We start from the raw sequence: 57,671 nt of genomic DNA on the forward strand, positions 1-57,671 counted from the left end.
CAAATTACCTTTATTAGGAGAAATAGAATCTTTAAATGTTTCTGTTGCTTGTGGTGTGTTTTTATACGAAGCCGTAAGACAACGTTTAGGCTAAAATACTCCTACTACTCTTCTGTTTTCTTTTTAAAGTGATACGTAATATTGATTGGACTTGAACTTGTTGTATCTAATTCTGGATCTTCATCTGGTTTAAATTCTACAAAATTACCATTCTCATCAAAATGACGTAGAAATTCGTCTGCTTCTTCATTGTAGTTATCCTCTTCCCAAGCATACTTTTGGGGTTTAGGAATATCTGCTTTTAAAAAGTATGCAAAAAATAATCCCGTAATAAATCCGCCTAAATGACCTTCCCATGAAATACCTTCTTTTATAGGGAGTATATACCATAGCATACTACCATATACAAATACTACAAATAAAGAAAGTGCAATTAGTCTGTAATGCTTAGCAAAAACACCTTTAAAAAATATAAAACTAGCAAGTAAATAAATAACTCCACTTGCACCAATATGGTAAGATGGTCTACCAATTAACCAGGTAATTAAACCAGACAATAGCGTGCCATAAAAAAGAACTTTAAACGCAACTGGCTTGTAAAAATAAACCAATGCAGCACTTAACACTACTAACGGTAAAGTATTGCTATATAGATGTTTTAATGAGCCGTGTATAAACGGACTAAACAATATACCTTTAAGCCCGCTTAACGTTCTTGGATACACTCCAAAATTGTTAAAATTTATTTTAAACTGTAGCTCTACCCAATAGACTGTCCAAATACTTAATACAGCTATTATTGGCACTAATAGCACTGAATTAGAAAATTTAAAGTAATTATTGTCTGTCATTAACACTAATTTACTACAATAACGCAATGATTTAGCCAAAAAATATAAATCTGCTAAATTGTCATTTAGATTCTTTTTATTTTTGTGGTATGAATGAGCCTTTAGCAGAAAGAGTAAGACCTAAAACATTATCTGAATATGTGAGTCAGACCCATTTAGTTGGAGATAATGGCACACTAACGCACCAAATTAAAAGAGGTATTTTACCTTCTTTAATTCTTTGGGGACCTCCTGGTACTGGTAAAACAACATTAGCCAATATTATTGCTAATGAAATAGATAGGCCATTTTATACTTTAAGTGCTATTAGCAGCGGAGTTAAAGATGTTAGAGAGGTTATAGAAAAAGCAAAAAAAGGCGGTGGTTTATTCACTACAAAAAATCCTATTTTATTTATTGATGAAATTCATAGGTTTAGTAAATCCCAGCAAGATTCATTACTAGCTGCTGTAGAGAAAGGTTGGGTTACATTAATTGGAGCCACTACAGAGAATCCTAGTTTTGAGGTAATTCCTGCCCTTTTAAGTAGATGCCAAGTTTATATTTTAAAACCTTTTGATAAGCACGATTTAGTTGCTTTGTTAGAGCGAGCAGTAAGACAAGACACTCAGCTACAAAAGAAAAACATAGAGCTAAAAGAAACCGAGGCTCTACTTAGACTATCTGGTGGAGATGGCAGAAAATTATTAAATATTTTTGAACTAGTCATAAACTCAGAAAACACAGAAGATGTTATAATTACTGATGAATTAGTACTTAGCAAAGTGCAAAAAAATACTGTTTTATACGACAAAACAGGTGAGCAGCACTATGATATTGTATCTGCTTTTATAAAATCTATTCGTGGTAGTGACCCAAATGGTGCTGTATATTGGTTGGCACGTATGATTGAAGGTGGTGAGGATGTAAAATTTATTGCTCGTAGAATGCTTATTGCTGCATCTGAAGATATAGGCAATGCCAACCCAACTGCTTTAGTAATGGCAAATACTACTTTCCAAGCTGTTAGCACTATTGGCTACCCAGAGGCAAGAATAATTCTAAGTCAATGTGCAATTTACCTAGCTACGTCTGCAAAAAGCAATGCTAGCTATGCCGCTATAGGCAAAGCACAACAAGTTGTTAAACAAACTGGAGATTTATCTGTACCGCTTGCTTTACGTAATGCTCCTACTAAGCTTATGAAAGATATTGGATACGGTAAAGACTACCAATATGCTCACAATTATGAAAATAACTTTGTAGCAGCAGAGTTTTTACCAGATGAATTATCTGGTTCATCTTTTTATATTCCTGGTAATAACAACAGAGAAAGAACTATTAAAGAATTCTTAAAAAATAGATGGAAAGATAAATACGAACTTTAGAATTAAAATTTAATATTTAATTCTTTAGATTGTAATTTATCTCCTTGATAATACTCAAAAAACCATTTACCGTTTTTAGATACTATCATTCCGTTGATATCATTATTAATAGCTAAAAATACATTTGGCACAGTAGTTTTGTACATTTTGTATTCAATTTTTGGTGTACTGTCTACCAATTGATACCCATTTGGTATTTGCTGCGCATACAAAACACCTTCTAACACTGTTTCCTCTGCTTTAGCTGCAGCTATAACTTTTTTATCAACCGTAGCCACCGCTACTGCTTTTTCTTCAACCTTTTTTATATCATCCTTATAACTAACAACTAAAGTTTGGTTATTTTGTTTTTCTTCTTCTTTAGGAGTGTAACTATAACTTATAGTATTAAAAGATTTAAAAGCCTCCCTTATTGCTTGGCTGTATGCTTTTTGATATTCTTTTTCTTTGCTTTTTTCTACTGCAGTTGCAAAAACTTGATCTGAATTACAGTCCTTTAAAAGCAAACCTGCTTTTGTAGTAAACATATTAGACTCATCTTTTAAATCAACTACCAAACCTAAACACCTATTAGACTTTAAATCCTGTGGTAAATCATCATCATAAACAACAGTATATCCTTTTTTATCAAACAAAAACTTAACTAAAGCACTTGTTCTATATTGATCTGCCTCTTTAAAAGCATTGAATTTTTTAGGTACAATTATATACTTATATTCATTAAAATTTTGTGCTGATAAAAAAAACGAACACATAAAAATTGCTCCAAAAAGTAACTGTTTCATAGGACTAACTTAAATTTAGCGCCAAGATATAACATTAATTCCTAACTGAAAAGATGCGTATTGTGAAGCTGCTAAATTTTTGTAACCAACTAAATTATCTGCCATTGCATATAAATTTACAGGGCCTAGATTTAAATTTGCACCAAAACCAATATTTGTTGCTGAATATTTATCAATTGTATAAGTAGTTTTTAAGCTAAGTGTTTTTCCAAAATTTCTTTGATAAAATCCTGTTACTGCTACTTGTGGTCCACGTGGTCTGTTAATTACATACAATTGTCCGCCAACAGCGTTAGGGTAACCTAAACTACCTCTACTACCACCAGCTTTACAGTCACAATCTTGCATACTTCTATTCTGTTCTCCAAAATTATAACGTATGGAACCGTAAAGTTTGGTTGGTCTAAAACTGATATATGAATCCTGATTCTCTTCATAAGGAATTAAACCATCTACCTCATCTACCAATTCTTGCCAAAAATCTCTACCTGTACCTATTAAGTCTTCAGGTAAAATTACCTCTACACCTTCTACGGTTGCTTGCCCTTTTAAAGTGTAATTTCTAACATCTGTAGAGTGCATTATAAATCCTAGATCTAAAATACTAGCAGTTACTGTTGTATTTCTGTTTAGTTGGTATGTAAAACCTAAATCTACACCCACTCCTAAATCGCCTCCTAACAGGCCTCTTTTAGTTAAAACACTACCAACACCTGTACCGTCATCATTAGCATCTTTTATACTATTTAAACCAGATGTTTGCAGCTGCATATCTGCTACCAATGTAGAAGCTAACAAGTTATTTTCTCCTGGCGTTGTTACAAAATACCCTTTATTTTTTGTTGACTTAAATGAAAAAATACTAGAGTACAATTTTCCTCTTACACCTACTATAAGTCTGTTGTTTACACGCTTATTTACACCAAAATGAAAAACGTTTACCATTTCTCCTCTTGTTTTTAAGTGAGACAAATCAAACCTTTGATTTAACCTGTCTGCATTTCCCTCAAAACCTAAAATGGCATAATCTTTAAACCAATACCCAATAGCATCACCTTCATTATAAATACCAAAAGAGTAAAAATTATCTGGATTTTTTCTGCTTCTAAATCCAACGTTTAAAATTTCTAAGTGGTAAGTACCGCTTAAATCATCAGATGGTTTCATACCATACAATGCACGTTCTCTAATTTTATCGTTTATATCTAAACCATCATTAGCAAAAAAATCGTTTACAGAAGCACCACTAGATCCTGCCTGAAAAGAAATACCAGACAATAAGGGCACACCAACATACATATTTAAACCTGTTTCTATACCCGGATTTAAAAGCATAGCTTGTGGCACCTCTTTAAAGTCGTACATTATTTGCTTATTTTGCGAAAAACCAAATGTGGCACACAAAAAAAACAAAAGTGTTGCATATCTATTTATCATCTTACACCAATTTTTAATTTAGCACTAGATCTAAAAATTAGTTTTGGGTCGGCATTGCTAGATACGCTTGTATTATCTCCTAAATTTTGAGCAGATAAACGCAAAGCAGAAGTATTTCTTATAATATCTAATGGTTTACCTGTACCACCATAAAGCACATCTAAATCTGTAGTTGTAGCAGATTCTGCTCCAATATTTAAAACTGTAGTATCTAATACATTACCACCATCATCAATAAGCTCTATAACCACACTAACAGGTTTACTTGTTGTATTTTCTAATTGATATGTAATAGTACACTCTATAACACGGTCTGATATATAATCCTCCTTAAAGGCATCAAAATTAAAATCGTTTGTATAGAATGATGAAGGGTTAGAATTTATTAAATCTTCTGTAGTTTCAAAGTAAAATATACTGGCTTCTACAGTAGGTTCTATAATAATATCATCAGTTTGGTTAAAGTCTTGTTCATCTATACAAGACACAAATGATAAACACAAAAATAGAACAGCAAATAAATAGTGGGGACTTTTCATTTTTAAGTATTTGTGTAACAATGGTAAAAACATAACTCTACAAATACATTTTTATTTCATCTAAAGAGTTAATTATGCTGCAATGGTTATGTAATGGCTCTTGGTGAGCATTAAAATGAAGCGCATGTAAACCTACCGATTTTGCTCCTAAAATATCTGCTTCTAAACTATCACCTATCATTAAGGATTGTTCTGGTTTTGCATTAGCTTTTTGCAAAGCAAGCTCAAAAATATAAGGGTCTGGTTTTTTTACACCTGCCATTTCTGAATCAATTATCACATCAAAAAAGGTGTGTAACTTAGCGTTTTTTATTTTTTTGTTTTGCACTTCCTGAAAACCATTTGTAATAATGTGCAATTTATAGTTTGGTTTTAAGTGTTGCAAAATTTCTATAGCATAAGGAAATAAGTGGTTGTAAGATGATAAATGATTAATATACTCTGCTGCAAGTAAATTAATTTCTGCATCTGTTGCCTTGTAGTTTATGGAGTTAAAGGTGGTTTGCAATCGTTGAAAACGCAAATCTGCTTTGGATATTTTTTCTTCTCTAAACAATTTCCAGTACTGATGATTAATTGGCACGTATGCAGTTAAAAAATCTTCAACTTTAACACCAATTTTATTATCTTCTAATATTTTGGTAAATGTAAGTGCAGAGTTTTTTTCAAAATCCCAAAGTGTGTGATCTAGATCAAAAAAAACATCGGTTACTAATTCTTTATACATTGTATTTTTTTAGTATTGTTTCGTAAATATTCATCCAATTAAAACGCTGTTTACCGCCTAGCAATTCGTTAGAAAATATGGTAACCAGCGTACCATTAACTTTATGCAATTGGTGGTACAAAGCATCTAACTTTTTAAAAATTGCTTTTTCGTTTTTTAACGTAATAAGTGAATAATTGTGCACAGCAAACGGATGAATTTTTATTGGCTGCTGAGACTCTAAATGGATATCATAGAAAGAAAAAGGGGAACAAGTACCTGCCCTAAACCCCATACAATGCGTATAACCCATTGTAAAATCTTCTCTAAAATCTGCATCTACCAAAGCCTTATATGTTGCTGGTATTTCTACCCTATTGTATCTAAAACGCACATATTTTATAGGTCTGTTAATTACAGCTGCTAATTTGCGTTTTTCTTCTTTTAAAATTTCTAAGTTAGAAAAAGAATTGTAAGATGCCGCTAAAGACACAACACTATAATCTGCCACAGATTTAATTAAGTATTTAAACTTATTGTTTGTGGTAGATACATTTTTATCAAAAGTAGAATAGTTTGCAAACTGAAAAAAGAACATACTTTTTACAGTATTTGCTTTGTGTAAATTTATAAGGTAATCAAAATTATTATAAGGATCTTTTTTGGGGTTAAACCATACAGATACTCTCTGAAAAACTCGTTTAAATTTTAAGGTAAATACATCTAAAAACAAACCTCCCAAGCTACGCATAATTCCTCTATGGGCATAACAATGAGATGTGGTTACGTCTATTATAGATGTATACTGGTAAGCTCTTTTTTTACAGACTAAATCTGGAAATTGTACTAGTAAAGCATCTAGCACTTTATACATCCAAATATCTACTACAGGTTGCTCTAAAAAATTGTGTTTGTATGCTAAACTATCTTTTACAGGGTACCTACCGTGCTCATCTTTAACGTGTGGCAAATACTCTTCATACCTAGAAATTAAGTAAAAACTTGCTGCAAAAACATCAAACGGAATGTTACTACGTTCTCCAGTAGCAAAAAAACAAGGTGTGCCATCCCAATCTCCAATATTAATCTCTAAATCTGTTATTCCTTGTTGGTACAGCAAATCATTACTACGTATAAAAAATTCGTTTTGTAATGGTTGCTTACTGTACGTAATTTTAGCTCCAGAGTGCTTTATAAAATCTTCTACTTTAGTTGTTAATGTAACCTCTACTCCCAATATTTTACCAAAAAGGTGTTTCATTATATACGTGAAACGTGGTGTTATTTTATGTGTGTAGATTAGTAACATTTTGGATTTTAGCTATTTATATAGTGTATGTTTTTATTTTACAATAAATTATCATCTGCAAAGCTAAAGTATTCTCTTTGAGTAATAATAATATGGTCTAAAACTTTCATATCTAAAGCTGCTGCTGCATTTTTTAGTTTCTCTGTAATTTGCTTATCTGCAGTACTTGGTTTTAGGCCTCCAGACGGGTGGTTATGTGCCAAAATTAAGCCTATTGCACCTATTTCTAAGGCTTGTTTTAACACCAACCTTACATCTACTAAAGTACCAGTTATACCACCTTTACTTAGTTGTGCTTGGTGTATAACCTTATTGGAGTTATTAAGGTAAATAATCCAAAATTCTTCATGCGGTAATTCTCCTAGCACAGGTTGCAACAAGTTAAAAACATCTTTACTACTTCCTATTTTCTCCACCTTTTTTTCTCCTTCTTCTCTTCTACGTCTGCCTATTTCTAAAGCTGCGGTAATAGTAATTGCTTTTGCCTCTCCAATACCTTTAAACTGCATTAGCTGATTTATAGATAGCTTTCCTAAGTCGTTTAAATTATTATTTACAGAGCCTAATATTCTTTTAGATAGTTCTACAGCACTTTCATTTCTGCTTCCAGAGCCAATTAATATTGCTATAAGTTCCGCATCAGACAATACAGATTTTCCTTTTTGTGCTAATTTTTCTCTAGGTTTATCATCGTTAGACCAATTCTTAATAGAAAAGGATTGTGGTTGGTTTTGCATTTGTTAAAGATAATAATCTTTGGCAACATACGTATTTGTGTATTAAAACGTTACTTCTATAAATAAATATTACAATGAAAGAAATTCTGAATCAGCTTTACGAGATTGAACAAAAAAGTATAAAAAATAATATTACTTTGTTTAACAGAAACCTAAAACGTTTATTTCATGATATTGAAGAACAAGGTTTTTTTATAAAAAATCCGTTAGGCGAAAAGTTTTCAGAATCTAGAACCGATATTGACGCTACTTTAATGAATAGTTTGGGACCAGAATCTAAAATTACGAAGGTGTTAAAACCTATTATTTACAAAAAAGAGAATGACCAACTAATAATAATACAAAAAGGGGTAGCAATAGTAGAATAAGTAAGTATGAAAACAGTAAATTTTGGAATAGACTTAGGTACAACAAATAGTTTAATTGCTAAATATGAAAACGGATTATTAGAGGTTTTTAAAAACCCTATTGGTCAAAAACAAACCCTTGCATCTGCTGTTGCCTTTAGAGGTAGTAGAATTTTAGTTGGAGATAAAGCCAGAGATTTATTAGAGAAAGATCCCTTAAATGTTTTTACCTGTTTTAAAAGAAAAATGGGTACTACAGACCGTTACTTTGCTAAAAGTATTAACAAAGATGTATCTCCTATAGAGCTTAGCGCTTATGTATTAAAAGAACTTAAAAACTTTATACATACAGGAGAAGAGTTACATGAAGCGGTTATTACTATTCCATCTTCTTTTGACACCATACAATCTAACGCAACTAAAACCGCTGGCCAGCAAGCGGGTTTTAAAGAAGTGTATTTACTGCAAGAACCTATTGCTGCCAGTTTAGCCTTTGCCAATAAAAACAATTTAGAATTAAGCGATACAAAAAAATGGCTTATATATGATTTTGGCGGTGGTACTTTTGATGTTGCCTTGTTAGAGATTAACCAGAGAGAAATGAATGTTTTGGACAATGAAGGTGATAACTTTTTAGGAGGTATGGACATAGACAACCTAATAATTGAAAAACTTCTTGTTCCTAAATTAGAACCTATTTTAAATGAAACCAAACTTTTGGACAAGTTTAAAGAGCCTAACAATCCGCTACAAAAATTATATTTTGAACTCTTATTTAGAGCAGAAGAAGCAAAAAAAGAGCTCTCTAGGTTTGAAACTACAGAAATAGACATAGATTATGCAGAAAAAGATATTTACACCAGCATAGAAGTTACTAGGGCCGACTTTAATAGTTTACTTGCTCCTTTAGTTGAGCACACTATTAATTTTTGCAAAAAAATATTAAGCAATAACAACCTTGCCAATACAGACGTAGAAAAAATTATTATGGTAGGCGGTAGCACCCTTATACCCTATGTTAGAGAGCAAGTAGAAAAAAACTTAGCTATAGAAATAGATACCAGTGTAGACCCTACTGCAGCCGTTGGCATAGGTGCTGCTTACTATGCAGGTTCTAAGCCATCTTCTTTAAAAGAGGAAGATGTTACAAAAACAAGTACAGAAAATAGAGCTAATGAGTCTCTTAAAAACAAACCACTTGTTAAATTAATATTTGAGAAAAACACTAAAGACTCTGAAGAATTAATTGCTTTTACTTTAAATACACCAACACAAGGTTTTTATAGAATTATAAGAAAAGATGGCGGCTATGACACTGGTCTTGTTACGCTAGAAAACAGTGTAAATGTATTTGTAGATTTACTAGAAGGGCAAGTAAACTCTTTTAATTTAAAAATTTACAACGCCCAACAAGAAGTTCTTTTTTCTACGGATGACATACACATTAACCAAGGAAAATATAACATTCAAGGTCAATTATTACCTAACGACATTTGCATAGAAGTTGATGATGTGCAATACAACGTAACTAAATTAGAAGCCATATTTAATAAAAACACAGTTTTACCTCTTAAAAAAACAATGTATAAGTCGGCATCTAAAACTATTTTAAAAGATAGTGATGACAAGTTGCAAATTAACATTGTAGAAGGTGATGGTAATGGTTTACCTAGTTCAGGTTTATCAATTGGTTACATAGAAATTACTGGCAAAGAGCTAGAGCAAGATTTAATTAAAGGAACAGATATAGAACTAAATATTTCTGTGTCTGAATCTAGAGATATTGCTGTAGACATATTTTTAACCAGCTGCGACCAAGAGTTTAGCAATACTTTTAAACCTACAGAAAGGTACATTAGTAGTTCTAAAATGGAGAACGAAATTAGAGTAGTTACCCACAAAATTGAACAAGAAAAAGCCAAACCAGAATATGCAGAAAACTATGAGTTACTCCAAAAATTTAAAAATATAGAGCACGCTTTAATAGAGTTACAAATAGAGCTAACCTTGTTAGCTGATACTGATGTTACCGATGCTAAATTTAAAATTGATAATAAAAAAAGAAGCTTAATACAAGAGTATGATTTACTTACTAGGCATAAAGAACTAGATAATGATATTGAAGAATACAGAACTTCTGTTTTAGCTGTTAAACAATATTTATCTGAGACTAATAGTGAGTATTACACCGCAGAATTAAATAAAGTAATTACTAATGAAAAAACATTTATAAACTCTGGTAATAAATACTTAATACGTTCTAAAATTAAAGAATTAGATGCTATTAGAAATGCACTTTTTACCGCTGATGACTCTAACTTTATTGGTCCGTTTTTTCATTACAAATCTATAGATCATTATCCAGACCAGAACAAGGCAGATATGTTAATTGCAGAAGGTGATAAGGCTCTAGAAAACAGACAATACAAAGTGGTAAAACAAGTTGTATACCAGCTTGCTAATATGTTACCAGATGATAAACCAAAAACATCTTTTGGCAATCAAGACAAAACTGGTTTAAGCTAAAATTAAGTTAACTGTATTATAAAAAAAGAACGGCTGAATTAAATTCAGCCGTTCTTTTTTAGTGTTTAATAGTTTTATTAACTCTTATTTTCATCATACTCAATATCCACTAAGGTTACTCCTAAAGGGGTAATATTTATTTCTGGTTTTACACCTAAATATGTTATGGTAAAGCTTTTTTTAGATAAGTCTTTACCTATTTTAGACGAGTTCTTAAAAAATCCGTTAGGAGAATTTATAGTAGAATTTGTATCTACATCTTTATGCTGATAAAAGTAAGATCCCATATAAATATATAAGGTATCATCTTCATCATGCAAGTTTAACGTTACAGAAGTATTCTTTTTTATATATGTAGCCTGATCTCTACTTAGCTCTGTGTTTACACCAAAAAGGATTACGTCTTCTGCACTAGTATTATTAACCACAACCTCATAACCGGTAATAGAATTACTTTTAATACTCTTAAATATTCTAGGAAAAGGGTTTGCCCCTGTTTTTAAATTCTTTAACCTCCATTTTACAGTACTAACATCTTCTCCTTTAAATAAGTTTGCAAAAAATGGCGTTTTATTTTCTCTTAAAACACTTTCACTTGGCTCTTCATAATACCTATGTGGCTCACTATCCATAATTATAGTTTCTTCTACCTCCTCAACTTCTTCTACCTCTGGCGGTAAAATTTTATGAGACTCTAAATGGTAAAACACATCTGTAAAAACAATATCATCATCATACACAACAATATTAGGGTCTGCTCCTAAACTATCTATAACATATTTGTTTTTTAAAAAACTTAGTTCTTTTTCATTTACACTTTTAAAGTACTTTTTACTAGCACTTAATTTTGTAGAAGATCCATAGGTTTCTCGTTTTAAACTTTCGCTACCCACAAAATCATCACCCATATAAAAAACCAATTCTTCTAAATAGTTTTTATTCATTATTTTAAAAGAATCGTTAGGTCTTGTATAAGCTGCGTAGTCTGAATTTATAACGTTAAAATGCTCAAAAAGAATAAAAGGTCTAGTTCTTTTGTTTACCACTTTTATAAAGTCGCCAGATCTTAGTCCTTCATTGCTTTTAAAAGAAGCTGTGTATGGTGTAGTTCCAGATTTTATAATTATTTTATTATTTATATCTAAACTATCATTTTCTGCTTTGTGTATTAAGTCTGAGTAAAATGCGGTCTTATCATCCTCATAAGAAAACTCTAAAGTTGGAATTTTATAATTAGGAGAACTATATGTAGAGTAATTTGATGATGATGAAGACGATGTAAATATACGCCCTACTCTTACTAAAAATATCATAATCCCAATAACAATTCCAATTGCTTTTAAGCCTGAAAAAGACGAACCAGAACTTTTATCTGTTTGTCTACTATTAGGCCTTTGCTGGCTTTGTCCTCCTTGATGAAGACTCCCTACTTGGTTTGCTGCTTTCGCATAAAAATCTTTTATTTCTTGACTAGTAACTTCTATTAACTTAAAATTACGAAAAGCTCTTTGTACCTTAGGAAACTCAGAATAAGTATTCTTTGTTATATTGTAATAATCTATCATAGCACTTACATAGTCCATTTTAGATTGAGAAATTACCCCTAAAGAAACTGTATTAAGCAAATAAATATAGCTTTTATAAGCAATCTCTGGGCACCTACTCATTAAATCTCCATTAGACGATACTTTAATTTTTTCAGTAATAATATCTGCTTGTGATTTTATATAACGGTAATATGTAGATAAAAGATTATCTGTAAAAAGCTCCTTACGTTGCATAGCCTTAATAATGGTATCGTACTTTTTTGCAGTAAAGTCCGTTTTTACCATTTTCATAAAATAAGCTTCAAAATAAGGCTCTAGAAACTCTTTTATATTTGGTGTATCTGCTAATAAAGCAGCATCTATAATAAATGTTTTTTCACCACTATCTTTACCTGTGGTAATAAACTGTTTTAAATAACTGTGTTTTTCTACAAAGTAGACAGACTTTTTCTCTTCTTCGCTAGAGAGTTGTTTTACTATGCTACTTACCTGCTCTGGGTTGTAGGCATTAGCGCCAGAACGCAATCTTTGTATTTTTAATGTCTTTTCTAGTCTTATAATTCCTCGGCTATCCAAGTTCATAAGTTCGTCCAGAGAAAGTCCTAAAAGGTCAACAGGAGAAATATACATAAGTAAGTTTAGATATTCTTTTAACGAAAATATCTAAACTTTATGATGTATTTACTTAAAAAAGAAAAAATTACTGTTTTATAAGTGTTTTAAAATCGTTTAAATCTAAACCACCATAATTACCAGAACTCATAAACAAAACAACAGAGTTGTTGTAATCTTGTTTATTTACAAGGTCTTTAAAAGCTGCTGCATTAGTTAAAATTTGCAAATCATCTCTTTTAAAAGCATCTTTAATTTGTTGTGGACTAACAGGATCTAATTTTTTTATAGCTACAGATTCTGGAATATAAAAAACTACTGCTACATCTGCAGCATCTAAAGCACCTTTGTACTCTTTTAAAAATTCAGGATTAAAACTACTGTATGTATGTAGCTCTAAAAAAGCTATTAATTTTCTGTTTGCATATTGTTCTTTAACTGCTTTTGTAGTGGCTGCCACTTTACTTGGTGAGTGCGCAAAATCTTTATAAGCAACACACGTTTTACTCTCTGCAATTTTCTCTAGCCTTTTAGAAGCTCCTTTAAAAGTAGCTATTGCCTCGTAAAAATCGTCTTCGTCTATTCCTATGTTTTGGCAAATCCATTTTGCACCTGCTAAATTACTTAGGTTGTGTTTACCAAAAACTTCTATTGGCATAGGACCTTCTGGGGTTTCTAACAAGGTTTCGCCATCTTCAATAGTATATTCTGGAGTTGAGTATCCTAACTTACGTATTGGGTTTTCAGATGCCTCTACAACTTTAACTACTTCTGCATCTTCTTCATTGTAAGTTATGCTTCCTCCTTTAACAATACTATCTACAAATATTTTAAATTGCTCCACATAGTTTTCAAACGTTGGAAAAACGTTAATATGGTCCCACGCAATTCCGCTTAACAAAGCAATATTAGGCTTGTACAAATGAAACTTTGGTCGCCTGTCTATAGGAGAAGACAAATACTCATCGCCCTCTAAAATAATAAAGTCGTTTTCTTCTGTTAAATGCACCATTCTATCAAAACCATCTAATTGTGCACCAACCATATAATCTACTTCTCTGCCGTGGTAATTAAGCACGTGCAAAATCATAGATGTAATTGTTGTTTTTCCGTGGCTACCACCTATAACAACTCTTGTTTTATTTTTACTTTGCTCGTATAAAAACTCTGGATAAGAATAAATAGTAAGTCCAAGCTCTTTTGCTCTTAAAAGCTCTGGATTATCTTCTTTAGCGTGCATACCCAAAATAACCGCATCTAAATCTGCAGTAACTTTATCTGTAAACCAACCAAAAGATTCTGGCAACAATCCTTTTGCTTCTAACCTACTTTTAGAAGGTTCAAAAATAACATCGTCACTACCTGTAATTGTGTATCCTTTATGTTCTAAGGCTAATGCCAAATTGTGCATTGCACTACCGCCAATGGCTATAAAATGAATTTTCATACGTAAAATTATAGCTGTAAAGATAACAATACAAATAGGTTTAAAAAAAATAAACACAACAGACAATTACACGGTAAATAGGGATGTAAAAAACTTAGATTGGTACTACTTTTGATCTGTTTAGATGACTTTACTCACTTAAAAGGTAAGTTAACGCATTCTTAATTGCATAGTTGTACTATAAAGCTCAAATTTGTTAGTACATTTAATGCAGATTTAGATATACAAATCTTAACAAGATAACATACAGATAATGAAAAACTTAACTTCTATTATAGTTCTAATTTTATTTGCAAACATAGCAATGGCACAAGAAAATAACAGTTTTGACGCACTTTGGAAAACCGTAGAAAAGCACGAGAAGTCTTCTATGACCAAATCTGCCCTAGAAACAGTGCAAACAATTGCTGCCAAAGCAAAAAAAGAAGGCAACTCGCCACAGAATGTAAAAGCATTGTTGTACATCTCTAAATATGCAATGACTTTAGAGGAAGATGCTGTGTTATCTATTATAACAAATTTTAAATCTGAAATTGCTAATAGTGACACACCTACAAAAAACGTTTTACACAGTTATTTAGCTAATTTATATTTACAATATTTTAGGCAAAACAGATATCGTTTTTACAATAGAACTACAACTGAAACTAAAGTAGATAGTATAGATTTTAGAACTTGGGATTTAACTACTTTATTTTATGAAATTGACACTAATTTTAAGGCCTCTTTACAAAATAGCAGCGCATTACAAAAGATTAAAGTAGCTGAATTTGACTTGTTACTAAACAACAGAAAAGATTCTAAAATATACAGACCTACACTGTTTGATCTTTTATCGCATACTGCATTAGAGTTTTATAAAACAGATGAAAGTAGCATAACTAGACCTGCAGATCAGTTTGAGATTGATGACCAAAATATGCTATGCAGTGGAACAGATTTTATTAGTTTACCTATTAACGAAGACGATAAAACATCATTAAAGTCTAAAGCTTTAAAAGTTTATCAAGGCTTATTAGATTTTCATAAAAACGATGCTTCACCAAAGGCTTTTGTTGAAGTAGATTTAGAACGATTAAATTTTGTTTACAATAACGCTGTTTTTTTAGAAAAAGATAAACACTACATATCAACCTTAAAAAAAATGGCAAACACTTATAAAAACGATGCTGTTTCTGGTTTATACAATTACAATATTGCTACCTATTACAACACCAAAGGAGATAGTTACCATCCAAATAGCGTAATACCAAAAAACCAATGGAAGAAAAATGATGCTATCAAAATTTGTGAAGCTGTAGTTGCTAAATTTCCTAAAAGTAGAGCCGCAGAAATGTGTAACGACTTGGTTACAACTATAAAAAGAAGTAGACTTGACATAAGCACAGAAAGTTACATACAAGTGAACAAGCCGTCTAAAGTACTTATTCGGTATAAAAATGTAAACGATTTAAATTTTACAGTCTATACAATTTCAGACAAGCAATTACATACGTTAGATACAATTTATGATGATGACAAAAAACTACAGTATATAAAAAAACTTAAAAGTGTAAAAACGTGGAAGTCTAAATTAAAAAACGAAAAAGATTACCAAAACCATACTACTGAAGTTATTATACCAAAATTAAATGTAGGACAACTACTTATACTTGCAGAACCTACTAAATTAACAAAAACTTACGGGTATAGTGCCATACAAGTAACAGACTTGGCTGTTGTAAATAGTACTACAAATACAGCAGATTATTTTCAGGTAGTGAACAGAGCAAATGGTAAGCCTATTGCAAATGCTACAGTTAAGTTAGAATATCATAAAACGTATAATGACCCTGTACAACACGCTAAATTTAAAACCAATAGTTTGGGTATGGTTACCATTCACAAAACAGACCAAAGGTGGCGCAATATAAAACTAAAGGTTAGTAGTAATGATGATTACGCTACATTTGGCACTTATAATGTATACACTAAAGCCAACAGCAATAGTAATATAAATTATAATAATGCTTTCTTATTTACAGACCGTAGTATATACAGACCAGGGCAACCTGTTTATTTTAAAGGTATTGCTATTAACCAAAAAAATAATAAATCTGACATATTAGAAAACATTAAGGTTACTGTAACGCTAAAAGATGTGAATTACCAAGCTGTAAAATCTTTAGAGTTAACTACAAATGAATATGGCTCTTTTAATGGAGAATTTATATTACCTAGTAACGGCTTAACAGGTAATTTTACTATAGAAGCAATATCTAGTAGCAACAAAATAAGTAATACCAGTTATTTTTCTGTAGAAGAATACAAACGACCTAAATTTACAACAACTTTTAAACCTGTTACAGGGACCTACAAGGTTAATGATATGGTAACGGTAAACGGTACAGCCAATGCTTTTGCTGGTAGCACAATTACTGATGCTAAAGTTGTTTACACCATAAAAAGGTTGGTTAGATATCCTAACTGGTATTATTGGAGAGTGCCCTACTATAATAGCACACCACAAGAAATTAAACACGGGGAAACTAAAACAGATGCTAATGGAAACTACCAAATAACCTTTAAGGCTATACCAGAAAAAAGTGTAAATAAGGATAACTCTCCTATTTTTAATTATGAAATTACTGCAGATGTTACAGATATTAATGGAGAAACAAAAAGTACTACAACTATAGTTAGAGTTGGTTACCATAGTTTAAATGCCACTATAAATGTAAGCTCGCAAATAGATAAAACTAAAAAAGATAGCGTATTATATGTTAATACTGCTAACTTAAACGGACAGTTTACTGCCGCAAAAGGGTCATTAAAAATATACAAATTACAAGCACCTAAAAATGTAAAACGCAGTAGACCTTGGTCTGCTCCAGATTACAAAATAGATGAAACTACGTTTAGCACAAACTTCCCTAACGAAATATACAAAAAGCAGCAACCAAGAGATTGGGACAAGGGGCCACTATTATGGAGTACTAATTTTGACACTCAAAAATCTTCTGTAATTAATTTACCTACTATTAAAAAATGGGAATCTGGCAAATATATTATTGAGCTAGAAGCTAAAGATAAATTTGGACAAACTGTTACAGACAAGTCAATAACAAGTTTATTTAGCAACACAGATAAAACTACAGCAGACAACGAACTTTTTGATATAAAAATCGACAAAAATAGTTACAGCGTTGGAGATAATGTAGAAGTTAAACTGTTATCTGCAGCAACACCTTTAAATGTTACGTTGTATATAGATAGAAATAACAAACCTATTGAAACAAAAATAATAACACTTAGTAACAGTTCTAAAACAATAAAAATACCAATTACTAAAGAAGATATAGGTGGCTTGTCTATTAACTACACTTTTACGGCTTACAATTCTTTTAAAAATGATAAAGTATATATTAATGTTCCACACCCAAGTACATCATTAGAAATAGAAACAGTAACTTTTAGAGATAAAATACAACCTGGTACAGATGAAACTTGGAAATTTAAAATTAAAGGCTCTAAAGGAGATAAAGTTACTGCAGAAATATTAGCAAGTATGTATGATGCTTCCTTGGATGAATTTAGAAGCCACAGTTGGTATTTTTACCCAATACACCATAAAAACCACTCTAATAACATAAGAAGTAGTGCTTACAAAAGTTTTTCTGAAGATTCTTTTACAGTTTATAATAATGAATTCTATGAGTATATATACCAAGGTCAAAATTATGACGCTTTTAATTGGTATGGGTTGTATATAGGTAACTCTTATTACAATCGTAGGTCTTTATCTGTAATGAGAAAATCTGCATCACCTGTTGCCATGGAAATGGTTGCTGATGAAGATACTGAAGAAATAGTTGTTGTAGAAGAAAGTGATTCTGGTGCTTTAGATGATGCTATAAGTAGCCCAATGGAATCTAAAAAAGACACCACTGCTCCTGCTCCTCCTAAAAAAGAAAAAGAGGCGGTTAAAATTAGAAAAAACTTACAGGAAACAGCTTTCTTTTTTCCAGAATTGCAAACTGATAAAGAGGGTAATGTATCTTTTAATTTTACTACCCCAGAAGCGTTAACTAAATGGAAATTACAATTATTGGCACATACTAAAAGTTTAGAAAGCGCTGTTACTACATTGCAAACTGTAAGCCAAAAAGAGCTAATGGTAATGCCTAATGCTCCTCGTTTTTTACGTGAAGGAGATAAGCTTATTTTTAGTAGTAAAATTGCAAATATTACAGATAAAAACTTATCTGGTGTTGCTAATTTAGAGCTTAAAGATGCTGTTACAGGTAAAGATATTACATCAAAATTAATAACATCTGCTAAAGAAAATAACTTCTCTGTAGATGCTAAAGGAAATACACAGGTTTCTTGGACATTAGAAATTCCAAAAAATCTTCAGGCTGTACAATATACTGTTATTGCTAAGGCAGGCAATTTTAGTGACGGTGAGCAAAATTTGCTTCCTGTACTTACCAATAGAATGTTGGTAACAGAAACTTTACCAATGTGGGTAAGAAGCAATCAAACTAAAAAATTCAACTTAGATAAATTAAAAAATAACACATCTACAACATTAACAAATCATAAATTAAGTTTAGAAATAACATCTAATCCTGCTTGGTATGCAGTGCAAGCATTACCGTATTTAATGGAGTATCCGCACGAGTGTAATGAGCAACTTTTTTCTAGATATTATGCAAATACATTGGCTAGCCATATAGCTAATAGCACTCCAAGAATACAAGAGGTTTTTAAACAATGGGCAAATTCTGATGCGTTACTTAGCAACTTAGAAAAAAACCAAGAATTAAAATCGCTTTTAATACAAGAAACTCCTTGGCTAAGAGATGCACAGTCTGAGACGGAACAGAAAAAACGCATTGCCTTACTTTTTAATTTAAATAAAATGAAGAGTGAGCAAGCTGCAGTTATACGTAGGTTAACTAATAACCAAAACAGCAGTGGGGCTTGGGCTTGGTTTAATGGTGGTATAGAAAGCAGATACATTACACAGCATATTATTACTGGTTTTGGACATTTAGATGCCCTAAAAGCATTAAATAACACAGATAAAGATGTAGATAAAATGATTAATAAAGCAATTGCTTACTTAGATAAAGAATTTGTGAGTGAGTATGAGCATATGAAAAAACATAGCTCTAACTTAAAAAGCGATCATTTAAGCAATATGCAGCTACACTATTTATATATGCGTAGTTTTTATCCAGATGTAAAAGCATCTAAAAAAACAAAAGAAGTTACAGAATACTACAGAGGACAAGCTAAAAAATACTGGACCAAACGTAGCTTATACAATAAGGGGCTAATTGCTTTAAGTTTGTTTAGAATGGATGAAGATGCTACTGCTAAAAAGATTTTAAAGTCTCTAAAACAAAATAGTATTACTTCTGATGAATTAGGAATGTATTGGAAAGAAAACACCAACTCGTGGTATTGGTACCAAGCACCAATTGAAACTCAGGCATTATTAATTGAAGCTTTTGCAGAAATAGAAAACGATACAAAAACAATAGATAATCTTAAAATTTGGCTACTTAAAAACAAGCAAACTAACAAATGGAAAACAACAAAAGCTACCACAGAAGCTGTTTATGCATTGCTACTACAAGGCAGCGATTGGCTTTCTGTTACAGATGCTGTAGATGTTTTAGTAGGTGACAAAAAAATAGATCCTAACAAATTAGAAGATGTTAAAATTGAAGCTGGTACTGGTTATTATAAAACAGCTTGGAATGGTAAAGAAATAGAACCTAAAATGGCAGATGTACAAATTACCAAAAAAGGTAATGGTATTGCTTGGGGCGCTATGTACTGGCAGTATTTTGAAGATTTAGACAAAATTACATCTGCAGAAACACCGCTTAAATTATCTAAAAAATTATTCTTAAAAAAGAATACAAATACTGGCGAGCAAATATCTGAAATTACTAAAAACACAAAATTGGTGGTAGGTGACTTGGTAAAAGTACGCATAGAGCTTAGAGCAGACAGAGCAATGGAATTTGTACATATGAAAGATATGAGAGCCTCTGGATTGGAGCCTTTAAATGTAATATCTAGATACAAATGGCAAGACGGTTTAGGATATTATGAAAGCACAAAAGACGCTAGCACAAATTTCTTTTTTGATTATTTACCTAAAGGAGTTTATGTATTTGAGTATGATTTACGTGTAAATAATGCTGGTGATTTTAGCAATGGCATTACAACAATACAAAGTATGTATGCACCAGAATTTAGTAGCCATAGTAAAGGTGTACGTGTTTCTGTTAACAAATAGTATACGTTAAACAAATGTATTGCTTATCTTAACAAGATAAACTGTTTTTTATGAACTGGATACTGCTGTTAGAAATACTATACGTACCCTTATTAATTTTTACTTGTCTACGTATAATTTATGATACAAGAGGCACAACAAAAACACTTGCTTATTTATTAAGTGCAGTGTTTTTTGCCTTTTATAGGTATTATCATTTATTTTTCTTTTGGTATAAATTACAGAAAGCATAAAATGTATGCCAACAAGTCTTTGTTGGATGTGAGACAAAAAGAAGTTTTAGAAAAGGAAATTATTGCACACTCTAAAGAGGTATTGGCAAACGGTAATGAGTCTGCAAAAAGTAGATCAGAATTGGTAAACCTTTTATTAAAAGATACCACTAGCCCACTTACCAACAATAACACCGTAAAGCTTTTACTAAATGGTGAAAACAAATTTCCGGAAGTTTTAAAAGCTATTGAAGCCGCAAAACACCATATACACATAGAGTACTACATTTTTAGAGATGATGAAATTGGAAATACAATAGAAAAATTGCTTCTTAAAAAAGCAAAAGAAGGTGTAAAAATTAGGTTTATTTATGATGATTATGGTAGCTCTGAAATAAGAAAAACACTAAGCAGCAGGTTAAGAGATGCAGGTATAGAAGCTGTACCGTTTTATAAAATAAAATTAATTGCATTTGCAAACAGACTTAACTACCGTAACCACCGTAAAATTATTGTAATAGATGGCAAAGTAGGTTTTGTTGGCGGTATAAATGTGAGCGATAACTATGTAAATAAAAAGAATAGTACAGATCGTGTTTTTTGGAGAGATACACACTTAAAAATTGAAGGGCCTGCGGTTACTTACTTGCAATATATATTCTTGTCTGACTGGAATTCTTGTTCTACTCAAAATTTAATTTTAGAGAAAGGTATGTATGTGCCTTTTAATTCTTTTACATACACAGATACTAAGTTAGTACAAATTGCTGCTAGTGGTCCCGACTCTAACTCGCCTACAATTTTATATTCTATTTTACAGGCAATTTACTTAGCTGAAGAAGAAATTTTAATTACTACACCTTATTTTATTCCCGGTGAAAGTATGTTAGATGCTTTAAATATTGCTGCTATGAGTGGTTTAAAAGTAAAACTACTAGTTCCATACAACTCAGACACACTACTAGTTAACGCAGCATCTAGAGCATATTACAGAGAAATATTAAATGCAGGAGTAGAAATATACAGATATAAAAAAGGATTTGTACATGCAAAAACTATAGTTACAGATAAAAAAATAGCTATTGTTGGTACAGCCAATATGGATACTAGAAGTTTTGAGCTTAATTTTGAAGTAAATGCTATTGTTTATGATAAAGAAATTGCTACAGAACTTACCACTGCATTTTATAATGACTTAATTGACTCTGAACAAATAGATAAAGAAAAGTGGATTAACAGACCTTGGTATATTAAATTAACAGACAAAATAGCTAAGTTACTTTCCCCAATGCTATAACTAATTGTTTTTTAGTGTTTTAAATTGAAGATTTCAAATATTTTAATTAACTTTAGAAAACACAACTAAATTTAAATTATTACTACATAAAATACACAGGCCTACTTTATGGCTAATTTCCTGAAAGATGCATAAAAAGTAGTGGTTTTTTACCCCACGATTTAGTCATTACTTTTTTGTATCTTTTTTAAATACTCATTTTATCTTTAAAAATGTAAGACTGTCTTCTAGACACCTCTACTTCTTCACCAGAGTTCATTGTTAATTTAAGCTTACCATTAAACCAAGGCACAACATTAGCTATATAATTTACATTTATAATTTGCTGCCTGTTTACTCTAAAAAAGTTATGATCTGGTAGTTTTTCTTCAACTTGGTTTAAAGACTTATATAACATTGGTTTTTCGCCTTTAAAATATACGCGCGTGTAATTACCTACAATTTCAAACAAAGAAATATCTCCTATTTTTACCAACCAACATTTATCGCCATCTTTTATAAAAATCTGACTACTTTCTGTTAGCTTCTCTTTAGTCTCGTTAGTAACATTTTCTTCGCTACTTTCTGCAGTAGAACCTTCTAACTGGACCTTTACTTTTTCTATTGCCTTTCCAAAGCGTTTTGCATTAATAGGTTTTAAAATATAATCCAATGCATTATACTCAAAAGATTTAATTGCATACTCATCAAAAGCTGTTGTAAATACCGTAATTGGTACTTTATCTAGCATTTCTAAAAGTTCAAAACCATCTTTTTCTGGCATATTAATGTCTAAAAATAATAGGTCGGGCTGTGTTTCATTAATTAACTTGTAGCCTTCATCTACATTTTCTGCTTCACCAAGAATTTCTATCTCACCTTGGTTTTTTATCAATTCTTTTAGCTCATTTCTGGCTAACCTAGAGTCTTCTACTATAACTGCTTTAATCATACTCATACCATTGGTATTTTAATATTTGCTACTACCTCTTCATTTATCTCTTCTAAAGAAAACTCTGCTAAGTTTCCGTATAACAACCGTAGTCGTTGTTTTATATTTTTAAGACCTAACTGTGTAGAGCCTTTTACTATTTTTAATTTACCTGTATTACGCACAATAATATGCAAATATTTTTCTGTTCTGTTTGTAATTAAGGTAATTGTACCTCCTTTAATTAGATTTGCAATTCCGTGTTTTGCTGCATTTTCTACCAATAACTGTATTATCATTGGTGGTATAGAAACAGATAGTGAGTTAGGGTCTACTTCTTTTACAAACTCTAACCTATCTTCAAACTGAATTTTAGATAAGGCTATATAATTCTCTACCATATCTAACTCTTCTTCCAAAGCAATAGAATTTACATCGTTCTTAATTAAAGAATACCTGAGCATTTCAGACAATTTTGTAAGCATTTCTCTAGACTTACCAACGTCTTCTAACATTAAGCCTCTAATATTGTTTAAGCTATTAAACATAAAATGAGGATTAATTTGCCCCTTTAAAGAGTTTAACTGAGACTCCTTTAAACTCCCCTCTAACTTAAACTGTTTAAGAGTAATGTTTTTGTTATAGTCATAGGCTTTTATAACTAAAACTGTAAAAAGCCATATCACAAACATTGCAGAGAAGAATGGTATATTTGTTAAACGCATAAACCAATTTATAGAGTCTGTTAAGCTTTTTTCAGATTCAAAACTAGAAATACTCTGAACCACATCTAACATTGGCCATAATATTAAAGAATATATTATCTGTACTCCAATAAAAAGCAATACCAAACTAACTACGTTTCGTTTTTTAAGATTACCAAACGCTATGCGCTTTTCTATATAATATAATAATATAAAAGACATTGCATATGCTAGTAAGCCACATGCAATACCTTCTCCTATTAAGTAACCTATGTAACCGTAATATTCGTTTTGGTCTGCATATTCTAATCCGTAAGAGACTTTGTCAAAAGTTAGTGTGGATAGTATTAAAACCAACCATCCTATTAAGGCAAAAACCCAGTATTTCCAGTTATTTATAAGTTTCATTAAATTTATTCTAATACATTAATACGCTAATAAAAGCTTTTTATAATTATGCTTAAGCGATAATGTTTAAAATTACGACAATCAATAATTCTGCTAGTAGTATCATAATATTTTTTTTTAGATTGATGGTTAATGGTTGATTACTTGTTTTTAAAATCCTAAGTGATACAAAAGTTTACCAAAGTTGTAACCCAAACCAAAAAGTAGTGCAAGAGCAAAAGTGCTAATTAAAATACCATAAGCAATTGCATTTACTTTTTTGGTTAAAGTTGTTGGTTTCTGCATAACTGTTAGTTTTAAATTTGATGATTTTGATTGATGATTTTGATTGATGAACTATTTATTAATGAACTGTTGTTGATTGATTGATTGATGATTTGTTTTTGATTGATGATTCAAAAATAAAATAGTTTAAGTGTCTTTTTAGGTAATTTATGGCGAACGGTAGTATTTAAAACCTAAACGGCAATACAGGTTAACACCTTGGTTTATTATACAAATAACTGTACAATAGCACCGCCTAATTTATAGCCTACGTGGTATACTGGCACTATTGCTATAATGCTACATATTAATAAGGCTTTAATTTGTTCTGCTTTTTTGATGATTGCTATTCTATTTTTCATAATACAAAAATTTAAGGTTGTTATTAGTTGTTTAATTATGATGTAAAGGTATAGCAGCTTATCCCTAAAAAAATCCGTTTTATGACAAACGGTAATTTAAGATTAGCGAACGGTAATTTTGAAGAATTGAATTGAAATTGCTGTACACACAGCACATAACTAGCTATATTACAAGCAACAAACTAATTATTTTTTTACTTTGGGAGGATATTTACTTAGTGCTTTTTCTACTATTTGCAGCAATTTAAGCTCTTTAGCTTCTGGTGTTTGGTTTTCTTTGTAGCCACTAACACTAGTTGCTTGCCATACTAATGCATCTCTTTGTACATCTATAAAGTCAAACGTAATTTCTCTATCTAATTGGGCTCCGCCAATTGGCAAACCAACAGACAGTCCGCCACCAATATTATTACCGCCACCACCTAAACCAACACCAACAGAGTTGTTTGGTGTTCCTTTATATACTTGTGCCGTAATATTAATATAAATCTCTGGTTCTTCTGCTAATTTAAACCCTTTTGTACGCATAACATCTTCTACAGCGTTTAGCAAACGTTTGGTATCTAAATCGTTTAAACCGGTTTTCATATCCATATAAAAACCATATGTAGTGTAAGCCGTAAAGTCTAAATCTTTATCGTAATCATAATTTACACGTATAGTGTTACAAGAGACAAACAATAAAATTAAAAGTAGAGATACGTAGCTTTTCATTGGTATATATTTTAGTTGCACTTATCTAATATACGGTTTAAACAAGAGGTATAGCCTTTTAAAGTTATTAAAAAGACATGGTAACACCCTACAATTAAACAAATTAATTGTTAAGCTGCTGCCATAATTTATCTTTTAACTCTTGCAAACCTTGCTGTGCTACAGAAGAAATAAACATATATGTTGCACCATCTAAGTCTCTGTCTAACTCAACACTCATTTCTGCAATAAGCTCATCATCTAGCATATCACTTTTAGAAATTACAACAAAACGTTCCTTATCTATAAGTTCTGGGTTGTACCTTTTAAGTTCGTCTAGTAATATTCTATATTCTTTTCCTATATCATCACTATCTGCAGGTATTAAAAATAATAAAGTAGCATTACGCTCTATATGCCTTAAAAAGTAATGCCCTAAGCCTTTACCTTCTGCTGCACCTTCTATAATACCAGGTATATCTGCCATTACAAAACTCTGAAAATCGCGATACTGCACAATTCCTAAGTTTGGTTTTAGCGTAGTAAACTCGTAATCTGCAATTTTAGGTTTTGCAGAAGTTAACACAGACAATAAAGTAGATTTACCTGCATTAGGAAAACCAACTAAACCTACATCTGCCAATACTTTTAACTCTAGTGTTATTTGCATTTCCTCACCAGACATTCCTGGCTGTGCATATCTAGGAGTTTGGTTGGTACTAGTTTTAAAATGCCAGTTACCACGGCCACCTAAACCACCTTTTACTAGTATTACTTCTTCTCCGTGCTCTGTAACCTCTAGTACAATTTCGTTAGTTTCTGTATCCCTAACAACTGTTCCTAGTGGCACATCCATATATACATCTTGTCCGTCTGCACCAGAACTACGGCCTTTACTACCGTGCTCACCGTGTCCGGCTTTAAAGTGTCTTTGTACCTTATAATTTAATAAAGTCCACAAGTTTTTATTACCACGCAAAATAATATGACCACCACGGCCACCATCACCACCATCTGGACCACCTTTGGTAATATACTTTTCTCTATGCAAGTGCACAGAGCCTTTACCTCCGTTACCAGAAGAAACCGTCATCTTTACATAGTCTACAAAATTACCTTCGGTCATTGTTTTAGGTTATGGAATTAATATAATAAGTGTGTAGTTTTATAAAGTATCTATTACTTTACTTAACCTTGTTGTAATATCTTTTATTTCTCCTATACCATCTACAGTATGGAATTTACCTTGCTTGTCATAGTATGCTTGCAACGGAGCAGTTTTTTGGTTGTACTCATCAAACCTATTACGAATTTTACTTTCGTCTTGGTCATCACTTCTACCACTAACTTTACCACGTTCTAACAAACGTTGTATTAAAACTTCGTCATTTGCATCTAAAGCAATAGTTGCATCAATCTTCATATCTTTAGTAGATAAAAAGTTATCTAATGCTTCTGCTTGTGCAGTTGTTCTTGGGAAACCATCAAAAATAAATCCACTTGCATCGGGATTCTTCTCTACTTCTTCCTTTAACATATTAATTGTTACTTCATCTGGCACCAACTCACCCTTATCTATAAAAGACTTTGCTAGTGTACCTAATTCTGTACCATTTTTTATATTGTAACGAAACACATCTCCTGTAGAAATATGTTTTAAATTGTACTGTTCTTTTAAAAAATTTGCCTGTGTGCCCTTGCCAGCTCCCGGTTTCCCGAATAGTACAAGATTTATCATATTATTTTGATTTAGTTGATACACTTCTTTTAGGTTTCTACCAAGCTCGTTATAATCTAACCCGTAACCTACAATAAATTTATTTGGAATTTCTATACCTACGTAATCTATATTATACTCACCACTATACACAGATGGTTTGTAAAATAAAGTAGCTATTTTAAACTCTTTAACGTTACTATTGCTAAACATATGCACCAGCTCTTTAACAGTACGGCCAGTGTCTATAACATCTTCTAATATTATTACACTTCTACCTTCAATAGTATCAGATACATCTATTAGTGTTTCTACAATTCCTGTAGAAGACAGCCCACTGTAAGAACTTAGTCTAACAAAAGAAACCTCGCAATTGTGTTCGTATGCTTTAAGCAAATCTGCTACAAACATAAAGGAACCATTAAGTACACCTATAAAAACCGGAACCTCATCTTTGTAATCTTCGGCAATTTTATCCGCTATATTTTTAACCGCAGCTAAAATCTGTTGCTCGGTTAAATAAGGTCTAAAATATTTGTCGTGTAGCTTAATCAATTGGATGTTCATTTATTAAAAGCGCAAATATACCATTTTGATTTCTCTTTTTAGGATATACAAGAGCAGTTTTAAGATTTAAGTGTATTTTTGTTACCAAGTTAACAATACTGCAAAAATTACAAAAATGAACTTTTTTTCTTCTGACTTTAAACTTGGTATCTTGGGCGGTGGCCAATTAGGTAAAATGATGCTCTATGAAACCCGTAAATTAGACATATTTACTAAAGTTTTAGAAGCTACAGATGATGCACCCTCTAGTATTGCTTGTAATGAATTTGTTAAAGGTGATATTTTAGATTTTGATACTGTTTACAATTTTGGAAAAACGGTAGATGTACTAACTATAGAAATAGAAAATGTAAATTTATCTGCGCTTGAAAAATTAGAAAACGAAGGCAAAAAAGTATACCCACCAACAAGTGCTTTACGTGTTATACACAACAAGGCTACTCAAAAATTATTCTACGTAGACCATAATATACCTACCGCAGATTTTCACAGATTTGCCTATACTAGCGAAATTAAAGACAGTGTAGAAAATGGCGGATTAAACTTACCATTTGTTTGGAAATGTGCACAGTTTGGTTATGATGGTCAAGGTGTAAAAGTTGTACGTACATTAACCGATTTAGAAGATCTACCAAATGTAGAATGTATTGCAGAAGAAATGGTGCCTTTTAAAAATGAACTTGCAGTAATTGTTGCTCGCAATAGTAAAGGCGAAGTAAAAACATACCCTGTTGTGGAAATGGAGTTTCACCCAGAAGCCAACCAAGTAGAATATGTTATTTGTCCGGCTAGAATACCAGACGCTGTTGCCCAAAAAGCACAAGAAGTAGCTTTACAAGTAGCAGATAAAATTAAACACGTTGGTTTGTTAGCTGTAGAAATGTTCCAAACTAATGAAGATGAAATATTAGTGAACGAAGTTGCTCCTAGACCACACAACAGCGGGCATTATAGTATAGAAGCTAGCTACACTAACCAGTTTGAGCAACATATACGTGCTATACTGGGCTTGCCATTAGGTAATACAAAAAGTAAAGTTGCTGGTATTATGGTAAATCTTGTTGGCGCAGAAGGCTATACGGGTAATGTAGTTTATAAAAATATGGAAGATATTTTAAAGCTAGAAGGTGTTACTCCGCATATTTACGGTAAAAAGGAAACAAGACCTTTTCGTAAAATGGGGCACGTAACTATTGTAAATAAAGATGTAGATAAGGCTCGTAAGATAGCCGAACAAGTAAAAAATACAATTAAAGTAATAAGCGAATAAATTATGAGCAAAGTAGCCGTAGTAATGGGAAGCACAAGTGACCTTCCTGTAATGCAAGACGCAATAGATATTTTAAAAGGTTTTGATATTGAGGTAGATGTAGATATTGTTTCTGCACACCGTACACCAGAAAAATTATTCGACTTTAGTAAAAACGCACATACAAACGGTTATAGTGTTATTATTGCAGGTGCAGGTGGCGCAGCACACCTACCTGGTATGGTTGCATCTATGTCTCCACTACCAGTAATTGGTGTTCCCGTAAAAAGTAGCAACTCTATAGATGGTTGGGATTCTGTTTTATCAATATTACAAATGCCTGGTGGCGTACCTGTTGCAACTGTTGCTCTAAATGGCGCAAAAAACGCTGGTATTTTAGCAGCACAAATTATTGGGTCATCTGACAAATGTGTATTGGATAAAATAATTTTTTATAAAGAAGGGTTAAAACAAAAAGTTATTGAAGGAGCAGAAAAAGTAAAAAGCATAAAGTAATACAGCCCTTCTAAAATTTTCTCATTACCGTAATATCTTAAAATATTAAAAAATGAATCCATTATTATCCCATTTTGATACTGCACCGTTTTCTCAAATTGAAAACGAGCATTTTATGCCTGCTTTTACAAAAGCTATGGCAGATGCAAGAGCAGAAATAGATGCTATAACAAATAATACTAACGCTCCTACATTTAAAAATACTATTGAGGCTTTAGATTTTGCTGGTGAGCAGTTAGACCGTATTTCTAGTGTATTTTTTAATTTAAATTCTGCGGAAACAAATGAAGAAATACAAAAAATAGCACAGGAAGTTTCTCCTTTATTATCTGAGTTTGGTAATGATATTACTTTAAACGAGGCTTTATTTAAAAGAGTTAAAACCGTTTATGAGCAAAAAGACAGTTTAGACCTTACTGTAGAACAACAAACATTGTTAGACAAAAGATACAAAGGATTTAGTAGAAATGGAGCAAACCTTGCTAAGGATAAAAAAACTAGACTTAGAGAAATAGATGCAGAATTGTCTAAACTAAAACTAAAGTTTGGAGAAAATGTATTGGCAGAAACCAATAAATTTAAAATGCATTTAACTAATGAAGCAGATTTAGATGGTTTGCCAGAAGGTGAAAAAGAAGCTGCAGCACAACTAGCAAAATCTAAAGATTTAGATGGTTGGTTAATAACATTGGATTATCCTAGCTATATACCTTTTATGAAGTATGCTAAAAATAGAGAGCTTCGTAAAAAATTATCATTAGCATTTGGTAGTAAAGCGTTTAAAGGTGATGAGTTAGACAACCAGGAAAATGTATTAAAAATAGCAAAATTACGCCACGAGCGTGCCAACTTACTTGGCTATGCAACACACGCTAATTTTGTGTTAGAAGAACGTATGGCAGAAACGCCAGAAAAAGTACATTCTTTTTTAAATGAATTATTAGAAAAAGCAAAACCAGCTGCTGAACGCGAGTTTAAACAGCTAGAAGATTTTGCTAAGGAATTGGATGGTATAGACCAATTACAAAAATGGGATGGTGCGTATTATTCTGAAAAACTAAAGCAAAAACTTTTTAGCTTAGATGATGAAATACTAAAACCTTATTTTAAACTAGAAAATGTAATTGCTGGTGTTTTTAAAGTAGCAGAGAAATTATTTGGTTTACAGTTTAAAGAAGTTAACAATGTAGACAAATACCATGAAGATGTAAAAACATACGAGGTGTATGACGCAGATCATACTTTTGTCTCTTTATTCTACGCAGATTTTCACCCAAGAGCTGGCAAGCGTGGTGGCGCTTGGATGACATCTTACAAACCACAATATATAAAAGACGGTGTAAACGTTCGTCCGCATATATCTAACGTATGTAATTTTACAAAACCTACAGACACTAAACCATCATTGTTAACTTTTAACGAGGTTACAACATTGTTTCATGAATTTGGTCACGGTTTACACGGTATGTTAGCAAACACTACGTACCCAAGTTTATCTGGCACATCTGTTTACTGGGACTTTGTAGAATTACCAAGTCAGGTTTTAGAAAACTGGTGTTATGAGAAAGAAGCTTTAGAACTTTTTGCAACACATTACCAAACAGGAGAAGTTATACCTATGGAGTTGGTACAAAAAATAAAAGAATCTGCTACTTTTCAAGAAGGTATGCAAACCTTACGCCAATTAAGTTTTGGTTTATTAGATATGTCTTGGCACGGTGTAGACCCAACAAAATTTACAGATGTTAAAGCACAAGAAGATAAGGCTTTTACAGGCACAGATTTATACCCTAGCACAGCAGAAACTTGTATGAGCACTGCCTTTTCTCATATTTTTCAGGGAGGATATTCTTCTGGTTATTACAGTTATAAATGGGCAGAAGTTTTAGATGCAGACGCGTTTGCTTACTTTAAAGAAGAAGGAATTTTTAACAAAGACGTAGCTACTAAATTTAAAGATAATGTATTATCTAAAGGAGGTACAGAAAACCCAATGGTTTTATACAAACGTTTTAGAGGTGCAGAACCAAAAGTTGAAGCTTTACTAGAAAGAGCGGGATTATTGTAGATTACAATAAAATTTAAACATAAAAACCAGGATAATAATTTACTTATTATCCTGGTTTTTATTTTCGTAAGAGTACTTACTCTCTATTCTTCTTCATCTAAATCTACCTCTGCACTAACAAGCGATAACGCTTCATCCTCTAAAATTTCTTTAGCCTCTTCTGTTTCTTCTACCTCAGGAACAGAATCTTTTATTTCGTTAAATTTATGAATACGATCTAACTCACCTTCTTCACCAGAGAAATAAGGAAAAACATCCATAATTGGTGACTCTGTAATAGCTGGTATGGTATAATCTCCCATAGTATCTTTCATTACAGCAACGGTATTATCATATGCTTCTTTAACATCGTTAGCTTGTACTAATAAGTACATATTTGTTTTACGCTCTTTACCACTTTCTTCATCAAAAGCAATTAAAGAAACTTTACTTTTAAACCAACGATCTGTATTTTCAAAAGGATGAATTTCTGCAAAATTAGCAACCTTAATGTTTGTTATTTTAAACTCATCACTAATATAAGCTTTCATCTCCTCATTAATTCTAGTTTCTGCCTCCGTATAAGAAATAGCATCTACCAAATAAGGTTCTGTTGTTACTTTTTGAGCTCCGGTGTCGCTCATTTTTCTATATTTTACCTTGCATTCGTACCAAGTTGCGCTCATAATTTTTCCTGTTTTTTGGGAAGCCAAATATAACCGTTACATAAAAAATTAGACTGCTATTATAAAAATAGATATTCACAATTTAAAATTAAAAAACATAGCACACTTATAACAAGGTAGTTGAATTTAAAACTTCTAATATTAATCTATTTTTTAACTCCTAAACTTCACTTAAATAAATCATAACACATCTTAAAATAGCCGTGTTATTTACCGCTTAATTGTATTTTTGTAGCTCATAATTTACACGCCGCTAAGCACGTGTAATTAATAGGTCTTTAGTACGACAAAATAAAGTCCAAAAACTGTTACTTTCTTAAAATAGCAGCAAAAAATTAAAAAAATGTCATTAAAAAAAATAGCATATTCGGTTTTAGAACTCGCAATTGTATCTAAAGGTAGTTCTTTACAAACCACGTTTAATAATAGTGTAGACCTTGCACAAAATGCAGAAAAATTTGGTTACAAGCGTTTTTGGCTAGCAGAGCATCATAACTCTATAACAATAGCTAGTTCTGCAACCGCAATATTAATAGGTAAAGTTGCAGAAAACACAAAAACAATACGTGTTGGTTCTGGTGGTATTATGCTACCCAACCACTCCCCTTTAATTATTGCCGAACAATTTGGCACATTAGGTAGTTTATATGCTAACCGTATAGATTTAGGTTTAGGTAGAGCTCCAGGAACAGACCCAGAAACGGCACACGCTATTAGAGCAAACCACACACAGGCAGCACACTCGTTCCCAGAAGAAGTTGTACAAATACAACAGTATTTTTCTGCAGAAAACAAAAACTCTAAAGTAAGAGCAACAGTTGCAGAGGGTGTAGATGTGCCATTATATATTTTAGGTTCTAGTACAGACAGTGCACATTTATCATCTAAAAAAGGCTTGCCATACGCATTTGCTAGTCATTTTGCTACAGCAAAGCTTCATGAAGCACTTAAAATTTACAATGAAGAATTTGTACCGTCTAGTTATTTAGATAAACCATACACTATGGCTGGTGTAAATGTTATTGTAGCTGATACTGATGAGGAAGCTGAAAAAATATCTACATCATTACTTAAAATTATAGTTGGCCTACTTACCAACCAAAGAGATTTTATGTTACCGCCAGTAGAAATGACAGATGATTTGCGTGAACTTTTTAAACACCCTGCTGTAGACCAAATGTTAAAATATTCTTTTATAGGAAGTAAAACAACTGTAAAAAAGCAGGTAAAAGAATTTTTAGAACAAACTCAGGTTGATGAGCTTATTGCGGTAACAAACATTTACGATCATAAAGACCGCATAAAATCATATAAATTATTTTCAGAAATAATGAATGAAATAAATTTAGAAAAGGAATAAAAGTAAGTTTTTTTTTGTTTTGATAAAGCAATTTTTTGGATTTGTAATTTCACGGTAATCCGTGTGTATAGATCTTAGAAGTTGCTTTATTTTTGTTTTAAAATGAACTCAACAGAATGAAATTTAGACATCTACTTTTAATACTATTCTCTTTTTTATGTTTACAAAATAGTGCTCAGAATAATAAAGTTCTACTAGAAGAAACAATTACCAATATTGTTGTAGCGTTTAAAGATAAAAATGCTAAAATTATAAATAACTACACCTCTAAAGAAAATGGAATTACTGTACTTGTTAGGTATGGTGCTTTAGATAATTACAGGACCATAAATTCTATTAACTTTAAAAACCCCATACCTAATTACCTGCCGTACACAGAACCCATATCTAGCACCAAAATAAGTTACAGCAAACCTCCTAAATTTGATTGTAACACTTATAGCTGGTCTAAAAAAGGGTTGTTTTGTGATACGATACAAAAAAGTACTCTCTTTACTAATACAGTTAAAAATTTAAAGTATGAACTAACTTCTGAAACATACGCTAAAGAACTAAAACGTGCTTTAGATTTAGAAAAAAATAGCTATAGAATTGTTTTAGTTGATGACAATAATGAAGATTTAATATTTTTTCTAAGTTATATTGATGACAAATGGATATTAACTTTAATAGACCGTGTAACTACAGATTGTAGCGCATAACAAAACTTAAACCAATCAAATGAAACACTTACAAATTTTATTTATACTTATTCCGTTTTTCATTTATCATTCTTCAATTGCTCAGCAAAATAATTCCATAAACTGCTATAAGAAGGTAAAAAAAGAAACAAAAATGTTACAAAAATATACTTGCAATAAAGCAGTAAAAAAAATTGGAAATATTTTTGAGCAATACAACTATTCTTTGCAATTAAAAGAGCTACAATCTATTTTAACCAACAAAACAATAACTAAACATTTTAAACATGCCAGCGATATTACAAATATTAAAATACGCGAGGTTAGCTTTAAAATATGTAATGGTAGTTTTATAACCGTTTATTACAAACAAAAGAACAATAAATGGTATCCGTTAGAGTGTTTGGTTTCTCTTTAAATAAAATTAATACGGTATAACTTTTATATTCATAGCTTTTATTTGTGCTACCAAATCTTCTGAAAAATTCATAGAATTAGTTATTTCTAAGCTGGGCAAATACTTAATATCTTCAATAGATTTTACATCAAAACAATCGTCTTCTCCGCTCCAAAAAGGAATTAACTGACCGTATATTTCATCTCCACCATCTGGCTCCAAAGCTTTAATATCTGGTAATAAAGAAGACGGAATTGGTAATTTTTTAAAATAAGCAGCAACTTCTGGTATTATTTGATATCCTTCTTCCTCAATATCAATTTTACGGTCTTTGTAATTTTTTACAAAAAAGTGTACGTTAAATTTTGGGTACAAAACCTCATCTACATACATTAACTTATTTATTATCATTAATTTAAAATTAAAGTCGGACTCAAAATAACAATCACCCTCTGGCAATTGCTCTAGCTTTAACTTTACCTCATAATTAAATAATGCCTGGTTTTTTAATTCTAATTGCAACACATTAGATGGTATTTTATTTAATGTTGTTGGCAACTCTTTAAATACATTCTTTTTTAAATTAAGCTCTTTTAAATTAATTAAATTAGATAAGTTTTCTGGTACAGTAGAAATATTTGTTTCACTAACATCCAAAATTTCTAATTGCTTCATTTTATTTAACCAACTAGGCAATTCTAAAAGCGGATTTTTATTTAACCTAAGTATTTTTAGTCTTTTTAAAGTAACCAAACTCTCTGGTAGTTCTTCTATTCTATTATTTGATAGATCTAACTCCTCTAATTGATTTAAGTATTTTATTCTTGATGATATTCTACTTAAAGATGTGTTTGATAAATTAAGACTTTTTAAGCCTGTAATTTTTACAACAGAAGACCATAGAGGACTTTTATTACCTGAAAAATTTAGATATTTTAAACTTTTTATTTTCTCTAGATTAGGAGGTAAGCCACTTAAAGGAACACTATAATAATCTCCGTCTCTAGATATAGTTAAAGAAACTAAGTAGTTAAACTTATATAATTTATTTATGAGATCTGGAGCTATTAAGCTTACATTACGCAAGGTAAGCTCATTTAACGATTTTAATTTTAATATTCCCGGGTATAAATCTTGTACAGTTTGGTTAGATACTGCCAAACACTTAAGATTAGAGCAAGTAAAAATACCATGTGGTAGCTCAAAACCATAACCATAATACAATTTTTGTGTTGCTGGCCCAAAATCATTTTCACTATTTAACTCCCAAATATCTGAATAATAAGTACGTGGATGATTCTCTATATACCTTAAAACTTCCTTATGGTATATTGACTGATCTATTTTTTCTGCCAAAGGATTTGCACTGTTATACGGGTCGTAAGTACAATACCCATAAACTTCACTTTTGGTTGTTTTTCCTAATCTTTTTTTAAGCTCTAAACGCAAACCAAATCTAGTAAATACCGCTTCGTATAAATTCTGAATTTGTTCTGGAGCGCTACGTTTAAAAAAAGATTTTTTTCTTGCTGTTAAAAACTGTTGAAAAGTAGATTCGTCAAAAGCAATTATTTGACATAAAAATACAAATTCTCCTTTTTGTGCCGGATTATTTGCTTGTCTTCTTGGGGGTAAAATTTGACAAACGGAATAGACCTCTCCTCCTTTTAAATCATCTTCTTTAAAAAAAATATCTCCAAAAGGTGACACTTTCAAAACTTCTCTCTCTTTAAAGTCTTGAAATAATGCATCTAAAATTAATTCTTCCAATGGTTAGTTGTGTTTAATTTAATTCTGCGCAACACAAAAAAACTACTCCACCTCTAAAAAGGTTTCTGCTGTAAATTCTGCATCACTATTTTTATCCCAAATTTTCACTTGCCACTTTACAGGATTACTAATAGCTCCTTTTGTTGTTATTAAAGAAGCCTGTATAGATTGCTCTACTAATTCTGGTGCTAATTTTTGGTTTAAAAATAGATCTGTTTGGTCTAGTATAATACGCTCATCATCATCTTTAACAAGCATTGTCATTCCTATTTCTATAGTACCGTCTTTTATAGTAAATCCTTTTAGGCCCTCAAATATAAACAACATTTTATCATTAAACCCAACTTTTCTATTGGTAATCACAGACTTACGCTCTGTAGAGAACAAATAACACTCTTTATAGCTTAATTTATCTGCATTAATGCTAATATCCGGATCCTTAACAAGTTCAATTTCCATTGAAGAAGTTAACACACCATTGCCTTTTAAGTCTGTTAATGTATAAATAACATCATAACTATTGCTAGATAAAATAGGGTTAGCAAAACTTATTCGCCCTACTAAATCCTTCATATCTGTATTTAACCCTATTTTAGAATTTTGCAACAAACTAGGGTATTTTAAAACTGTATCTCCTTTTTTAGAAACTACAGCTACTGCTAAATTTGGGTAATATTTTCCGTTTTCTTCTGTAAACCCTTCTATTTCTTTAAAAGTAGTTACCAAAGTTTTACCGTAGACTAATATAGGTTCTTCTAATGGTTCATCATCTACAGTAACAGCTACTCTAGACGCACTTAGACCTTCATTTTTATTGGTTAGACCTATATTAGAATCTTTATTAAAGTTACATGACGTAATTATAATAATTGAGCATACTGCTACTAATTGTAAAGCGTAATTTTTCATAAGTTTAGTGTTTTTATGGTTATAGTTATTTTATACAGGATATCCGCCTAAGGTGTCTTTTACATATAGATTAAACTCTTTACGTACCTTTTTAAAGTCTAGATTATGATACTCTGCTATTTCTTTTAATTTCCCTTTTACTTTTACTTGTTTAGTAAAATAAATACCTGCAAAAACCAATAATGCCGTTATAAATATGCAGCATATTAAAATTACTACTGTTTTTATAGTGTTATAATCTGAGTAAGAATATGATTTGCCTGCTATAAATACATTGTATAACAGCACCAATGCTCCAAAAAGCAACAAAACATAGCGAAGGTACTTTGCACTAGACATAAAATTTAGGTACTCATCTAACACCTCTTTAAGCTTTGTTTCTGATATTTTTTGTAGTTCATTAAGCTGATTTTCTTCTTTATTCATTTTTATTCATTTTTATTCATTTTTTGTTGTGCTTTAGCCCAAGCTGTAGTTAAAGAAATTAGTTTAATATCTTTATGTAAAATTGGCATTACTTTAAACTTTATATTTTGATCTGCTTTAAAGTTGAATTGACGCTCCTCTTCTACTCCATTATCTGCTAGTAACTCTATTGTATTATTTTTATAATAGGCATACGTACCATCTGTATTTAAATTAAAACCCAAAGAGGTAATGTCTTTTATAGAATTGTAACTTAATTTTATGGTTGCATTAAGCTTATTATCCACTGTAAAAACATCTTTAGACACTAATCTAAAACGTTGCAAAGAATCGTCTAGCGATGTTTGTTTCATAGCTAATTCTAAACCAACAATAGCAGCTTCTTCTTGCCCTTTAATTGTAGACAAATTATGTTGTTCTATAGTTATTGTTTTAGATTCTACATCTACAAAAAACACTGTATCTGTGCTCACCAAAGGAACTTCTCCTTGTAAAAAAAAGCTAATTATAGCCATCACTAAAGATTTTACTTCTACCATATTCTATTTCTATTATTAAGGAATTGTACTTAAATCGTCTAAAAGCCAAGTATTATTTTGTTTTACAAATCTAAATGTATGCTGTCCGCCTTCATGAAACTTAGTTGGCTTGGTTGTAGTTACTAAAACCTCTATATAATTAACGCCATCTATTGCGTGGTTTACATAAATAGTTTCGCTTTCTACTAAAAGTCCAACAAAGTTATGTGTAAAAATTAGGCTGTAATCTTCTGCTATAAAAAGGTCTACAGGGATATAAATTTTAGTAGTGTAAAGTGCAGTGTACCAATCCTCCTCTGTATCTCTAAAAGTAGTTAGTTCTTTTTCTTCTTCTGGAGTATTCTCTAAACAGGCATAACATCTAATTTTTGAAGCAGACAACCGTTTAAATTTTACAGTGTCTTTTGTTTTTAAGGCTGATAAAAAAGTAGTCCATACTTGTTTCATTTCTTTTAAAGAAACTTCTTTTGGTTGTTGCTGCGCCTTTACACCCCCAACAACCAGTAAAAAAAATAAAACTACTTTATATTTTACCATAACAATTGTACACCAATTAATTTACCGCAATTTACAGCAATACATTGTTATATAAATCCCTTTTTTCAGGGGTATTATTTTTTAAAAAAATCTAAAAACAGGGTAATGATATAATTATTTTTCTTTCGTTTTAGTATCTAAAATTTGTAGTAAGGTTGGCATTCTGTAATTACCGTGCATAGATTTTACCAAATCATAAGCCTCATCTAAATTTATACCTATGGCAGATATATAAAGTGGCTTTATACTGTCTCCTCTTAAAAGAGGTTTACTGTTTGTTTTATTTAAATGAAAACTAGATTTTGCAACACCTACAATAGGAATTTTTTCATCTAAATTATTATATAAATGACCTCCCAAACCTAGTTTACCTTCATCATCTAATAAAACATAACTATCTACTATTATTAACTCCACCTCTTGTAAATTATACTGTTTAAGTAAACTTAAAATACATGGTAACTCTCTTTTATAAAATGCCCCTGGCTCATAGTCTGGCACATCTTTAATAACTTCTTCCTTTATATCTAAAACAGTATCATCTAACCAATTACTAAAACTAACACCAACTGTTTTTGCTTTATTATTATAGTAATAAGTATCAAAGGCTAAAATCATAATATGTATCTCTTTTTAAAATTTGGTTTACTTGTAAGCGTATAAAATTCTTCTTCCTTCTAAAATTTCATTGTTCCCTTTTTCAATTAAAATTAGCTTTTCTTTTTTAAAAATTCTTTCAATTTTAAAGGTGGTATTATTATCTATAATTGCTGTTCTATCTTCAGCTATTTTTATATTAAAATTATTTAGTTCTTCATATGACTTAAATTTTAGATCGTCATTTAATTGCTCCATAGAATAGGTTAATGGGCCTTCTGCCAAATACATCCAATACTCTTTTAAACTTCCATTACTGTTAAGTACATATTTACGTTCTATATCAAACTCAAATTCTTCTATTTTAAATGAACAATCATTATCCTTCATTTGTAAATACGAAGCTACTCTATAAGCGCAGTTTATATTATTAGGGCTTATTTCTTCATCTAAAACCTTGTACTTTACACTAATTTTTGCCGATTTAGGTACCCTAGATATGTTTTTAGCACACCCAAAGTTTAATACAAGCAGAAGAAGAACTATTTTTTTCATCACATTTTTTTATATTAAATGCGTTAACATTATGTATAAACTACCAGTAAGTGCCTACTAAAAACGTCATACGTATAAAGGCTACAACACTGTCTTTAGTTAATTGTAAAGGAGTATCTAAACTAGTAACCTCATCACCATCTACAAAAACAACAAAAAGTCCGTCTTTAAAAGCTAGTAATACATTATCTATAGCATCTTGCTCTACTGCTAAATCTTTATTTGCTAAATCGCCAAAATCTACTTTACCACTTTGGGCTTGGTCTTGTATTTCTGTAGGACTTAAAAAGCCAACCACATTAACCTCTAATCTCTTTTTATTAAAAGCTTCTACTTGGTTTTTTACACAACCTACCAATAACTCTTGCAAATTATTAGGAGTTGCGTCTAAGGTTAATGGTATTTGTTTTACTTTTTTTTTGCCTAATCTTTTTAGTTGTAACGTTAGTTGTGGCATATGTACATTTTATTTTTTAGTGCGTTAGGGATTGGCGTGTAAAGCCCACAGTGCGATAGCACGAGGACTTGCAACAAAAGCCCGCCCCACCTTAAGTGGGGAACGCCCTTATAATTTTAAAATTAGCTATTTATTTGTGCTAAAATTGTTGGATCTTGTATTTTGTTGTCTTCTGACAAAAGTTTCATTTTAGAGATAATTTCTGCCGATTTTGGATCATCGTCTACAAAGGGTAAAAACATACGTCCTCTGTGCTGACTGTGTACAGGAATTATAGATAATTGTAAGCCATTTTTACTTAATTGTCCGCTTCCTAAATGTATGCTATACTCACCTAAAGTACCTGCAACCAATATGTGGCGCTCTTTAACTGTAATGTTTTTAAGTTTAAAGAGCTGTGCAGATTCGGTTGCTAATGCAGCACGCATTTGCATAGTGCTGTGACTAGCTTCTGGATCTACACCACCAACGTGAGCAACACTAACCACAAGGTCTATGTCTCTCATAATTTCGCTAAAAACCACCGGTGGCACATCTTTTAAAGGAATTGGCTTGTAGTTTTCTAAGGAGTAAAACACAATATGCTCTAAGGTTGGCGCCTCTATATCTGCTGGCGAAAACCAATCTGCCATAGCATACATTGTTGCCATAAAACCTTTTTTATGATACACTTTTTGCAATCCGTCTTCATGGCTAACCGTCCAACCACGACCACGTAGTAATGCCACGGTTTTTTGTGGTTGAATTTGGTGTCCTTGGTAACGTTCTGATTTTGACCCAAGCTCTAGTTCGTCTTTAGTAACCAAGTACAACTCTCTAAATACTTGTTTAAATGGCTGTACCAAACGCTCTGCAAAAAGGTGTTTTTGATACAAATCCCACTGAACTGCTTTGTATAGGTGAGATGGATGTGCAATTACCAAAACATCATCTTCATTTAAAATATGCCTTTTACCTTCTGTATCTGTTAGCACTCCGTCTGCATAAAAACCAGAGATTTGCTTATCTGGAGCAAACAATACCAATTTGCTAAGCATAACTTTTACAATTGGGTGTTGCATTATTTTGTGTATCTCTGCTGCGGTAAACTCGTCTTCATTTACCATTGCATTTTCTAGAGACAAACGAGTTCTACTATATTGTTTAGACAAGTAAGACTTGCCTTCTTTTAAGGCCAATACTTGTTTGTCTTTTTTATACTTGGCAGGTATAGATTTTTGTTTTTTATTACCTTTAGTGACTAGAATATCTGTTTTACCATTGTCTGTAATTACTAGTTCTATAACGGCATCATCAAACTTTAAAACAGCATTTTCCATTATTGCTAAAGTTGCTTTACTTTCCATAGCCCAACTAAAGCGTACGCGGTCTTGAAAACCTGCGTTTCTAGACAGGTTATCTAACGCAATTTCTACAGCATTTTTCTCACTCTCTTGACGTTGAGCACCAAATTGCTTGCTTTCTTTTAAAAACTTTTGCAATAGGTTGTATCGTTTTAATAAGTCTTTCTCTGGAATAGTTTTACTTAACGGAATTAAACCTAAAGCCCTAACATAGTCTTTATCTCTTTTCTCTGTAATTTTTTTTAAGGTTTCTGTAATTTTAACCTCACCAAGCATTACACTAGAGTATAGTTTTACTTGTCTGTGCCCATTACCATCTGTAATATATTTGGCAGCTTCGTGTAATATTTTCCAATTGGCTTTGCCTATACTTTTATACACTTTATTAAACCAGTCTATATCTATTGCACCAATTGCAAAGTCGGACTTTGGAATATTAGAATATCTAGAAATTATAGTTTCTTTTTCACTACTCATATAATCTGATGCATGTGCTTGAAACCACCATACAGCATCTTCTAATTTTTCTAGTCCAAGATACTCACCAACAAAACCTGCCCATTGAGTTGCATAGCAAGCAAGTTCTACTAATCTTTTCTTTGGAATTTTAGCTTCATCTGCAAGTGCTACAAAGTCTGCATAAGTTTCTGTATCTTTTAATGCACTCTTTTTTAAGATAGAACTAAAGGTAGATTTTTTTGTGTCTCCATAATAGCTGTAACCACGCTCAAAAGTATCTTTACCCATACGCTGTAACACCTTAAAAACATAGTCTACACCTTCTATTTTTGATAGACTAGAAATATAACCTGTAGCATCTGTAGCTAAATCTCCACGCTCTAACTCTGTAGAAAGTATGTTTGTTTTTAATGCGTTTAAAACTCCAAACGGAACCAAGTCTACATCTAAATTACCATTACGTATTCTGTAGTTTTGAGCACCATCTAAAATAGACATTAACTCATGAGAGTTTAGTGCCTGAAAAAGTAAATCATCTTTAGTAATTAAGTTTTTTTGATACAAAACCAATGAAATATCTAAAAGCGGTAACTGTAATCCTCTATTGGTATTTCTTTTTTCTGTAATGTCTTCAATGTTTGCTATTACTTTTGGATATCCTATATATTGTGCTGCTAAATACATTTTTATATCCCAATACTTTTTTAGTTGCTCTAAATCTCCAAACTTTATAAGTTCTTGTTCGTTTATTACAACTACTAACCCATTAATAACATCTACCCAATCATAATTATTATACCTGTAACCTTCGCCATAAGTAAACTTCTCTTTTTTTAGCTTCTCTGGAAAGTTTGCAATAGCATCTTCCCAAACACTTAATTTAAAACTTAACACGGCAGGCCTATCTGCAAAAGCCCTAAATAAGCGTCTTAAAATTTTAGTATATCTGGCGTTTGTACTGTAATAACTACGGTCTGCAGGGTCTAACTTTATGCCTTCTAAGTTAGGAGTGTATTGCTTTACATAATCTTCAAGCTTTTTATAATTGCCATAAGGAGCAGTAAACGTATTTATGTAGTTTATTGCAGCATACATCTCAAAATCGTTTAATTTACTTTCATTGTACCATTTTATCCAAACATCTGCCAAAGGTATATTATGCAAATGCTCCTCTGCAGACATCTCTTCTCTAAATTTTTTAATTTCATGAATAGTATTAGCTAATAAAGCTGTGGTTGTACTACCATCATAAGCCTCTAACTTATATTCATAATTTCTATGCTCATAAACTAATGCTATTAAATTATTTATAGCACCAACTGTTTTACGTTCATCTATAAAATTGCTAAACTTAAATTTTGCTGTAGAAATACCCAGTTTATCAAAAAAGCCTTTACTATTATCAAATTTAGCCTCTGGAGTGTATAATGATGATAAATTAGAATAATCTACTGCGCCAAAACCATTACTATATGTAAATCCAATTTTAGTTTTAGAAAACTTATCTAAAAATACACTTTCGTTTTTAGTAAATTTTGGTCGCTCTTTATACAAGCTAATTTGTTCTTCTACAAATTCTGGATATTGCTCTTCTTCCTCTATTAAGGTTAGTATCTCTAAAGCTGCCAAACGCTTATCTACTGCCTTTGCTGTAATTAAATTTTGTGTACTATTTTTAAAAACATCCTCTGGTTGCTTAATTAAAAGTTTTATTAAGCCAGAACGTAAAGTTTTGTTTTTACGACCAAATAAATCTTCCACTACATCTAAATCTTCTTGAAATAATGGCATATGATGAAAAACGGTTAAACCGGTAGACATTACAGACTCGTTCCTATCTTTAATAGCTTGGTGCGCCAATTGTCTGCGCCAAGCATCTTTAGATAAAATAAGCATTCCTGGTTTTTTACTTCCATAATTGTACCCAAAAGAATAAGTGTAATGCTCTGGAAATACTTTTCTAATGTAACTTTCTCTAACTTCTGATGGTAACTTTGCTATGTCATTAGACAGCAAAAGCAATTGCTCTTCTGAAGCATGTTTAATTATAAAATTGTAAAAATAATTTGGTGTAACTGTAAAATTTAGCCAAGAGAAAACCATTCCTTCATACACCTTACCATCTTTTGGTAGGCTAGCTGCAATTTTTTCTAGACGACTAAAAAGATCATTATCTATTTCTAAAACTGGCAAATTAATAGTTAACCAATAATCTAAAGCAGGATTATTACCTAGTTCTTTTTTATAGTAATCAACAATGCTATTCTGAGTACGTTGTGTTTGACTAACAAAATACAGAGACAGTATTTTTTTCTCTAAACTATCTGTTTTATAAACCAGCTCTAATGCTTTTTGGTTGGCAGCATCTACATTAATTAAACCTATAGCCCAAAGGCCAATATAAATTTCTAAATTATCATTACTGGTTAAACAGTCATCAATATTATTTAAATCTAAAATATGATCTCTACTTAACTCTAAAACTCTTTTTATTGTAGATTTTTTAGGAGCTTCCCAACCAAAACCAAACCAAGTGTCTACTGCTCTAACTACACTACTAAAACGAGTTAAATCGTTCTCTAAAATTACATTCATCATATATTTTAAAGCTCCTAAACTAGTAGTATCAATAGACTCTAAAATAGTTTGCCTTAACCCTTCTTGGCGCTGTGCTGCCAATAATAATTTAGCAACTAGCTCCCAATTTGCCTTTTTATTAGTAAGCAATAAACCTTTAATTATATCTCTACTTATACCACCAATTTCATCTTCAGCCTGTATAATATCGTTTACAACTTCATCTACCAATTCCCCTTTAAACTCTAGTACAGTGGCAAAAAAATAACTGTATCTGTTATCAAAATACGTAGAGTATTGAAACTGTTCTTTTAGTGGCAGATAACCAAAACCACTACGATTAGCATATAACAAACGTTTGAAATATTCTAATTTATTATATAGATGATCTGTGTTTGGCTTTGTTCTAAAAGCTCTACGGCTATACCCATTTTGGTAAGGCAAAGCATTAAACATACTCCATAACACTGGTAAAAAAGGAGATTGTATATCTCCAAACAAAAAAGATCCTAAACGAATACCTTCTTCTGTTGCCCAAGGATTTACCGTAGTTTCATCATCAAAAACATTAGAAAAAATAGTTACAGTCTCGTGCCTTTGACGTGGGTTAAGCACATCTGCCACTATCATACCCAGCACTTGGTATGGATATGAAAACTGCTCAAAATCTGCGTCTGTTAACTCTTCTTTTTTATACTTTTTAATATACGCTTGTGCTTTTTCAAATGGAATCATATGGGTTTTATTCTTTTCTAAATTGAGGCTTTGTTTACTATGGTTTAAATATAAACTAAGTCTTTATATTCTTATTTTGTTTCATCTTAAAACTTTTGCAAATTATTAAGACTACAAACATTATTTATCCCTGAATTTTGGGATTTATCTACTACTGTAAATTGTGCTCTACCTATTCAGCATAATCAAACTTTCAATAATTACTGAAAGTTTAAAATATTTAATATATATTTGTAATGAATTTAAGTTTTTAAAAGATGAACTACACAGAAGCTAAATCAAAATTTATAAATACTTGGGGCAGCTTAGGTACGCTTTGGGGAATTAACAAAGCAATGGCTCAAATACAGTCGCTCTTATTTATTTCTACTGATGCCCTTTCTATGGAAGAAATTATGGATGAATTACAGATTTCTAGAGGTAACACAAGTATGAATTTAAGGCAACTTATAGACTGGGGAATTGTGAGTAAAGAGTTTAAAGCTGGTGAACGTAAAGAATATTTTACAACGGAAAAAGATGTGCAAGAATTGGCTCGTATAATTGCAAAAGAACGTAGCCGAAGAGAGTTACAACCAACCATAAAAGTTTTAAATGAAATTAGTAATATAGCACCAGATGGCACTAAAGAAACTGATGAGTTTATTAAACAAACAAAGGCAATGTGCGAGTTAACAAAGACTGCAGATAGTCTTTTAAATAAAATGGCTAATCAACAGCAAAATTGGATTACAAAATCTATTTTAAAAATATTTAGTTAACCCAGCAATGCAAAAAAACATCTTAAATAAAATGGTAACAATTGCAATTGGGCTTATTTGGCTTGTCAACGGCTTATTGTGCAAAGTGCTAAACTTAGTTCCAAGGCACAAGCAAATTGTAAGTCTCATTTTAGGAGAAGATTTTGCAAAACCGCTAACTATTAGCATTGGAGTATTAGAAATTTTTATGGCAGGTTGGATTGTTAGTGGTTATAAATCTAGAGTAAACGCCATACTACAAATGCTAATAATAGGTGTAATGAATATTTTAGAATTTACTCTAGTGCCAGATTTATTACTCTGGGGTAAATACAATATAGTTTTTGCTTTCCTTTTAATTTGTGTGATATTCTACAATGAATTTTACTTAAAAAAAACGAATTAGTATGGTAGCATCTTTAAAAAATCATCCGTTTGCGGTTGAAGCGTTTTTTACAAACTCTACCGTACTTACTTTTGCTATTCCTAAAGAAGAATTGGCACATAAAATACCTAAGCACTTACAGCTAGACACCTTTAAAGACAAATGGGCTTTTGTAGCTGTTGCAATGGTACAAACAAAAGATTTGAGACCTAAAGGTTTGCCTAAATTTATGGGTAATAACTTTTTTTTAATTGGCTATAGAATATTTGTTACTTACACTAATAAGGCCGGTAAACGCTTAAGAGGATTATACATTTTAAAGTCTGAAACCAATAAAAAGAAAATGCAGTTTATGGGTAATATTTTTACGCATTACAACTACACTACAACAGACATTACAATAAAAAAAGAACAAAAAAACACACAAATAACCTCTTTAAAATCAAACTTTAAAATTAATTATAGCAATAATTTAAACGATATTAACCTGCCAAAAAACTCACCCTTTAGCACTTACAAAGAGGCACGCAGGTTTGCAGGACCATTACCATTTACCTTTACGTACAATAAAGAAAAAAATAGCATTTTAGTTATTGAAGGTGTCCGACAAAATTGGAAACCTTCTCCTATACATATTAATGAATGTCACTTTAATTTTTTAAAAGAAGCCGGATTTAAAAATCCAATTTTAGCAAATGCTTTTGTAATTACTAATATTCCGTATTACTGGAAAAAAGGAAAACTAGAATTATGGTAACAAAACGCAAGAAATTTCAAGGAGTACGTAACATATTAAGCTTTAACAGGCATTTTTATATTTTAGGTTTACTAATACTAGTTATTTTAATAACCGCTATACTACTGTTAAAACTACCTGTTATTATCTTGTGGGTTACAGTTAATCTATTTGTTTATGGTTTAGTAACTCCGCTTCTAGTTTCTGCATACGTTTACGATTTTTCAGGTTATTACAATTTTAAATGGCTACAAACACACATAAATAAAAGTAGCAGCATAAAAAAAATTGTAAATATTAATGCTGGTTTTGATGAAACAAGTTTTATCCTTAAAAAAAACTTTCCTACATCAGACATTAAAGTATTCGATTTTTATAATAAAAAACAGCACACAGAACCTGCCATAGTACGCGCACGTAAGGTAAGTTTAACATACCCAAATACACAGCAAATAACAACAAGCAAAATTCCGCTTAAAGACCAAAGTATAGACCTTGTATTTTTATTATCGGCAGCACACGAAATTAGATGCAATAAAGAAAAAGAAGTGTTTTTAACTGAGTGTAAAAGGATATGTAAGCCAGAAGGAAAAATTATAATGGTAGAGCACCTAAGAGACGTACCTAATTTTTTAGCCTTTTCTATTGGTTTTACTCATTTTTTTAGTAAAAAGACTTGGCAAAATGCGTTTAAAAATGCTGGCTTATCTAAAATTAAAGAAGTAAAATTTACACCGTTTATGACGGTTTTTAACTATAGCAAATAAAGAATTATGCAAATTCACTTACATATTATAGGCATATTATTAATGACTCTTGCTTTGGCACACATCTTTTTTCCTAAATACTTTAACTGGAGAACAGAGCTACGACCATTGGCGTTAATAAACAGGCAAATGATGACTACACACACTTTTTTTATTGCATTAACAGTCTTCTTAATGGGTTTGCTATGTGTTACATCTGCAACAGAATTAATAAAAACAACCTTAGGAAATAAACTAGTATTAGGGCTTGCTGTATTCTGGTCAATACGTTTATTTTTTCAGTTTTTTGTGTATTCTAAAAACTTATGGAAAGGCAAAAAATTTGAGACCACAATACACATTATATTCTCTGGATTTTGGGTATATTTATCTACTATATTTTTTATAATATATTTTAACAACTAAATAGTATGAGCAAACTAGTTATTGCAGGAGGAACGGGTTTTTTGGGAAATAAATTAATAGATTTTTATACTAGTAAATACAATGAAATAGTTGTTTTAACTCGTGGAAAGTCTCGCAGAAAAGAAAATATAAGTTACGTAAACTGGGATGCTAAAACAATTAACAAATGGCATACTAGTTTAAACAATGCAGATGTATTAATAAATTTAACTGGTAAATCTGTAGACTGTAGATTCACAAAAGAAAACAAAGCCCTTATTTTAAATTCTAGAACAGAATCTACTACCGCTTTAGGCAATGCCATAAATTTGGTAGCAAATCCGCCAAAAGTGTGGTTAAATGCATCTTCTGCTGCTATATCTCATCCTAACAAAGAAGAAAACGGAGAAGATTTTATGCTGTACGTTGGCTTAGAATGGGAAAAAGCTTTTAACGCTATAAAAAATCCCAACACAAGAAAAGTTGCTCTACGTATTTCTTTAGTTTTTGGTAAAGAAGGCGGAGCATTAATTCCTTTAAAAAAAATAACCAAACTTGGTTTAGGAGGTAAACAAGGTAGTGGCAAACAAATGGTTAGCTGGGTACACACTAAAGATTTTGTTGCAATAACTAATTACGCCATAGAAAACCAAGCTATTACTGGTCCAATAGTTGTTGCCGCACCAGATGCAATATCTAACAATAAACTTATGAGTACTATTAGGCAAACATTAAACGTACCTTTTGGCTTACCTGCTTTTTCATGGATGCTAAAAATTGGCGGATTTATAATTGGTACAGAACCTAGCCTAATTTTAAATAGTATGAAAGTTTACCCAGAAAAGTTAAAGAAGAATGGTTATGAGTTTAGATTTGATACGTTAAAATCTGCCCTAAAAGATATTTTAAAATAAACTTACTTTTTAGCAGTATTTTTTTCTTTTACAGCATCGTAACCACCTTCTAAATTTATAGCGTTATAACCTAACTCTGTTAATTTAGCTGCTGCTTTAGCGCTTCTTCCTCCACTTTTACAGTAAACGTAAATAGTTTTTGTTTTTGGTATACTATCAAAATAACTTACAAAAGAATCGTTAAGTACATTTACATTTTTAGAATTTTCTAAATGACCCAAACCGTACTCTTCAGAAGTACGTACATCTACTAACAAAGCATTTTTAATATCATTCTGTGAAAATTCTGTGATATGTTTTGACTTACTTTGTGAACAAGCCGTAATTACCAATGCAAAAAAAAGTACGCTAAAAAAAGATTTCATAAAAAAGATTGTTTTGGTCAAAATTAAACATTTTAATTAAAATCCCCTACATTTGAAAAATCAACAAGAACTAATGCACCACCTTAATCCTAACACTTGGGTAGATAACTACGCAGATTATTTATTTAATTATGCAGTAGCTAGAGTAAGCGATTCTGAAATTGCTAAAGACCTAGTACAAGAAACTTTTTTTGCAGGTCTAAAATCTGCAAAAAATTACAAAGGTGATGCTGCTGAACGCACTTGGCTTATTGCCATTTTAAAACGAAAAGTGATAGACCACTACCGTAAAATAAACTCTAACAAAGGTAAAGCAGAGGTTAGAATGTCTTACAACTCTAACATAGACTCAGACGGAGACTGGTTAGAAGAACAAGTAGCAGACCCCTTTAGTAAGCTAGAGAATAGTGACTTAGAAAATGAAGAATTAGGTCTTGCAATTCAAGAATGTATTGCTAAATTGCCTAAAAAACAAGCGTTGGTTTTTAAAATGAAAACAATACAAGGAATAAGTACAGAAGATATTTGTAATGACCTTGGCATTAATGCGTCTAACCTATGGGTAATAATCCATAGAGCCAGAACAACTTTAATGGGATGCTTAAATACTAATTGGTTTTAATTATGATTTCTTGCGAAAAAGCAGCTAAAATCTGCAACAAAATACAATACAAAGAAGCTTCTTTTTTAGAAAAGATTAGCCTTAAGTTTCATTTATTAATTTGCAAAACTTGTCCACAGTTCTCTAAAAGAAATACAGAGTTTACATCACTTTGTGAAAAAGCTCACTTGCAATCTTTAACAGAACAAGAAAAGATTAAGATGAAGCAAAAACTACAAGAAGAAGTTACCAAGTAAATAATTTATAGCGTAAATTACAACATACCAAAATATAGGAAAAGCTTCTACCCAAAAAGAAGCAAAATACTTTCCTTGTTTTCCTTGTGTATACAAAACTAAAAAGCCAAAACTTAGAAAAAGAATTCCTTTTGCTATTAGATCTAAAGGGGTAATTGTATTTTTTAGGTAAGTTGTAAAAAAGAAAATTAATACAACAATACCACTAGCTAATTTTGTGTGAATAATACCAAACCTTTGAGGTATTGTTTTTAACGAAGGAGAATCATAAGCTAAATCTCTAATTTCAAAAGGCATCAGTAAAATTAATACAATTAAAAAACGCTGAAAAGTCTCTATCCATACATCTGTTGTAACACTCATATTAGCAGACAAAACTGGTAATAAAACAGTAACACCAGCCCACACAATGGCTACCATAAATATTTTTAAAGCACCAAAACTTCTTAAGTTTTTAGCTTTGGGTAAAACAGGTAACGCATATAAACCTGTAAATAAACCTAAAGCTCCAATACATAACCAAACATCTTTATGTAAAAAGAAAGCAAAATAAACAGCACAACCCATTGCCAAGAAACTTAGCACTTGTATGTTTTTAAAATATCTGTTTGCTACTAAAATATACTTTTCTGCCTCTACTCCATACTTAATAAAGTTGTAACAAGCAATTGTACTAAAAAAACAGAAATAAGCTAAATTCTGATTAATATTAATATTTAAAAGTACTGCTGTAATCTCTAAAAGGCAAAACACAGATACAGCCACATGAATGCTTGCATCTAGATAAAAATTAAAAATTTGTTTTGCTAATTTCATTATACAAATGTAAGTAAAGTGTTCATAACATTAATTAATCGTTAAAAACTTTAAGTGAAGTACTGTAAAATTTATCAATTATAAAAAAATTAATCATTAATTTTGCGCATCTTTTTATAAAAACACTCTAGAATATGAGAACAGATTTGTTTGCCTCAAGACACATTGGTATAAATGAAAAAAATTACCAACAGATGTTTAAAACCGTTGGAGTTGAAAATTTAGATCAGCTTATATACGAAACTATCCCAGATGATATTAAGTTAAAAAAGAACTTAAATTTACCTGAAGCTTTAAGTGAAAACGAATACCTAGAGCACTTACAGGAATTAGCTGATAAAAATAAGGTTTTTAAATCTTATATTGGTTTAGGATATAATGAAGGGCTTTTACCTTCTCCTATCAAAAGAAATATTCTAGAAAATCCAGGTTGGTATACTGCCTACACACCATACCAAGCAGAGATTGCTCAAGGTCGTTTAGAGGCTTTGTTAAATTTCCAGACAATGATTTGCGATTTAACAGGTATGGAGCTTGCAAACGCATCTTTATTGGATGAAAGTACTGCTGCTGCAGAAGCAATGGCAATGCTTTTTGATGTACGTAGCAGACCTCAAAAAAAAGAAAATGTAGTTAAGTTTTTTGTTTCTGAAGAAATACTACCACAAACATTATCATTATTACAAACACGAGCTACACCAATAGGTATAGAACTTGTTATTGGTAATCATGAAGATTTTAGCTTTGGAGCAGATTTCTTTGGTGCTTTATTGCAGTACCCTGGTAAATTTGGACAAGTAAATGACTATGCTAGCTTTGTAGAAAACTGTAATGACAATAATATAAAAGTTGCTGTAGCTGCAGACATATTAAGTTTAGTAAAACTTAAAGCTCCTGCAGAATTTGGAGTAGATGTTGTTGTTGGTACTACTCAACGTTTTGGTATTCCGTTAGGATATGGTGGACCTCACGCTGCATTTTTTGCTACAAAAGAAGCTTATAAAAGAAACATTCCTGGAAGAATTATAGGTGTAACTAAAGATACAGACGGCAAACCTGCTCTACGTATGGCGTTACAAACTAGAGAGCAACATATAAAAAGAGATAAAGCAACGTCTAACATTTGTACAGCTCAAGTATTATTGGCTGTTATGGCTGGTATGTATGCTGTATACCACGGTCCAAAAGGCTTAGAGTATATTGCTAATAAAGTACATAACACTGCTATAAATACTGCTACAACAATAGAGAAATTAGGTTTTAAACAACTTAACTCTGCTTTTTTTGACACTATTAAGGTAGAAGTAAAAGATGCAAGTGCTTTAAAAGCAATTGCAGTAAGTAAAAAAATAAACTTTAATTATATAGATGATACTACAGTGTCTATCTCTATAAACGAAGCAACATCTAAAAAAGATTTTGCTACAATAGTGGCTTGTTTTGCTGAGCTTAATAAGGTAGAAAATACAGCTTCATTTACAGAAGATGTACAAACTGTTATTCCTGCTACTTTACAACGTAACACTCCATTTTTAGAAAATGAAGTTTTTAATTCTTATCACTCAGAAACAGAATTAATGCGTTACATAAAAAAATTAGAGCGTAAAGATTTATCATTAAACCACTCTATGATTTCTTTAGGTTCTTGTACAATGAAATTAAATGCGGCATCAGAAATGCTTCCTTTAAGTTCTGCACAATGGGGTAATATTCACCCATTTGCTCCAATTGATCAAGCAGAAGGATATCAAATTTTATTAAAAAGATTAGAAGATCATTTAAGTGAAATTACAGGTTTTGCAGCAACATCTTTACAACCAAATTCTGGTGCACAAGGAGAATATGCTGGTTTAATGGTAATTAGAGCTTACCACGAGTCTAGAAACGAAGCACACAGAAACATTTGTTTAATTCCTGCTTCTGCCCACGGTACAAACCCAGCTTCTGCAGTTATGGCAGGTATGAAAGTGGTTGTTACTAAGACAGACGATTACGGAAATATAGATGTTACAGATTTAAGAGAAAAAGCCGAATTACATAAAGACAATTTAGCGGCATTAATGGTTACTTACCCATCTACGCACGGTGTTTTTGAGTCTTCAATTAAAGAAGTTACACAACTAATACATGATAATGGCGGACAAGTTTATATGGATGGTGCTAATATGAATGCACAGGTTGGTTTAACTAACCCTGGTAATATTGGCGCAGATGTTTGTCACCTTAACTTACACAAAACTTTTGCCATACCTCACGGTGGTGGTGGTCCTGGTGTTGGTCCTATTTGTGTTGCTCCACAATTGGTTCCGTTTTTACCTGGTAACCCTGTAATAAAAACAGGAGGAGAAAAAGCTATAACTGCTATATCTTCTGCTCCTTGGGGTAGTTCTTTAGTTTGCTTAATATCTTACGGTTATATTGTTATGTTAGGAGAGGCTGGTTTAAAACAATCTACTTCTATCGCAATTTTAAATGCCAATTATATTAAAGAAAGATTAAACGGTAAGTTTGATGTTTTATATACTGGAGAAAAAGGAAGAGCTGCACACGAAATGATTATTGATTGCAGACCTTTTAAACAAAACGGAATAGAAGTTACTGATATTGCTAAGCGTTTAATGGACTACGGTTTTCATGCGCCAACAGTATCTTTCCCAGTTGCTGGTACATTAATGATAGAGCCTACTGAGAGTGAAAGTTTGGTTGAGCTAGACCGTTTTTGTGACACTATGTTATCTATTAGAGCTGAAATTGATGAAGCTACTTTAGACAATCCTAATAATGTTTTAAAGAACTCTCCGCACACTTTAGAAATGATAACTAATGACGTTTGGGACTTTCCTTATAGCAGACAAAAAGCTGCATTTCCTTTAGAGCATATTGCAGATAATAAATTTTGGCCTAGAGTAAGACGTGTTGATGAAGCGTATGGAGACCGTAATTTAATATGTACTTGCGCTCCTATTGAAGCTTATATGGAAGCATAAAAACACAGTAAAAACAATACTTTAAAGCCGCTTAGATCTTTCTAAGCGGCTTTTTTTTATATCATTTTTTTTACTTGAACATCATACAATTTATTATGCACGCATAGTTTATTTAAAGTGTTTTTTGTAACTTCATCCTGTTAAATTAAAAACTAATTATGCATATCGGAATTACAGGAACAGGTAGTTACATACCATCCATAACTACCTTAAATACTGACTTTATTAATCATACTTTTTTAAATACAGATGGGTCTCCCATTCCAAATTCAAATGAGGTTATTATTGAAAAGTTTAAAAAAATAACTGGAATTGCAGAAAGGAGATACGCAAAAAAAGAATTCAACACATCAGACATTGCTTATTTGGCTGCAGAAAGAGCTATTGAAGATGCCAAAATAGATAAAGAAAGCATAGATTATATTATTGTTGCTCATAATTTTGGAGATGTTAGCCACGGACAAACACAGTCTGACACGCTACCAAGTTTAGCAACAAAAGTTAAACACTTGCTACAAATTAAAAACCCTAAATGTGTTGCTTTTGACATTTTATTTGGTTGTCCTGGTTGGATACAAGGAATGATACAGGCATATGCTTTTATAAAATCTGGTATGGCTAATAGATGTTTAGTTATAGGAGCAGAAACTTTATCTAGGGTTATAGATCCTTATGATAGAGACTCTATGATATATTCTGATGGCGCTGGAGCAACAATAATAGAAAATACAGAAAATGCAGGTGATATTTTAGCTCACAACGTGGCAACTTACGCCCATAATGAAGCTAATTACCTATTCTTTGGAGAATCTTATAACAAAGAAGAAAACAATAATACAAAGTATATTAAAATGCATGGTCGTAAAATATACGAGTTTGCAGTTACACACGTACCACAAGCAATGAAAGATTGCTTAGACAAAAGTGATGTAGACATTGATGATGTAAAGAAAATTTTTATACATCAAGCTAATGAAAAAATGGATGAGGCTATTATACAAAGGTTTTACAAATTGTATAATAAGACAATGCCAAAAGACATTATGCCTATGAACATTTATAAACTTGGTAATAGCTCTGTAGCCACTGTACCTACTCTATTTGATTTAGTAAAAAGAGGAAAATTAGAAAATCACGCTGTAAAAAAAGGAGATGTTGTTATATTTGCGAGTGTTGGCGCTGGTATGAACATCAATGCCATAGTTTACAGATATTAAAAATGTACGAAAAAACATATCCTAGCAAACGTTTTAAACACACGCTAGAGTTTCTTAACAAGCACATTAACACTAATGAGAGCATTTTAGATTTAGGTGTAAGCAACCCTTTATCCAAGCTAATGACTACACAAGGTTTTAATGTAATAAATACTAATGGAGAAGATTTAGATTCAGATTTTTCATCGGTATTAAACAATAATACAGAAGTAGTTACTGCCTTTGAAATTTTTGAACATTTATTAGCTCCTTTAAATATTTTAAAAGAAATAAAGAGCGATAAATTAGTTACAAGCATTCCGCTTAACTTATGGTTTTCTCCTGCCTACAGAAGCAAAACTGACAAGTGGGATAGACATTACCACGAATTTGAAGATTGGCAATTTGATTGGCTATTAGAAAAAGCTGGTTGGGAAATAAAAGATACTGCTAAGTGGACAAACCCTGTTAAAAAAATTGGCATAAGACCAATTCTACGTAGCTTTACTCCTAGATATTATATTGTTTATGCAGAAAGAAAAAAATAATATCTTTTTATCTTTTTAGTATGAAGTATTACATTATAATTCCCGCTCACAATGAAGAAGCTTTTATAAAAAAGACTTTAAACTCTATACTTCATCAAACAAAAAAACCAAAACAGGTAATTATTGTCAATGATAATTCTACAGATGCCACTGCTACTATTTTAGATTCATACGCAGAAAAACAAGCCATCTTTAAAATAGTAAATACAACATCTTCTACCAAACATATGCCTGGTAGCAAAGTTGTAAATGCGTTTAATAAAGGTTTAGCTGTTGTAGATAATGACTATGATTTTATAGTAAAATTAGATGCCGACATCATTTTACCAGAAAATTATTTCGAAAAAATTATTTCTATTTTTAAATCTGATGAAAAAATTGGTATAGCTGGCGGTTTTGCTTATGAACAAGACAAATTTGGCAATTGGAAATTAAACCACCCAATGAATAAAGACCACGTTCGTGGAGCATTTAAAGCCTACCGTAAGTCTTGCTTTTCTAAAATAGAAGGTTTACGTAGTGCTATGGGTTGGGACACAGTAGATGAACTATTAGCACAATACCACAATTTTACAATTTTTACAGACAATAGTTTAAAAGTAAAACACCTTAGACCTACAGGAAACGCATATAACAAACAAGCTAAACTACTACAAGGGCAAGCAATGTACCGTATGCGATATGGCTTTACAATAAGTTGTATTGCATCTTTAAAAATGGCCTTAAAGCAAAATAAAATAGCCGTATTTTTTGATAACTTAACTGGTTATAAAAACGCTAAAAAAGAAAAATTGCCCTTTTTGGTTACACCAAAAGAAGGCAATTTTATTCGTGAACTTCGTTGGAAGAATATTAAAAGTAAATTGTTTTAGTTTTCTAAAACAGCTTCAATAGGTTGTCCAGTAGTTCCGTTTGGTGCAGCCATTCCTAATAACGAAGAAATTGTTGGTGCAATATCTGGTATCTCTGTTAAATTAACTGTACTTCCTTTTTTAATTCCTTTTCCAAAAAACAATAGAGGAGCGTGAGTATCGTAAACCCTAGGTGATCCGTGTGTAGACCCTGTTCTAGAGTAACTTATATAACCCGGTTTTAATACCACTATTACATCACCAGAACGCTTTTGGTTGTATCCATTTTGCACAACATAAGGTATCCCTTTAGTATAGTTATTTTGCCACATTTGGTATGCTGTATATGTTTTATCTACATCTGCAAACGTAAGCAATTCCTGTGCAAATGCTTCTTGTACTTTTTGCAGTTCTAAATCTAAATTAGCAATTACTTTATGATCTAAAAATATTTGATTATTAGATACATTTTTAATTAAATCTCCTGAACCAAATTTAAATTTAGCCCATTCATTTAACCTAGTAGACATATCTTTATAATTTACATAACCACCAGGTATTTTACTATCTTTTAAATATGTAGGAACCTGTATTGCTGCGTGGTCTGCACTTAAAAATACTGTATACTCGCCATTACCAACTT

At 31.5% G+C, this 57,671-nt stretch carries 52 protein-coding genes and 1 pseudogene (2 of these 53 running past the window's edge); 24 read left to right on the forward strand and 29 right to left on the reverse strand.

Annotation, left to right across the window (positions count from 1 at the left end; all coding sequences use genetic code 11):
- On the forward strand, window positions 1-94 hold the final stretch of the coding sequence (rlmB, locus tag Q4487_RS05700; RefSeq protein WP_303540972.1) for a 23S rRNA (guanosine(2251)-2'-O)-methyltransferase RlmB. 644 nt of this gene lie to the left of the window's left edge; the window shows 94 of its 738 coding nt (coding positions 645-738); its start codon lies beyond the left edge, outside the window; its stop codon occupies window positions 92-94.
- A 10-nt stretch (window positions 95-104) separates the two neighbouring features.
- Here rlmB and Q4487_RS05705 read toward each other — a convergent pair whose 3' ends face one another.
- Window positions 105-851, reverse strand: a complete 747-nt coding sequence (locus tag Q4487_RS05705) for a rhomboid family intramembrane serine protease (protein WP_303540970.1) — start codon at window positions 849-851, stop codon at window positions 105-107.
- A gap of 89 nt (window positions 852-940) precedes the next feature.
- On the opposite strand from Q4487_RS05705, the gene Q4487_RS05710 reads away from it, so the two are divergent.
- Entirely contained in the window at window positions 941-2,218 is a 1,278-nt protein-coding gene (locus Q4487_RS05710) for a replication-associated recombination protein A (RefSeq protein WP_100896737.1), read from the forward strand.
- 2 nt (window positions 2,219-2,220) lie between these two features.
- Here the strand turns inward: Q4487_RS05710 and Q4487_RS05715 are convergent, their stop codons facing one another.
- The 6 genes from Q4487_RS05715 to radC form a co-directional block, all read right to left on the reverse strand.
- Window positions 2,221-3,003 carry a hypothetical protein gene (locus Q4487_RS05715; RefSeq protein WP_303540967.1) on the reverse strand — a complete coding sequence of 261 codons (783 nt, stop codon included), beginning with the start codon at window positions 3,001-3,003 and terminating at the stop codon, window positions 2,221-2,223.
- A 15-nt stretch (window positions 3,004-3,018) separates the two neighbouring features.
- Window positions 3,019-4,368 carry a DUF5723 family protein gene (locus Q4487_RS05720; protein ID WP_336622659.1) on the reverse strand — a complete coding sequence of 450 codons (1,350 nt, stop codon included), beginning with the start codon at window positions 4,366-4,368 and terminating at the stop codon, window positions 3,019-3,021.
- Window positions 4,369-4,436: 68 nt separating this feature from the next.
- Complete coding sequence (locus Q4487_RS05725) at window positions 4,437-4,979, reverse strand: hypothetical protein (RefSeq protein ID WP_148228899.1); 543 nt, start codon at window positions 4,977-4,979, stop codon at window positions 4,437-4,439.
- 37 nt (window positions 4,980-5,016) lie between these two features.
- Window positions 5,017-5,706, reverse strand: a complete 690-nt coding sequence (locus Q4487_RS05730; protein WP_013621694.1) for a YjjG family noncanonical pyrimidine nucleotidase — start codon at window positions 5,704-5,706, stop codon at window positions 5,017-5,019.
- Window positions 5,699-6,994 carry a polysaccharide deacetylase family protein gene (locus tag Q4487_RS05735; RefSeq protein WP_303540962.1) on the reverse strand — a complete coding sequence of 432 codons (1,296 nt, stop codon included), beginning with the start codon at window positions 6,992-6,994 and terminating at the stop codon, window positions 5,699-5,701. Before Q4487_RS05735 ends, Q4487_RS05730 begins: the two co-directional genes overlap by 8 nt.
- A gap of 38 nt (window positions 6,995-7,032) precedes the next feature.
- Entirely contained in the window at window positions 7,033-7,731 is a 699-nt protein-coding gene (radC, locus tag Q4487_RS05740) for a DNA repair protein RadC (RefSeq protein ID WP_034642813.1), read from the reverse strand.
- 74 nt (window positions 7,732-7,805) lie between these two features.
- On the opposite strand from radC, the gene Q4487_RS05745 reads away from it, so the two are divergent.
- Window positions 7,806-8,099, forward strand: a complete 294-nt coding sequence (locus tag Q4487_RS05745) for a hypothetical protein (RefSeq protein ID WP_013621691.1) — start codon at window positions 7,806-7,808, stop codon at window positions 8,097-8,099.
- Between the two features lie 6 nt (window positions 8,100-8,105).
- Window positions 8,106-10,604 (forward strand): Hsp70 family protein, encoded by a 2,499-nt coding sequence (locus Q4487_RS05750; protein WP_303540959.1) that lies wholly within the window; start codon window positions 8,106-8,108, stop codon window positions 10,602-10,604.
- A gap of 77 nt (window positions 10,605-10,681) precedes the next feature.
- On the opposite strand, the gene Q4487_RS05755 is transcribed toward Q4487_RS05750, so the two are convergent.
- Together Q4487_RS05755 and Q4487_RS05760 are read right to left on the reverse strand one after the other, a co-directional pair.
- Window positions 10,682-12,781: a hypothetical protein gene (locus Q4487_RS05755; protein ID WP_303540957.1), complete on the reverse strand. Its 2,100-nt coding sequence runs from the start codon at window positions 12,779-12,781 to the stop codon at window positions 10,682-10,684.
- A 70-nt stretch (window positions 12,782-12,851) separates the two neighbouring features.
- On the reverse strand, window positions 12,852-14,210 hold the full coding sequence (locus tag Q4487_RS05760; protein WP_303540955.1) for a UDP-N-acetylmuramate--L-alanine ligase: 1,359 nt from the start codon (window positions 14,208-14,210) through the stop codon (window positions 12,852-12,854).
- Between the two features lie 253 nt (window positions 14,211-14,463).
- Here Q4487_RS05760 and Q4487_RS05765 point away from each other — a divergent pair, with 253 nt between their 5' ends.
- A complete protein-coding gene (locus tag Q4487_RS05765) occupies window positions 14,464-20,508 on the forward strand; it encodes an alpha-2-macroglobulin (protein WP_303540953.1) in 6,045 nt (2,014 codons plus the stop codon).
- Window positions 20,509-20,558: 50 nt separating this feature from the next.
- Window positions 20,559-22,017, forward strand: a pseudogene (cls, locus tag Q4487_RS05770) (cardiolipin synthase).
- Window positions 22,018-22,204: 187 nt separating this feature from the next.
- On the opposite strand, the gene Q4487_RS05775 reads toward cls, so the two are convergent.
- The 7 genes from Q4487_RS05775 to Q4487_RS05805 all read right to left on the reverse strand — a co-directional run bounded on the left by Q4487_RS05775 (window position 22,205) and on the right by Q4487_RS05805 (window position 27,630).
- Window positions 22,205-22,954, reverse strand: a complete 750-nt coding sequence (locus tag Q4487_RS05775) for a LytTR family DNA-binding domain-containing protein (protein WP_100896749.1) — start codon at window positions 22,952-22,954, stop codon at window positions 22,205-22,207.
- Window positions 22,951-24,039 (reverse strand): sensor histidine kinase, encoded by a 1,089-nt coding sequence (locus Q4487_RS05780; RefSeq protein WP_303540950.1) that lies wholly within the window; start codon window positions 24,037-24,039, stop codon window positions 22,951-22,953. Before Q4487_RS05780 ends, Q4487_RS05775 begins: the two co-directional genes overlap by 4 nt.
- A gap of 150 nt (window positions 24,040-24,189) precedes the next feature.
- On the reverse strand, window positions 24,190-24,324 hold the full coding sequence (locus Q4487_RS05785; RefSeq protein ID WP_286142098.1) for a hypothetical protein: 135 nt from the start codon (window positions 24,322-24,324) through the stop codon (window positions 24,190-24,192).
- Between the two features lie 206 nt (window positions 24,325-24,530).
- Window positions 24,531-24,665 carry a hypothetical protein gene (locus Q4487_RS05790; protein WP_013621682.1) on the reverse strand — a complete coding sequence of 45 codons (135 nt, stop codon included), beginning with the start codon at window positions 24,663-24,665 and terminating at the stop codon, window positions 24,531-24,533.
- Window positions 24,666-24,851: 186 nt separating this feature from the next.
- Window positions 24,852-25,379, reverse strand: a complete 528-nt coding sequence (locus Q4487_RS05795; RefSeq protein WP_100896751.1) for a DUF4136 domain-containing protein — start codon at window positions 25,377-25,379, stop codon at window positions 24,852-24,854.
- A gap of 103 nt (window positions 25,380-25,482) precedes the next feature.
- Complete coding sequence (gene obgE, locus Q4487_RS05800; protein WP_303540945.1) at window positions 25,483-26,484, reverse strand: GTPase ObgE; 1,002 nt, start codon at window positions 26,482-26,484, stop codon at window positions 25,483-25,485.
- Window positions 26,485-26,523: 39 nt separating this feature from the next.
- Window positions 26,524-27,630: an adenylate kinase gene (locus tag Q4487_RS05805; protein WP_100896753.1), complete on the reverse strand. Its 1,107-nt coding sequence runs from the start codon at window positions 27,628-27,630 to the stop codon at window positions 26,524-26,526.
- A gap of 127 nt (window positions 27,631-27,757) precedes the next feature.
- Here Q4487_RS05805 and Q4487_RS05810 point away from each other — a divergent pair, with 127 nt between their 5' ends.
- Genes Q4487_RS05810 through Q4487_RS05820 form a run of 3 tightly spaced genes read left to right on the forward strand, consistent with a single transcriptional unit; the run spans window position 27,758 to window position 31,475 of the window.
- The gene (locus Q4487_RS05810; protein ID WP_100896754.1) at window positions 27,758-28,912 is read left to right on the forward strand and encodes a 5-(carboxyamino)imidazole ribonucleotide synthase; all 1,155 of its coding nucleotides are present in this window, start codon (window positions 27,758-27,760) and stop codon (window positions 28,910-28,912) included.
- 3 nt (window positions 28,913-28,915) lie between these two features.
- On the forward strand, window positions 28,916-29,407 hold the full coding sequence (purE, locus tag Q4487_RS05815; protein ID WP_100896755.1) for a 5-(carboxyamino)imidazole ribonucleotide mutase: 492 nt from the start codon (window positions 28,916-28,918) through the stop codon (window positions 29,405-29,407).
- Between the two features lie 52 nt (window positions 29,408-29,459).
- Window positions 29,460-31,475 (forward strand): M3 family metallopeptidase, encoded by a 2,016-nt coding sequence (locus Q4487_RS05820; RefSeq protein WP_303540944.1) that lies wholly within the window; start codon window positions 29,460-29,462, stop codon window positions 31,473-31,475.
- Window positions 31,476-31,558: 83 nt separating this feature from the next.
- On the opposite strand, the gene Q4487_RS05825 is transcribed toward Q4487_RS05820, so the two are convergent.
- A complete protein-coding gene (locus Q4487_RS05825; RefSeq protein WP_303540943.1) occupies window positions 31,559-32,140 on the reverse strand; it encodes a DUF4494 domain-containing protein in 582 nt (193 codons plus the stop codon).
- A 343-nt stretch (window positions 32,141-32,483) separates the two neighbouring features.
- Here Q4487_RS05825 and Q4487_RS05830 point away from each other — a divergent pair, with 343 nt between their 5' ends.
- From Q4487_RS05830 to Q4487_RS05840, 3 genes are all read left to right on the forward strand, one after another.
- Window positions 32,484-33,500, forward strand: coding sequence for an LLM class flavin-dependent oxidoreductase (locus Q4487_RS05830; protein ID WP_303540942.1), 1,017 nt, complete (start codon window positions 32,484-32,486; stop codon window positions 33,498-33,500).
- 116 nt (window positions 33,501-33,616) lie between these two features.
- Window positions 33,617-34,201, forward strand: a complete 585-nt coding sequence (locus tag Q4487_RS05835) for a hypothetical protein (RefSeq protein ID WP_303540941.1) — start codon at window positions 33,617-33,619, stop codon at window positions 34,199-34,201.
- A gap of 19 nt (window positions 34,202-34,220) precedes the next feature.
- Entirely contained in the window at window positions 34,221-34,598 is a 378-nt protein-coding gene (locus tag Q4487_RS05840) for a hypothetical protein (RefSeq protein ID WP_303540940.1), read from the forward strand.
- A 6-nt stretch (window positions 34,599-34,604) separates the two neighbouring features.
- On the opposite strand, the gene Q4487_RS05845 is transcribed toward Q4487_RS05840, so the two are convergent.
- From Q4487_RS05845 to Q4487_RS05885, 9 genes are all read right to left on the reverse strand, one after another.
- On the reverse strand, window positions 34,605-36,347 hold the full coding sequence (locus Q4487_RS05845) for a leucine-rich repeat domain-containing protein (RefSeq protein WP_303540939.1): 1,743 nt from the start codon (window positions 36,345-36,347) through the stop codon (window positions 34,605-34,607).
- A 42-nt stretch (window positions 36,348-36,389) separates the two neighbouring features.
- Window positions 36,390-37,256 (reverse strand): hypothetical protein, encoded by an 867-nt coding sequence (locus Q4487_RS05850; protein WP_303540938.1) that lies wholly within the window; start codon window positions 37,254-37,256, stop codon window positions 36,390-36,392.
- A 30-nt stretch (window positions 37,257-37,286) separates the two neighbouring features.
- A complete protein-coding gene (locus tag Q4487_RS05855; RefSeq protein WP_198519456.1) occupies window positions 37,287-37,682 on the reverse strand; it encodes a hypothetical protein in 396 nt (131 codons plus the stop codon).
- 2 nt (window positions 37,683-37,684) lie between these two features.
- A complete protein-coding gene (locus Q4487_RS05860; protein WP_303540937.1) occupies window positions 37,685-38,221 on the reverse strand; it encodes a hypothetical protein in 537 nt (178 codons plus the stop codon).
- A 15-nt stretch (window positions 38,222-38,236) separates the two neighbouring features.
- On the reverse strand, window positions 38,237-38,758 hold the full coding sequence (locus tag Q4487_RS05865) for a hypothetical protein (RefSeq protein WP_303540936.1): 522 nt from the start codon (window positions 38,756-38,758) through the stop codon (window positions 38,237-38,239).
- A gap of 114 nt (window positions 38,759-38,872) precedes the next feature.
- Window positions 38,873-39,376, reverse strand: coding sequence for an endonuclease V (locus Q4487_RS05870; protein WP_303540935.1), 504 nt, complete (start codon window positions 39,374-39,376; stop codon window positions 38,873-38,875).
- 27 nt (window positions 39,377-39,403) lie between these two features.
- Window positions 39,404-39,910, reverse strand: coding sequence for a hypothetical protein (locus Q4487_RS05875; RefSeq protein WP_303540934.1), 507 nt, complete (start codon window positions 39,908-39,910; stop codon window positions 39,404-39,406).
- A gap of 40 nt (window positions 39,911-39,950) precedes the next feature.
- Entirely contained in the window at window positions 39,951-40,367 is a 417-nt protein-coding gene (locus tag Q4487_RS05880; protein WP_303540933.1) for a hypothetical protein, read from the reverse strand.
- A gap of 122 nt (window positions 40,368-40,489) precedes the next feature.
- Complete coding sequence (locus tag Q4487_RS05885) at window positions 40,490-45,481, reverse strand: DUF4132 domain-containing protein (protein ID WP_303540932.1); 4,992 nt, start codon at window positions 45,479-45,481, stop codon at window positions 40,490-40,492.
- A gap of 257 nt (window positions 45,482-45,738) precedes the next feature.
- Between Q4487_RS05885 and Q4487_RS05890 the strand changes: the two genes are divergently transcribed.
- From Q4487_RS05890 to Q4487_RS05915, 6 genes are read left to right on the forward strand one after another with little or no spacing between them, the layout of a single operon-like run.
- Window positions 45,739-46,242 carry a GbsR/MarR family transcriptional regulator gene (locus tag Q4487_RS05890; RefSeq protein ID WP_303540931.1) on the forward strand — a complete coding sequence of 168 codons (504 nt, stop codon included), beginning with the start codon at window positions 45,739-45,741 and terminating at the stop codon, window positions 46,240-46,242.
- A 7-nt stretch (window positions 46,243-46,249) separates the two neighbouring features.
- Complete coding sequence (locus tag Q4487_RS05895; protein ID WP_303540930.1) at window positions 46,250-46,627, forward strand: DoxX-like family protein; 378 nt, start codon at window positions 46,250-46,252, stop codon at window positions 46,625-46,627.
- Window position 46,628: 1 nt separating this feature from the next.
- Complete coding sequence (locus Q4487_RS05900) at window positions 46,629-47,363, forward strand: DUF2071 domain-containing protein (protein WP_303540929.1); 735 nt, start codon at window positions 46,629-46,631, stop codon at window positions 47,361-47,363.
- On the forward strand, window positions 47,357-48,109 hold the full coding sequence (locus tag Q4487_RS05905) for a methyltransferase domain-containing protein (RefSeq protein WP_303540928.1): 753 nt from the start codon (window positions 47,357-47,359) through the stop codon (window positions 48,107-48,109). The genes Q4487_RS05900 and Q4487_RS05905 overlap by 7 nt, the downstream gene beginning before the upstream one ends.
- Window positions 48,110-48,115: 6 nt before the next feature.
- Entirely contained in the window at window positions 48,116-48,514 is a 399-nt protein-coding gene (locus tag Q4487_RS05910) for a hypothetical protein (protein ID WP_303540927.1), read from the forward strand.
- Window positions 48,515-48,519: 5 nt separating this feature from the next.
- Entirely contained in the window at window positions 48,520-49,407 is an 888-nt protein-coding gene (locus tag Q4487_RS05915; RefSeq protein WP_303540926.1) for a TIGR01777 family oxidoreductase, read from the forward strand.
- Between the two features lie 2 nt (window positions 49,408-49,409).
- On the opposite strand, the gene Q4487_RS05920 is transcribed toward Q4487_RS05915, so the two are convergent.
- Window positions 49,410-49,772: a rhodanese-like domain-containing protein gene (locus tag Q4487_RS05920; protein ID WP_100893645.1), complete on the reverse strand. Its 363-nt coding sequence runs from the start codon at window positions 49,770-49,772 to the stop codon at window positions 49,410-49,412.
- A 73-nt stretch (window positions 49,773-49,845) separates the two neighbouring features.
- Here Q4487_RS05920 and Q4487_RS05925 point away from each other — a divergent pair, with 73 nt between their 5' ends.
- Together Q4487_RS05925 and Q4487_RS05930 are read left to right on the forward strand one after the other, a co-directional pair.
- Window positions 49,846-50,394 carry a sigma-70 family RNA polymerase sigma factor gene (locus tag Q4487_RS05925; protein WP_100893646.1) on the forward strand — a complete coding sequence of 183 codons (549 nt, stop codon included), beginning with the start codon at window positions 49,846-49,848 and terminating at the stop codon, window positions 50,392-50,394.
- 2 nt (window positions 50,395-50,396) lie between these two features.
- Window positions 50,397-50,630 carry a hypothetical protein gene (locus tag Q4487_RS05930; protein ID WP_100893647.1) on the forward strand — a complete coding sequence of 78 codons (234 nt, stop codon included), beginning with the start codon at window positions 50,397-50,399 and terminating at the stop codon, window positions 50,628-50,630.
- Here Q4487_RS05930 and Q4487_RS05935 read toward each other — a convergent pair.
- Entirely contained in the window at window positions 50,607-51,446 is an 840-nt protein-coding gene (locus Q4487_RS05935) for a hypothetical protein (protein ID WP_100893648.1), read from the reverse strand. The two genes, Q4487_RS05930 and Q4487_RS05935, sit on opposite strands and share 24 nt — an antisense overlap.
- Before the next feature lie 134 nt (window positions 51,447-51,580).
- Between Q4487_RS05935 and gcvP the strand changes: the two genes are divergently transcribed.
- The 4 genes from gcvP (at window position 51,581) to Q4487_RS05955 (ending at window position 57,049) form a co-directional block, all read left to right on the forward strand.
- A complete protein-coding gene (gcvP, locus tag Q4487_RS05940) occupies window positions 51,581-54,433 on the forward strand; it encodes an aminomethyl-transferring glycine dehydrogenase (protein ID WP_303540925.1) in 2,853 nt (950 codons plus the stop codon).
- A 158-nt stretch (window positions 54,434-54,591) separates the two neighbouring features.
- Window positions 54,592-55,650: a 3-oxoacyl-ACP synthase III family protein gene (locus tag Q4487_RS05945; protein ID WP_303540924.1), complete on the forward strand. Its 1,059-nt coding sequence runs from the start codon at window positions 54,592-54,594 to the stop codon at window positions 55,648-55,650.
- Window positions 55,651-55,652: 2 nt separating this feature from the next.
- Window positions 55,653-56,177, forward strand: coding sequence for a methyltransferase (locus tag Q4487_RS05950; RefSeq protein WP_303540923.1), 525 nt, complete (start codon window positions 55,653-55,655; stop codon window positions 56,175-56,177).
- A 20-nt stretch (window positions 56,178-56,197) separates the two neighbouring features.
- A complete protein-coding gene (locus Q4487_RS05955; protein WP_303540922.1) occupies window positions 56,198-57,049 on the forward strand; it encodes a glycosyltransferase family 2 protein in 852 nt (283 codons plus the stop codon).
- On the opposite strand, the gene pafA is transcribed toward Q4487_RS05955, so the two are convergent.
- Window positions 57,046-57,671 carry the 3' portion of an alkaline phosphatase PafA gene (pafA, locus tag Q4487_RS05960; protein WP_303540921.1) on the reverse strand. 1,069 nt of this gene lie beyond the right edge of the window, so 626 of the gene's 1,695 nt are visible here — the last part of the coding sequence; its start codon lies off the right edge, out of view; the stop codon is at window positions 57,046-57,048. The genes Q4487_RS05955 and pafA overlap by 4 nt on opposite strands.

It is taken from the genome of Cellulophaga sp. 3_MG-2023 (assembly GCF_030546975.1).
Lineage (GTDB): Bacteria > Bacteroidota > Bacteroidia > Flavobacteriales > Flavobacteriaceae > Cellulophaga.

Excerpts from the sequence above, each read along its gene's own strand:
- Q4487_RS05705 (WP_303540970.1), bottom strand. The coding sequence starts at position 851 with ATGACAGACAATAATTACTTTAAATTTTCTAATTCAGTGCTATTAGTG.
- Q4487_RS05710 (WP_100896737.1), top strand. The coding sequence starts at position 941 with ATGAATGAGCCTTTAGCAGAAAGAGTAAGACCTAAAACATTATCTGAA.
- Q4487_RS05715 (WP_303540967.1), bottom strand. The coding sequence starts at position 3,003 with ATGAAACAGTTACTTTTTGGAGCAATTTTTATGTGTTCGTTTTTTTTA.
- Q4487_RS05720 (WP_336622659.1), bottom strand. The coding sequence starts at position 4,368 with ATGTACGACTTTAAAGAGGTGCCACAAGCTATGCTTTTAAATCCGGGT.
- Q4487_RS05725 (WP_148228899.1), bottom strand. The coding sequence starts at position 4,979 with ATGAAAAGTCCCCACTATTTATTTGCTGTTCTATTTTTGTGTTTATCA.
- Q4487_RS05730 (WP_013621694.1), bottom strand. The coding sequence starts at position 5,706 with ATGTATAAAGAATTAGTAACCGATGTTTTTTTTGATCTAGATCACACA.
- Q4487_RS05735 (WP_303540962.1), bottom strand. The coding sequence starts at position 6,994 with ATGTTACTAATCTACACACATAAAATAACACCACGTTTCACGTATATA.
- radC (WP_034642813.1), bottom strand. The coding sequence starts at position 7,731 with ATGCAAAACCAACCACAATCCTTTTCTATTAAGAATTGGTCTAACGAT.
- Q4487_RS05745 (WP_013621691.1), top strand. The coding sequence starts at position 7,806 with ATGAAAGAAATTCTGAATCAGCTTTACGAGATTGAACAAAAAAGTATA.
- Q4487_RS05750 (WP_303540959.1), top strand. The coding sequence starts at position 8,106 with ATGAAAACAGTAAATTTTGGAATAGACTTAGGTACAACAAATAGTTTA.
- Q4487_RS05755 (WP_303540957.1), bottom strand. The coding sequence starts at position 12,781 with ATGTATATTTCTCCTGTTGACCTTTTAGGACTTTCTCTGGACGAACTT.
- Q4487_RS05760 (WP_303540955.1), bottom strand. The coding sequence starts at position 14,210 with ATGAAAATTCATTTTATAGCCATTGGCGGTAGTGCAATGCACAATTTG.
- Q4487_RS05765 (WP_303540953.1), top strand. The coding sequence starts at position 14,464 with ATGAAAAACTTAACTTCTATTATAGTTCTAATTTTATTTGCAAACATA.
- Q4487_RS05775 (WP_100896749.1), bottom strand. The coding sequence starts at position 22,954 with ATGAGTATGATTAAAGCAGTTATAGTAGAAGACTCTAGGTTAGCCAGA.
- Q4487_RS05780 (WP_303540950.1), bottom strand. The coding sequence starts at position 24,039 with ATGAAACTTATAAATAACTGGAAATACTGGGTTTTTGCCTTAATAGGA.
- Q4487_RS05785 (WP_286142098.1), bottom strand. The coding sequence starts at position 24,324 with ATGCAGAAACCAACAACTTTAACCAAAAAAGTAAATGCAATTGCTTAT.
- Q4487_RS05790 (WP_013621682.1), bottom strand. The coding sequence starts at position 24,665 with ATGAAAAATAGAATAGCAATCATCAAAAAAGCAGAACAAATTAAAGCC.
- Q4487_RS05795 (WP_100896751.1), bottom strand. The coding sequence starts at position 25,379 with ATGAAAAGCTACGTATCTCTACTTTTAATTTTATTGTTTGTCTCTTGT.
- obgE (WP_303540945.1), bottom strand. The coding sequence starts at position 26,484 with ATGACCGAAGGTAATTTTGTAGACTATGTAAAGATGACGGTTTCTTCT.
- Q4487_RS05810 (WP_100896754.1), top strand. The coding sequence starts at position 27,758 with ATGAACTTTTTTTCTTCTGACTTTAAACTTGGTATCTTGGGCGGTGGC.
- purE (WP_100896755.1), top strand. The coding sequence starts at position 28,916 with ATGAGCAAAGTAGCCGTAGTAATGGGAAGCACAAGTGACCTTCCTGTA.
- Q4487_RS05820 (WP_303540944.1), top strand. The coding sequence starts at position 29,460 with ATGAATCCATTATTATCCCATTTTGATACTGCACCGTTTTCTCAAATT.
- Q4487_RS05825 (WP_303540943.1), bottom strand. The coding sequence starts at position 32,140 with ATGAGCGCAACTTGGTACGAATGCAAGGTAAAATATAGAAAAATGAGC.
- Q4487_RS05830 (WP_303540942.1), top strand. The coding sequence starts at position 32,484 with ATGTCATTAAAAAAAATAGCATATTCGGTTTTAGAACTCGCAATTGTA.
- Q4487_RS05835 (WP_303540941.1), top strand. The coding sequence starts at position 33,617 with ATGAAATTTAGACATCTACTTTTAATACTATTCTCTTTTTTATGTTTA.
- Q4487_RS05840 (WP_303540940.1), top strand. The coding sequence starts at position 34,221 with ATGAAACACTTACAAATTTTATTTATACTTATTCCGTTTTTCATTTAT.
- Q4487_RS05850 (WP_303540938.1), bottom strand. The coding sequence starts at position 37,256 with ATGAAAAATTACGCTTTACAATTAGTAGCAGTATGCTCAATTATTATA.
- Q4487_RS05855 (WP_198519456.1), bottom strand. The coding sequence starts at position 37,682 with ATGAATAAAGAAGAAAATCAGCTTAATGAACTACAAAAAATATCAGAA.
- Q4487_RS05860 (WP_303540937.1), bottom strand. The coding sequence starts at position 38,221 with ATGGTAGAAGTAAAATCTTTAGTGATGGCTATAATTAGCTTTTTTTTA.
- Q4487_RS05865 (WP_303540936.1), bottom strand. The coding sequence starts at position 38,758 with ATGGTAAAATATAAAGTAGTTTTATTTTTTTTACTGGTTGTTGGGGGT.
- Q4487_RS05870 (WP_303540935.1), bottom strand. The coding sequence starts at position 39,376 with ATGATTTTAGCCTTTGATACTTATTACTATAATAATAAAGCAAAAACA.
- Q4487_RS05875 (WP_303540934.1), bottom strand. The coding sequence starts at position 39,910 with ATGAAAAAAATAGTTCTTCTTCTGCTTGTATTAAACTTTGGGTGTGCT.
- Q4487_RS05880 (WP_303540933.1), bottom strand. The coding sequence starts at position 40,367 with ATGCCACAACTAACGTTACAACTAAAAAGATTAGGCAAAAAAAAAGTA.
- Q4487_RS05885 (WP_303540932.1), bottom strand. The coding sequence starts at position 45,481 with ATGATTCCATTTGAAAAAGCACAAGCGTATATTAAAAAGTATAAAAAA.
- Q4487_RS05890 (WP_303540931.1), top strand. The coding sequence starts at position 45,739 with ATGAACTACACAGAAGCTAAATCAAAATTTATAAATACTTGGGGCAGC.
- Q4487_RS05895 (WP_303540930.1), top strand. The coding sequence starts at position 46,250 with ATGCAAAAAAACATCTTAAATAAAATGGTAACAATTGCAATTGGGCTT.
- Q4487_RS05900 (WP_303540929.1), top strand. The coding sequence starts at position 46,629 with ATGGTAGCATCTTTAAAAAATCATCCGTTTGCGGTTGAAGCGTTTTTT.
- Q4487_RS05905 (WP_303540928.1), top strand. The coding sequence starts at position 47,357 with ATGGTAACAAAACGCAAGAAATTTCAAGGAGTACGTAACATATTAAGC.
- Q4487_RS05910 (WP_303540927.1), top strand. The coding sequence starts at position 48,116 with ATGCAAATTCACTTACATATTATAGGCATATTATTAATGACTCTTGCT.
- Q4487_RS05915 (WP_303540926.1), top strand. The coding sequence starts at position 48,520 with ATGAGCAAACTAGTTATTGCAGGAGGAACGGGTTTTTTGGGAAATAAA.
- Q4487_RS05920 (WP_100893645.1), bottom strand. The coding sequence starts at position 49,772 with ATGAAATCTTTTTTTAGCGTACTTTTTTTTGCATTGGTAATTACGGCT.
- Q4487_RS05925 (WP_100893646.1), top strand. The coding sequence starts at position 49,846 with ATGCACCACCTTAATCCTAACACTTGGGTAGATAACTACGCAGATTAT.
- Q4487_RS05930 (WP_100893647.1), top strand. The coding sequence starts at position 50,397 with ATGATTTCTTGCGAAAAAGCAGCTAAAATCTGCAACAAAATACAATAC.
- Q4487_RS05935 (WP_100893648.1), bottom strand. The coding sequence starts at position 51,446 with ATGAAATTAGCAAAACAAATTTTTAATTTTTATCTAGATGCAAGCATT.
- gcvP (WP_303540925.1), top strand. The coding sequence starts at position 51,581 with ATGAGAACAGATTTGTTTGCCTCAAGACACATTGGTATAAATGAAAAA.
- Q4487_RS05945 (WP_303540924.1), top strand. The coding sequence starts at position 54,592 with ATGCATATCGGAATTACAGGAACAGGTAGTTACATACCATCCATAACT.
- Q4487_RS05950 (WP_303540923.1), top strand. The coding sequence starts at position 55,653 with ATGTACGAAAAAACATATCCTAGCAAACGTTTTAAACACACGCTAGAG.
- Q4487_RS05955 (WP_303540922.1), top strand. The coding sequence starts at position 56,198 with ATGAAGTATTACATTATAATTCCCGCTCACAATGAAGAAGCTTTTATA.